Source organism: Ruegeria sp. THAF57, from assembly GCF_903914075.1.
In the GTDB taxonomy this organism is placed as follows: Bacteria; Pseudomonadota; Alphaproteobacteria; order Rhodobacterales; family Rhodobacteraceae; genus Ruegeria.
This window is the reverse complement of sequence record NZ_CAIWNQ010000009.1, coordinates 57,445-114,396: the sequence shown is the minus strand read 5'-3', so window position 1 is coordinate 114,396 and position 56,952 is coordinate 57,445. Positions and strand designations below refer to the sequence as shown.

The window sequence follows — 56,952 nt, the reverse complement described above, 5'->3', positions numbered from 1 at the left end:
TGGACGGGACCCATTGGTGGTGTCAGGGATATTCCGAACCGGGTGCCGGGTCCGATTTGGCCAGCTTGAAAACCCGCGCGGACCGTGACGGGGATCACTATGTGATCAACGGTCAGAAAACCTGGACCACGCTGGGTCAGCACGCCGACAAAGTCTTCTGCCTTGTGCGCACCTCTTCCGAGGGCAAACCGCAGGAAGGGATCAGTTTTGTGCTGGTGGATATGAACCGGCCCGGTATCGAGGTTCGCCCGATCAAACTGTTGGAAGGCGGGCACGAGGTTAACGAAGTGTTCTTCACCGATGTGCGTGTGCCGGTGGCCAATCTGGTGGGCGAGGAAAACAAGGGTTGGACGATCGCCAAGTATCTGCTGACCCATGAGCGGACCAATATCGCCGGGGTGGGGTTTTCGCTTCGCGACTTGGACCGGCTGAAGCGGCTGTCGAAGCAGTTGCACCGGATGGGCAAACCATTGGCTGAAGATCCGGTTTTCGCGGCTGAGATCGCCGAGGTGGAGATTGATCTGGAAGCAATGCGGGTGATGAACCTTGCGATGTTGTCGGCGGCCAAGGAAGGCGCTGCGCCGGGGATGCAAAGCTCGATGCTCAAGATTAAGGGAACGGTCATCCGTCAGCGCATCCACGGCTTGACCAAATCTGCGTTGGGGGCCGCCGCTGCGCCATTCCCGGCCACCGAGCTGTCGGACAACGCCCGCACAGTGCCCGAAGAAGCCACCGCATCGGCGGCCACGTACTTCAATAATCGCAAGCTTTCGATCTTTGGCGGATCGAACGAGATTCAGCGCAACATCATCGCCAAAGACATGTTCCGGAGCTGAGCCATGGATTTCAAACTGACCGAAGACCGGCAGATGCTGTCGGACACGTTGCGCCGCTACCTTGCGGACCAGTACGACTTTGAAACGCGCAACGGCTTGATAGAAACCGCGCCGTATCATTCCCCTGCGAAATGGGCAGAGTTGTCAGAGCTTGGCCTGATCGGCGCCTTCGTGCCCGAGGATCAGGGCGGCTTCGGCGGCGCTGGTTTTGACATCACCACCGTGTTCGAGGAGCTTGGCCGTGGCCTCTGCCCCGAACCTATTCTAGCCACGCTCATGAGCGTGCGCGCTGCGGCTGACTGCGGTGCCGAGGAACTGGTCGAGGATATGATCGCGGGCGCAAAGCGTCTGACGTTCGCGGTGTTCGAGCCGGATGCGGACAGCTTGGCGCTGATCCGAACCAGCGCAGACAAATCCGGTGACGGCTGGGTTCTGAACGGGCGAAAATCGGTGGTCTATGGCCTGCCGGGGGCCGATGGCGCTCTGGTCGCGGCGCGAACCGAAGCCGGGGTTGGCCTGTTTCTGGTCGATAGCCCAGAAACCATCGACTATGCCATGATCGACGGCGGTGGCGCGGGGGAGTTGATCCTCGATAGCGCGGCGGCCACCTGCATCAGCGAAGATGCCGGAGACATTATCGAAGCCGCGTTGGACGCGGGCCGTCTGGCGCTGTGCGCCGAGGCTGTGGGTGTCATGGAGGTTCTGGTCGACATGACGGTAGACTACCTCAAACAGCGCAAACAGTTCGGTCGCCCAATCGCAAGCTTTCAGGCGCTACAACATCGCGCGGTGGATATGGCAATCGAGATCGAACAATGTCGGGCGATCACCATTCTGGCGGCAAGCAAGCTGGGAACGGATGAGGCGGGCAAATTTGTCGCGATGGCCAAGAACCTGATCGGCCGCACCGGACTGCTGATTTCGGAAGAAAGCATTCAGCTGCACGGCGGCATCGGCATGACCTGGGAATATCCCGGCTCGCATTATGCCAAGCGGCTGTCGATGATCGACCACCAACTGGGTGACCGCTATGCTCAGTTGCACCGTGTTATGGCGGCCTGACCCATGAGCGAAGCTGTCTTGTTCAAGACCCAAGGGTCAACTCTGATCATTACCATCAATGAACCCGAGCGCCGCAATGTGCTGTCGCGCTCGGTCTATGAGCCTGTAGAAAAGGCCCTGAGCGATGCTGTTGCACCTGAGTCCACGGTTCGGGCCGTGGTGATCACCGGGGCCGGGCAGTTTTTCTCGGCTGGCGGTGATTTGCGTATGCTCAGGCAGCGACGCGAAATGCCACTGCCGGACCGAGAAGAGCAGATTGAGTTTCTGCATAGCATGATCAGAACCGTCCGTGCCTGTCCGCTGCCGGTGATCGCGGCGGTAGAAGGCGGAGCTGCGGGGGCGGGGGCATCCCTTGCTTTTGCCTGTGACATGATAGTGGCCTCAGAAGGGGCTAAATTCACGCTGGCCTATGTCAACGCGGGGCTGGTCCCGGATGGAGGGGGGTCTGGTTTCCTGTCGATGAACCTGCCACGCCAGTTGGCGTCCGAAATGTGTTTGACGGGTCAGCCGGTTTTGGCCGAACGGCTGTACACCATGGGAGTAGTAAACCGGGTTGTTGCGCCCGGTGATGCCCTGAGCGCTGCGTTGGACCTGACCGAAGCGTTGTCGCGTGGCCCACGTCAGGCGCAGGCTTCTATCAAATCGTTGATTGCGGCGCCCGAACGCGAAGCATTCAACGCACATCTGCTGCACGAGCGACGCCTTATGTCGATTGCCCTTGGCAGCGACGAAGCGCAGGAAGGTATTCGCGCGTTCGAGGAAAAACGCAAACCTGTCTTTCCTGATTCACACGGGTCTTAGGTTTGCTTGTTCCTGCTGGCCAAGGGTGGCGGAGTCTACACGCACTGACCTGCCGCCCTAACTGATTGCATTGGCGAATATTTGGAAGTCTATCATCAACTCCCGAGCCCGCCTGCGCGCCTGAGCGAACAAAGTTAAGGGGTGCGTTGGCCCGCACAAAGCCGGGTCTTGGCCCCTTAGCGATGTATGGTGAACAGCGGTTCTATTCGCCTGCTGCTACGCCGTCAGAGTTCGGGCGGCCTTCGGGCAGCTCGGAAATGTTGGGCCACAGGCTTAGTATTTGTTGAGTGGTTACCGCCCAAGAGAAGTTTAGCCAAAACACCGCTCCGAGGAATTTGGCGCCATCTTCAAACAGGATGCGATACTGGCCGAGGTAGACCTGAATTGACTTCTGAAAGAAATCTATTCCGATCGAGGTCACAAAGAACAAACCCGCGATAACAAGGTGAATACTGGCCAGCCGTCCCAGATGACGGCGGTAAAGAACGACAGTTCCCACCAAGAACAAAGCGTACCCCCCATAAAAATACTTCTCACCAATGGGGAGCCGTTCGTGCAGCAAGAAAAAGTCATCGAGGCAGAACGCGGTCGAAAGAAATGTCAGGGCCAACAGAAGTCTTCGTGATGCCATTGCATGTGGCGAGCCACTTAATAGGGCAAAGCCAAACGCAGATACGGTCGCGCTGGCCATCCAGAACAGAACGCCCATATTCGAAAGAAATCCTGCATAAGACGGGGCTTTGAATTGTTGCGCAGGGTCGCGGGTCAGGTAGCCAAAGTCTGACCCGGTCGTCCAAGAGATGACGAAGACGATCAACAGGCTGATCAAGCCTACGGCAATGCTGAAAGGTGCAACGTCAAAAGCCGATACTTGGGTACGGTCCCGCATCAGATCAGAGCCATCTGGAAAAGGAGACCAAATTTCGCGTTGTCATTCCATGCGGCGTTGCCTGTGTAATTTGTCCCCAGCTTTTTTTCATGTTTCAGCAAGGTTAGGGGAAAGAACAACCTTTCTCGGCGGCCATTGTGAAACTCCGCGCATCCTGCAAAGGCGTATAGCCTACCCAATCTTGCAAGACCCATCATACCTAAAACTAACCCAATTTGATTCTGTCTAAAACTGAGACTGATTTTTCAATACATCGCCATTTTCGGCAATATCCCTTAGCTTGTGAAGCTTCACCTTGCAGTCCGTCGATCAACACCACCCAGGCAAGGGTTTCATCAGGCAGAACAAGCGAACTGCGCAATAATGAAACCGCCTGACAGGTGGTACGCTTACGCGCTTACTCCGCGTCTTCCATTTTGGTCGCGTTGAGTTGGGCGAACAATTCAGGCCCGACGCGGTCATACAGTTCCAGTTGGGTCTCGAGAAAGTCGATATGCCCTTCTTCGTCCGACATCAGGTTTTCAAACAGGTTCATCGTGACGTAATCGCCCGCATCTCTGCACACATCGCGTGCCTCTTTGTAAAGCGCGCGTGCGCTTCTTTCGGCGGCCAGATCGCATTCCAGTGTTTCCCTCGGATTTTCACCGATTCGCAGCGGGTCGAGTTTTTGAAGATTTGGATGCCCCTCAAGGAAAATGATCCGCTCGATGAGTCTGTCGGCGTGTTCCATTTCCTCGATCGACTCTTCGCGGCTTTTTTTAGCCATGCTGCCAAGACCCCAGTCGTCCTGCAATCGGTAGTGCAACCAGTATTGGCTGACTGCTGTCAACTCGTGCCGCAAAGCCTTGTTAAGGTATTCGATTACTTTCTTGTCACCCTTCATCGCGGGTCTCCCTGACTCTGTTTGAAAATTGGTTTTGAACAATCATTCTGAGTCGCGACTGTAACATCGGTAACTGCAATCTCCAAAGCGGTGCAATTCCCGCAATTTAACTGGTCGCAGACCCGCATTGCCGACTTTAAATTCGACACACCTTTGACAATCCTGTCTCAGAACCCGTCGGGCAGGTCTCGGCTGGGTCAAACCGTTGCGCCCTTGATGCGAATAGCGGTTCCCAGCATGCCTGCGCATATCCCGATGATCACGGCGATGATCAGTTCGGTCGTTTCGATATTGGCAAAGGACCAGTGTGCGAAGATCAATGTCTCGACCACGCCGACGACCCCACCCATGGCAGCACCAAGCATCAGATTTCGGGTCATCATCCCCAAAGCCAGGCCAAGGATTCCGGGCAGGCTGATAATGTTGGCTCCGATGGTTCCAAGTAACTCAAGCATGTCTTGCCCCCTCTCACTCGGCCTGCGTGGTCAGGTACGACCGGATTTCAGCGCCATTGTCAGCCAGTTGACCCTGAACGGAATTTTGGGGGGTGCCGGCAAGTGTCTCTGTAACCTCTTGGTACCTTTCAAGATATCCGGGCGGAAGGTTATGGGCGATGCCCTGATGACAGTCGATACAGGTCATGTTGTTGTCGATCGCGCGCTGGTGTTCTGATGCTGCGCGTGCTTCCTGAATCGTAAAGTCCATATAATCGAAGTTGTGACAATTGCGGCATTCGCGACTGTCCGAGGCTTTCATCTTTTTCCAGACGGCCGATGCCATGCTCAGGCGGTGCTCCTCGTATTTTTCGGTGGTGCTGATGGTGCCGACCAGCTCGTGATACACATCTTTGACGGCCATGATCTTTGCTTGGATCTTATGGTTCCATTCATGAGGGACGTGGCAGTCCGAGCAAATTGCGCGGACACCGGAATGGTTGTTGTAGTGTATCGTTTCCCGGTACTCGCCCAAATTGGTTTCCATCGAATGGCACGAGGTGCAGAATTCCTCGGTGTTGGTCAGTTCCAAAGTCCAGTGAAATCCGCCCCAAAACAGGATTCCAGCAAGAAAGCCTGCCAGCAGCAAAAAACCTGAACTGAAGGCAACTGCCGGTGTCCAGATTGCGTTCCATACCCGGCCTATCCAACCGCGTTTTTCAGGGGAGTCTGCCATCTCGGTGCTCCTTTCAGATCAGCTTTGGATCAGTCGGTGGACGACGGTTGAAAGAGGTTGGTGACCAGAGGTTCGGTATCCGCTTGCGGAACATGACACTGGTTACAGAAATACCGGGTTCCGGCGATGTGATCCAACTCGGTCCCGTCGCGATCCAAGTAATGCGTCATCGAAAGCGTCGGCGCATTCCGCTCACCAGCCTTTGTCCAATCATGACAGGACAGGCACTGGTTGGTTCTCAGATCAATCTGATACTGCGTGATGGAGTGCGGAATCAGCGGCGGTTGTTGGCGGTAGTTTCGGACCATTCGGCCCTCTCGGCCTTCCCACTGAAGGCTCATGTTCACAACGCTGGGCGCATCCGGCGGGGTTCCGCGCAGGTCACGAAGTTCTTGCGCAATCGCAATACTGCCAAGCGCGATGAGAAGGGCTGCTGCGGTGGCGACTATCTTGTTCATCTTGCATGTTCCTTCTTGATTGGCTGGACGACCGCCTTGGGGCGGTCATCGCTGCTTCAGACACGCTCGACTTTGCAGGCGCATTTTTTGAAGTCTGTCTGCTTGGACAGTGGGCAGGTCGCGTCAAGCGTCAGCTTGTTCGTCAACTGGCCTTCATCGAACCAAGGCATGAAGATCAGCCCCTTTGGAACCTTGTTTCGTCCCTTGGTGGATACGCGACTTGTGACTTCACCGCGCCGCGTGGAAACCTTGATTTCCTGCCCATGTCGCAGATCGCGGGCTGCAGCGTCTTCGGGGTGCATGTAAATCACGGCCAGAGGGAATGACCGGTGCAACTCAGGAACGCGGCGGGTCATCGAGCCCGAATGCCAGTGTTCAAGTACACGGCCCGTGCAGAACCACAGATCGTATTCCTCGTCGGGCATTTCCGGCGGTGCCTCATAGGGTGCGAAGATGATCTTGGCCTTCTTGTCCGGGAACCCGTAGAACTGAACTTCGGATCCGGCCTCGACATAGGGATCGCTGCCTTCGCGATACCGCCAAAGAGTTTCTTTTCCGTCCACGACCGGCCAGCGCAAGCCGCGCTCTTCGTGATAGCGTTCAAAGGGTGCCAAGTCGTGGCCGTGTCCACGCCCAAACTCGGCGTATTCCTCAAACAGGCCCTTCTGAACATAGAACCCAAAATGGTTTGCATCATCATTCGGGTGTCCCGGCTGAATTTCACTAAGCGGGAACTTGTCGACATTGCCGTTATTGTAGAGAACCTCGTACAGGGTTTTCCCGGCCATTTCGGGTGCCGTGGCGACAAAGTCCTCTCCCCATGCTTCTTCGACGGTGAACCGCTTGGAAAACTCCATAAGCTGCCAGAGATCGGACTTGGCGTCGCCGGGTGCGTGAACCTGTTGCCGCCACATCTGAGTGCGGCGCTCGGCATTGCCGTAGCAGCCTTCCTTTTCAACCCACATGGCCGTCGGCAGGATCAGGTCGGCAGACATCGCCGTTACGGTCGGGTAGGGGTCGGACACAGTGATAAAGTTGTCGGGATTACGGTAACCCGGCCAACCCTCTTGGTTCATGTTCGGGGCGGCCTGCATGTTATTCGTGCATTGGACCCAATAGGCGTTCAACACTCCATCGTTCAGCATCCGGTTTTGCTGAACAGCGTGGAAGCCGACCTTTTCAGGAATAGTGCCCGCAGGCACTTTCCAGATTTTCTCGGCCTTTGCGCGGTGTTCAGGGTTGGTGACCACATAGTCGGCTGGCAATCTGTGCGCAAAAGTGCCCACCTCGCGCGCGGTGCCGCAGGCGGACGGCTGGCCCGTGAGTGAAAATGGCGAGTTGCCGGGCTCGGAAATCTTTCCGGTCAGCAGGTGCACATTATACATCAGCGAGTTCACCCACGAGCCCCGCGTATGCTGATTAAAACCCATCGTCCACAGGCTCATGACCTTGCGGTTTGGGTCGGCATACTGCTTCGCAAGGTGTTCAAGCTTCTCGGCTGGAACACCAGACAATTCGGCCGTGTATTCCAGGGTGTAGGGTTTCACTGACTCCGCGTATTCGTCAAAACTGATCTCGGTCAGCTTGCCAGAATTCGGATTGGCCGCCGCCTCTTGCAGTGGATTGTCGTCCCTAAGGCCGAAACCGATATCAGTGTCGGTCTTGGTGATATTGACATGCTTGGACAGGAATTCTTCGTTCACCGCGCCCGTTTGGATGATGTGGTTGGCGATATAGTTGAGGATGGCCAGGTCCGTTTGCGGATTGAATACCATCCCGTTGTCAGCCAGTTCGAAGGACCGGTGTTCGAACGTGGAAAGTACGTGAACCTCGCTGCCTTCTTTTGTCAGGCGTGTGTCGGTGAGACGCGACCATAGGATCGGGTGCATCTCGGCCATGTTCGATCCCCAAAGAACGAAGGTGTCCGCAGCCTCCAGGTCATCGTAACAACCCATCGGTTCGTCAATTCCGAAGGTTCGCATGAAGCCGACAACAGCCGACGCCATGCAATGTCGCGCGTTGGGATCAATGTTATTTGACCGGAACCCCGCCTTCATCAGTTTGGATGCGGCATAGCCTTCCCACACGGTCCACTGACCCGAGCCGAACATTCCAACGCCCTCGGGGCCTTTGTTCTTTAGGGTCTCTTTCCACTTTTCGGCCATGATGTCGAAAGCGTCGTCCCATGAGATCGGTTCGAATTCTCCATCCTTGGCGTATTTACCATCTCTCATACGCAGCATTGGCTGGGTCAGGCGATCTTCGCCGTACATGATCTTGGACAGAAAATACCCTTTGACGCAGTTGAGGCCGCGGTTCACCTCGGCTTTCGGATCACCCTGCGTGGCAACAACACGGCCATTCTTGGTGCCAACAAGGACGGTACATCCAGTTCCGCAAAACCGGCAAGGCGCTTTGTCCCAGCTAATGTCCGGAATGCCAATCTGCGCATTGGCCTGACCACCGGCCAGGGGAATTCCAGCGGCAGAAGCGGTTGCAGCGGCGGCAGATGCCTTAAGGAATGTTCGGCGAGATTCTGATGTAGTCATAGCTATGGCCTCCGACTGGTGGTTTGGCTTGGGGCATCAGGACGCGAAACGCTGTCCGCAATATCCTCAAAATGATGATAGGTAAGAGTGACCGAGAGCACCCCCGGGATCTGGTGCAGGTCCATGATGATCTCGGACGCAAGGCGCGCGGGCGTGTCTTCGACAACGACAACGAACCGGCCTTCGGTTGTTTGAGCATGTACTTCAACGCCCGGTATCTCATTCATAACCAACGCAGCTGCATCAGCTTGAGCGGGGGATACATGGGTAAGGCAGCCACAAATATTCATTGAATCGGCTCCATCTGAACTTGGGTGCGCCGTTCCAGCATAATCGCATCGACAGGGCACAGCGCCACGCAGGACCCGCATCCGTTGCAGGCATAGGAATCCAGCGCGGGTTCGGCACGCCCGCCTGTCTGTAGTTTGAACCGAAGCGCATTCTGGTCGCAATTATCCTGACAGATACGACAGCTTACACCGTTCATGGACAAGCAACTTGAAGCCTGTACCGCAGCCCGCCAGGGCCAGTCGGCCAAGCCTTCGATATCCAAAGCATCGGTCGGGCAGGCGCGCGCGCACTCACCACAAAACGTGCAAGGGTTATCGTTTGGTTTGAAAACAGGGTAGCCACCGGGTTCCATTGAAATCAGGCCTTCCGGGCAGGCTGACACGCATTCTGCGCATTTTGTGCAGGCATCGGCGAAACCGCTCACACAAGCACCCGGAGGCCGGACGATGTTTCCGTCCTCCCTGAGAATTTTGGCACTCAGAAACCCACGTCGGCTGGTCACTCGATCCATACTGGTTGACCTGGCTAGAGACGATTCCCTAATGCCAGTATTCCGCTTATTGTCTCAAATTGCAGCAATTTTTCACCCAAATCGCATCTCAATTGCAAAAAGAGGGTTTGCGCGTTGGATTTCAGAGGATGAGCAACAACGTAAGACTTGGCAGCGGGGCTTATGCTGGCGCCCCGTCGCGCAGGATGGCTGCACACATCGCAAAGCAGACCAAATCGCCAGAGACTGTGACAAGCCGGAAAACGGCAACAGCTACGATCAGCCCGCCTGCGGGCACTACATTCGAAAGAAGCAGTAGCAGAACTGCCTCGCGCGGGCCTAAGCCGGCAGGTGCACCGGGTGTTACGTACCCAACCAGCCAGGCACAGATGCCCGCGACAGTTGCAACAAAGAACGGGCCCTGGCCCACGATCCAGACGACCGTTCCAAAGATTGCGCCGAGCCCCAGCATGAACAACGCGCAAATCGGCACAACAATACAAAAAGCGCGGGTCAGTTTCTCGCTGTTCCCCGCTATTCGCGAGGTGATGAACAAACCTGCAATCAACAAGGGAGCAGAAATGAGTGTGAGAATCCGCACCGTGTCATCCGACCAGCCAATTGTGTGCGCGACCTGATCGACGCCCGGAGTGACGAGTGCAGCAATCAAAAGTGCCAAAACAGCGCCCGCTGGCATCGCAACTAATTCCAACAGCGTCGCCAGCCCCAATTGTTTCGCGCTTAACGGGCCGTCGCGCAGGACCATGGCGCGCCCGATCAGATGGGCCACATTACCAGGCAAATAGCGTGCAATCTGCGCCAACCCGAAAGAGCGCCACGTTCGCCGCCGGGGTTCCGCGCCGTAGAGGCCAACCAGTTGGTGCCAGGTTTCGGCAGGCAGGGACAGCGTCAAAATGTAGACAAGCGTCAGGCCGAATAGTTGGACAAGTTCCGTTGAACTTGGGCGCCAATGCGAAACCTCTGTCCAATTGCGCTGAACTTCACGGGCGATATAACCCAGTGACAAGACAAGCAACACGACCCCGGCTACGCGAATTGCGCGCCTGAACCATAAGCCTGCGCGCAAGGGCGTGTTCTCTTCCATCGCCAGGCTCAGGTATGAGCCGTCAAAATTGACGTCTCGTCTGGATAAGGAAGCGACGGCGTAAGGCCGGGGCAGCGTTTGACGGAAAGCCCGGACTCACTGATCGCTTCACGATATCGGGCACGCTTTGAGTTGTCGAAGACGATCATTCCACCCGGTGACAGCCGGTTTGCAGCATGGCGCAAGCATGCTTGGCGTGCGCGACCGTCGATAATTATCAAGTCGTATGAGCCATCCGCCTTGTCAATTTCCGATGCATAGGATGTAAAGTTCAGGCCGCGCATGTCTTGTTTCTGAGACAGATAGATAGGGTCAGAAAGGGCGACGTCTTTTGCGTTCGAAGCAGGTGCCAAACGTAGGTCAACCGGGCATATATTGGTCTGACCCTGGACCCGTTCCAAGACGCGTGCGTACCAATCCGCATCATGCTCAACGCTCGTTACAGAAGCCGAGCGTCGCGCCGCCCAGATCGTGCTGGCCCCCGCGCCGTATTCAAATACACGGGCTGGTCTTGTTTTCAGGAACGCGTCGACGACTTCAATCGCATCATAGGTCCACCAGGGAACGTCCAGGGCGATCAGCCCGTCTATGTCATGGATTGCCATAAGGCTTGACGCCCAATGATACCCCCTGCCGCGATGATGCCGGCGCGAGAGCCAGTCAGCGACGCTTGTTTTGTTCAGGCCCCAAGCGATGCCTCGCATCGTTGCGACGTAGCCGGATTTTGCCGCCCTCGAAAGGGTGGCACGTGGATCGTTTGTCATACGGCGTCCTCAAGCGAAGAATGCGACCTGCAGGTTTTCGTACCTTGTTCGACGGCCAGACCAATCTGGGCCGCGCGCTTCAGACAGGCGTCTTCGGACCACTTTTCAAAATACTCCCCCGGCGTTTCCCTGAGAGGTGAGGCGTATTTATACACAGATGCTGTTGTTGTGGTGGTCCCGATAACAAACGCCATCGCGCACAATCCCACGAACCAGGGTTTTGCAGCTGTGCCGGAATCTGGTCGCATACAGAACACGGCACCCATTAGCGCCAATGTTGCGATAACTGGCCAAAGATCCAAGCGGTATCGGAAGGTGATCGTGCCGTAGGCCAGTGTCACAATAGCCGACAGCGCAACCGCGACCACAAGCCCTGCCATTTGTGTGTCCCGCCAGGCCGCGCGGATACCGAACAGTGCCAGAAGGCACCAAAGCGGCCATAGCATAACCAACCCCGTTCTTGGGCCGCCAACTCTGATATGGCCTAGGATCGGCTCTGTTACCGCCCGGTAAAGGCCGAGAATCGAGTCGGACAGGCCGGTCAAGAAAGACGCTGAAGGGACGTCGAACAAGTAAAACGCTGCATTGGGAACAACGCGTAATGGGTTCAGACGACCATGCTCTTCGAAGGCTGCCGCGCGGATTGAATCCTTGGTTTCGATACCCCAAAAGACATTGCCATAAACAACGCGCGAGCCTTCATAGCTACCATGGGTGATCAACGCATCCCCAAATCGCAAAGCATTTAGCCCGAGATATCCGAACCCGCCTGCGGCCAAAATCCCCATGGCGATGATCGCGGGGATGAGAAAGGCTGAACGGTCGCGCCACAAACCGTGTCCAATTGCCAAAACGACACCGGCATAAAGCCCGATTGCCACATTTGGCCGCGCGTGCACGGCGACCATTGCGCAAACGGCAAGCAAAACGACTGAAATTGACGCTGGTGTCACGCCACGCGCCGCGCGTGTCCAAACGGCAGCAAACAGCCCAGACATCGCAAACGCCACTGCAATCGGTTCGTGATAAAATGAAAGGTTGATGACCAGGGCGGGGCCTGGCCCGGCGACCCACAAGGCGGCACAAAGCGCCAGCACCAAAACGCGGCGATCCGCAGAAACTCCTGCTGTCCGTGCCAGGGTCACAAGAACATGCTGCCAGCCCAGCGTGCCGACCACGGCCCAAAACCAGATCGAAAAGCCGTTCATGGGGACTGTCTCGAACGGCCAAGCCCAGCCAAAGGCAAAGCGCGTCAAAAGCGGCGCAACACCATGATAAAGATAGCCTGTTCCGTCTGCGGTATAGTGGCCTTCGTAGCGAAGCACGCGGGCGGGCAGGTCAAACCGACCTTCCAATATCGCGGCATAGTAAGCGTCATATATCTGCCAGCCAAAGGGTTTAAGGTCAAACAAGGTCCACGAAGAGATCACAAGAAGACCGAAATAGACGGACCCCAAGATTGAAATCAGCCATAGAATACGTTTGCCCCCGGCAAACGGGGCGTTTGCCGTGCCCATATCCGTCACGTCGATCCATTCCCACGATTATTTGTGTCGATACGCAGTTCCAGTTCCCGCATTCGGCTCAGGACTTGTTCTGTAAGGCGCCGATTTGTTGCAATCGCGTCGCTAAGTAGCGCGATGATCATCGTGATGTACCCTGCCAGAATGAAAACGCCGCCTAGGATCAAGGACTGAACGCGACCGTCACCGTCGCCGGAAAAATAGTAGAACAGAAAGCGCAAAACCGGGATTGTTCCGATGATCAACATCACCAAGCCGATTGTCAGAAAGGCGCTGAGAGGTCGATACATCGTATAGCTGCGAAGGATCGTTGTCGCCTGCTTTCGCAAAAATCCACCCATCGACGTGAACAAGCGCGAGGGGCGTTCGACAGGATTCACGTTGACGGGAACAGACGCTATTTTCAGGTTTGTCTGCCCGGCATGGATCAGAGTTTCGGTGGTATAGCTGAACTTGGTCATGACATTGATCGTCAGGGCGGCTTCACGGGTGTATGCGCGAAATCCGGATACTGCGTCGGTGACGTCAATCCCGGCAAGCCGTCGAACGACCGACGTTCCAAACCGCTGCAACAGGCGCTTCAATGTAGAAAATTCAACGTTTTCACCGGGTTTGCGGTCACCCACAACAATGTCCGCTTCTTTGCGCAATATCGGCGCCACGAGGTCGGGAATGGACAAACCAGAATACTGGTTATCTCCGTCGGTGTTGACGATGATATCCGCGCCTGCCTGCAACGCGTGATCAATTCCAACCTGAAAGCTTCGGGCAAGGCCCTTGTTGCCCCGGTTTCGCAGCACATATGTTGCCCCGTTTTCGCGCGCAATCTCTGATGTTCTGTCAGTGGACCCGTCGTCAATGACCTGCACTTCGATGCTGTCTACGCCGGGAATTTCTTTTGGGATGTCGGCAAGGACCGCGGGCAGGGTCTCTGCCTCGTTGTAGCAGGGAATTTGAACAATAAGTTTCAAACCGATTTACCTTCACACTAGTCACAAGAACCCGCAGAAACAGGGCTAACCGATGGAGGAGGAAGTGGTGTAAACCTCTCCATTGATTCTGAAATACACGCCACAAGCAGTAGCAGATGTCAGTCAATGCGTTAAACAAAACCGTTGTTTTGCTCATGCTGGTCGAATGACACAGGGTTGCCAATCAGCCTTTCACCTGCCCTTTCCTTCACCTAAATGGTCCGACAGTATATCAGAACATTAAAGGCAGGCAGAGGTGCTCTGGTCTACTGCTGATGTGTGAAACGCCTGCAGAACACGGACCTGTTTCCATGCTTTGCATAAGAAACAGCCACTTTGGCGCGCTTGAAATCAAACAAATGCGCGCGCTGTTTATTTGGGGAAGGTGGTAACCGTGCCGGAACAGCTTCGGAAAGTGCGCTGGCTCGGTCTCGGATTCTTCCCGATTAAGCCAAGAAATGCGCCGGCGAATTCGCGATGAACGATACGGCGCTTTTGTTGGTGCCCTTGGGTGGGGCAGCTGCAAGGGCGAAATTGATATCTAACCACCCCATTTTGGCAGTTCCGGAACGGGTCAGGCCAATATAGGCTTTTAGGTCTAGGCCGAAGTCTTTCAGCTACAAATACAACGACTGCCGCAGAGGTCATGTCCAGTTGATCAGCGGGCGACACAAGGGCGAATGGATGAACTGGGATGAGTTTTCGCATTGGGGACAGCACATTTCGAAATGGGCTGCCGATTATCACCAAACCCTGTCGGATCGCCCTGTCCGGGCACAGATAAAACCGGGGGATATTGCCGTCCAGATTGACGCTTCGCCGCCAGACTCGGGGCAAGCGATGGAATCCATCATGGCCGATTTTGAACGGATCGTCATGCCGGGAATGACCCATTGGCAACACCCGCGTTTCTTTGCCTATTTCCCAGCCAACGCCGCGCCGCCTTCGATGTTGGCCGAGATGTTGGTGACCACAATCGCTGCTCAATGCATGCTGTGGCAAACTTCGCCCGCCGCGACCGAAGTTGAAACCGTGATGGTCGATTGGCTGCGCCAGGCACTTGGTCTGCCTGATGGCATGACAGGGGTCATTCAGGACAGCGCGTCTTCGGCCACTTTGTCGGCGGTGCTGACCATGCGAGAGCGCGCCACCGGGTTTACCGGCAACCGCGAAGGGTTGAATACGAAAGGCGCGCTGCGGGTTTACTGCTCGGATCAGGTGCATTCGTCCATTGACCGGGCCTGTTGGGTTGCCGGGATCGGGCAGGACAATCTGGTCAAATTGCCGACGCGGGGGTCAACTTACGCGATTGATCCCGGCGCACTTGAGGCGGCGATTCAAAGCGACTTAGCCGCCGGGCATGTTCCTGCCGGGATCATTGCGATCACCGGGGGTACGGGTGTAGGGGCCTGCGATGATCTGATGGCCGTTGCGGATATCGCGCAGAAGCACGACCTATACACCCATCTTGATGCCGCTTGGGCCGGGTCCGCCATGATTTGCCCCGAGTTCCGTCAGGCGTTGTGGGCCGGGGCGGATCGCTATGACACTATTGTCTTTAATCCACATAAGTGGCTTGGCGCCCAGTTCGATTGCGCGATCCAGTTTTTGCGGGACGCAACTCCGCAACTCAACACTTTGAAGATCGAGCCCGAATACCTGAAAACCACAGGGGCCGAGGTAACAAACTATTCCGAATGGACAATTCCGTTGGGCCGCAGGTTCAGGGCGTTGAAAATCTGGTTCCTGCTGCGCTCTTACGGTCTGGATGGCCTGCGTGAACGTATCCGCAACCATGTTGACTGGGCAAATGAGCTGGCCAAAATAATCGGTGCAATGGACGGGTTCGAGATCACGACAGGCCCCATCCTGAGCCTGTTTTCGTTCCGCTGCCCGGGTGACGACGCGATGCAGCAACGTCTGGTGGATGCGCTGAATGACGATGGTCGGATTTATCTGACGCAGGGCATGTTCAACGGCCGCAAAATCATCCGCTTTCAGGTGGGGCAATTCGATACGACGCGGAATGATGTGTTGATGGCTGCTGATGTGATCAGCGAGGTTTGGGAGGCTTTGAATTGAAGCTTGTGACCTTTACCGCGGGCGGTCACCGGAAAATCAAACGCTGGATTATGAAGGTGAGATGGCAAATGTGATCGGTAAAGGTGGCGCGCAGGACGTCGCAATGCGGACAGGGCGTTGAGTCCGGCCAAATGCCCTCCGGGAAGTAAATTCCAAGCGGATTTCGGTCCATTCGGCTCAGTCGATATTGCGTTTGCCTGAAAGCACAGGCGAAGCCAACGCCACACCCCTCAGGCGTGCAGGGCGTCGATGATCTGCCTTGGCGTCATCAGATCGCGCAAAGCACGGTGGATGCTGTCATTAGCCTCGCTCAGGGGGGCGCCGGCGACATCAAACCCCAAAAAGCTATGCGGCAAGCTGAGTGCCAGATAGAACCGCCTGCCAGAAAAGGCCGCTGCGCAGTAATCCTTACCTCCCTGAAACCGTCCGGCAATGTCCGTCAGCGTATCGGCGAATTGAGGTTTAAGATACTGACCAAGTTGGGCCGGGTCGTCAGTGTAGACCTCAAAAACCTGTTCGGCATCTTCAACACCCAAATCCCAGCGATGAGTTGGCAAGGTATTGCGGGACGCCCAAGAATACAGCTTGTTCAGGGTCTCGCCAAAATCCTTGACGAACACAGTGCGTGGCATGTAGACCGGGCAGTCGATCTCAAGCACGATTCCGGCGAACAAGGTTCTGTATTTCCGGTCGTCATTGTGATCGCGATAGCTTTCAGAGCAACTCATCTTCAGCAGCTTGTAGTTTGTATCCCGCCATGTTCCCGTGATGGCTGTGTCCTCGCGTATCCGCTCGGCCTTGGGTAAAATCTGCAGGGCAACAAGGCGGCCTATTGGCATAAAGTCGGCGGGGACCTGTGGGTGCAAGTCCATGTTGCCTAGAAACTTGCACAAGATCGGACGCACGAAACCCGACACGTCCTTGCTGATGCGGCTTCCGCGTTCGAGATAGATAATCAACGCTGCACCGCCACCAAACCCCAGTGGAAAAATACCCAGGAGCGGGTGGACGTAATACGATGCCAAAGCAGCCAGAACGACCGAGACAATGCCAATAAGTTTCACCCAGACCATGCTGCGCGAGATAGCGGCTTGGCGCTCTTCCTCTTTGCCGCGCAAAAAGGGGGCAATCTGCCATTCATACACTTCTGCAAACCCCGCTTCGAACGGGGCACTTTCAACAAACTCGTATTCAGCCATCACCATGCCTTTTGCAGTCTGGGTACGTGCAGACTTTACTTCGGGCAGAGCCTTCGGAATATCCCTGCGGGTGTATCAATTGTATCCTGTCAGACACGTTGCACAGGCACCAAAGCCTTGTGTGATTTAGTGCGTGACCCAAGCTGATACACAACAGCAACAATTGAGACATTACAGTGGCTTGTCTCGTTACTGCTCTCTCCTGATCCTTAGCAAAACAATATTTTAGGCAGTTTCGCCGCATAGGGCGTTGCACTGCGACGAGACGACGAGGGCGCAGTTTTGCGGCAGCAATTCAAACAGAAAGTCCGGTGTTTTTTGTGCATCGGTGGATTGGCCATGGCGACCACCCCCGCAGTCGCGCAGGATCTGATTGAAGATCTTGGGACGCTGGAAGCCGGGCAAACGCTTTTCCTGCCGCTCGACATTTCCAGCCTGACCGGAGAGGTGGCAATCGAAGTTGACGGCATCGACATGACCGATGTCGCGGCGGTCGAGAATGGACAGCTTGTTCTGAACATTGTCACCCCTTTGGCGGGTGAGTTCCACGATGTGACCGTCTATCTGCTTGAGGGTGGCGGCTTTGTGCCGATCGCCAGTTACAGCTTCCTGACCACGGCCCGCAGCCGGTTAACAGTTTCCATTGACGCCAGCCACGAGGCCAGCATCCAATCTCTCAACAGCGACGAAGCCGCAAACGCCTCAAGCAGCGGTTCATTTGGCGTGGAAAATGAAGAAGGTAGTTTTCGCGGACAAGTCAGTTACTTGGGCTCAACGCGCCCCGTCGAGAGGATCACCGAAAACCCGGTAGATATTGCCGAATATCTGTTCGAGTTCAATCGCACGCTGGGTGCCACAAACTTAACTGGGCGATTGGGCCATCAGATGCTCGACTATGACCGCGCGCTTGTGGGCGATGTTTCCCGGCGCGGTCTATCGGTCGACATGGGCCTGTTTGATCAGCGCGTGGAACTGGGGGCCTTCGCGTCGCAAAGTGCCGACGCATTGGGAGCCGCCAACTTCACAGGGTTGGCGGACGAAGACAGCCGCATGCAGGGGGCAAGGTTCGCGTTCCAACCTTTTGCTACGCAGGACTTCAGGGTGTCCGTGCAGACCTATACCGGCGATGGTGACCCCTATGGCGGCAGCGCGACAGGTTCCGGTCAAGGCTCGTCGCTTTCGCTGGACGGGACATTGTTGGGTGGGCGATTGTATTATGGGTCGGTTTGGTCACAGACCGAATGGGACGAAGACGACGGCGGCCCATTGCCGGAAACCAGTGCAAATGCGGTTCTGTCCCACCTAAGCTACGACATTTTGAACACGGATGCGGGTGACCGGGCCTTAACCGTGGGGTTGGGCTATGAAAAAGCAGATCAGGACTATTTTTCGCTCGCCAATCCCGGTGTTGCAGTCGGGGCCGAAACCTGGCGACTCACGATGGATTACAGCGCCAACCGGTTCGCTTTGAACATCTTTGCAGATACTCAGAAAACCAATGTCGGGGGGCCATCCGACTGGCCCGAAGATCGGATTTCGCAAGTCCTGACCGACCTCCGCTATGACTTGCAGGGCGAGGGGTTCTGGCAGGGTACAGCCCTGCGTTTTGGGGGTGGCTATATCGAACAGGATCGGCTGACGACCCCCAACGCGGCACCCCCGCCGGAGGATTATACCTCAACAACTTTGTATGTGGGGTTCGACAAGCTGGGGGATGTCGGCAATTGGTCACTGGATTATGTCCGCATCCGTGAAGATGATCAGGGGGTGTTGGATATCGACACCGACAGCCACAGTTTGAACGCAGCTTTTGACTATGGCGTCAACGATCGGGCGAATGTGAATGGCACCGCGGGATACACGCGTGTGGATGGCGATTTTGATACATGGGAGCGGTACGAAGCCACTTTGGGCTTCAGCTATGCGCTGCGGCCGGATGATCTGATTTTTCGGCTCGATACCGGCATAACGCGCACTGATGAACCCTTCGCGCTGGACGGAGAGTATTATGCAACCGAACTGGCGTGGCGGTTCCACCCAACAGCCGAACTGGTTCTGAGCGCAAGCCGCGCCGACGGGCCCTATGCCAGCGAAAGTGGCGGGGACGAGGATACTCTGGTCGGCCTGACCCTTCGCGCAACAACGAATTTCTTCAGGTAGGAGGCGGAGTATGCGATTTCTGCCAACACTCATACTCAGCTTTGTCTTGTCCCTTTTGTGCGGCTTGGCTCATGCAGCGGGGCCGGTTTCCGTCAATCCTCCGACGGCGCGCGTCAATGGGTCGGGTGAATCCGCAATAACCTTGAACTGGCGCGTCGGGGTAATCTCGCGAACAGCAAGAGCCGTTACGGTCACTTCGCCCGGCGCGCAACTCAGCACCGGCGGTACTATTGGCGGCCCGCTGCGCCGAACGGTGCAGCATCCAGGCGGTGGTCTGATCTTTGTAACACTGTCCGAACGGCTTGTTGTTGACCGGACAACAGCGGCACGGATTGCGCAGGCGGGCAACGCCGTTCTGACCCGCAGCTTCACGGATTTCAACGGAACCTCGGCGCCCGCAACCTTGCGCCTGCAAACGACCAGCGGCGGTCCACTGGCCGTGCGTTTTGCTGATCTTGCCTTTGACGACGACAGTCTTTTCCGGGTGGTTCCCAGCGGCTCACAATTGGCGGCCCGGCTTGAGTTGACTACGAACGGACGCGGCATCCTTGACGGCGCGTGGGAGGTTGCCGGTCCGTCGGACGTCGCGGGTGATTTCCGTGTCGTCGGAAGAGTTCGTCAGGTTCTGGCAGGCGCACGGCGCGTCACATTTGAAAGCCCGCCGCTGCCGGTAGATCGACCCGGCATCTACAGGGTGCGGTTCGTACCCTCGCCCGGACAGCGAGGCAGCTTTACGCTATCCGTGCCCGATCTGCGCTATACGGTCACCGCCGTGCCCATTGAGCCGCAAACGCCGGATCCAGCCTCCAAGCCAATGCTAAATCTTTCGGCGCCCCAACCGGGCGCAGGGCTAAGCGCGGCGACTGTGTTCAGTTGGCAACCGGTTCCCAACGCAAGCCTCTATCGTCTGGAATTTCTGGATTCGGGTGCCGGTGGGCTTGCGCCAAAACAGATCGCCGCTTTGGATACCAAAGAACGGTCAACGCGATTGAAAGACTTCACGCTTGATCGCTTGCGTAAGATCAGGGTTTTGCGCTGGCGGGTTGCCGCGTTTGACACTGCAGGGAACCTGTTGGCTGTGTCTTCGGTACGTGGACTGAACACTTCGCCAAGCCAGCAACCTGTTTTGCAGCTTAGGCAATAGCCATGAATAACGCACAACTGAACGCCTTGCTGCAGGCCGTCGCGGGCGGGGACAAGACCGCTTTGGCCGGTTTGTACCGGGCGCTGGAGAAGCCGGTTTACAGATTTATTGCTTCAAAAATGAACGATCCGTTCGAAGCGGGCGACATACTTCATGAGGTCTTCATGGAAGTCTGGCGCTCGGCCGGTAAGTTCGAGGGTCGGTCTGCTGTCAAGACCTGGGTATTTGGAATTGCCTACAGGAAGACGATGGATCACTTCAGAAAACATAAACGTATCTCGCCAAGCGATGACCTGCCCGAGCAGGTTGATGAAGGGCCTGATGCCGTGGCCTGCCTTGCCGCCGCGCAAGAGGCCGAACATCTTCGGTTCTGTCTTGAGGGGCTTAAAGCCGATCACCGCAGCGCCATTGAGCTCGCGTTCTACGAAGACATGAGTTACGGCGAGATTTCGCGCGTGGTTGACGCCCCTGAAAACACGATCAAAACGCGAATTTTTCACGCAAAGAAGCTTTTGTTGCGCTGCCTGTCAGGTCGGATGAAGGAGGCAGCCACATGACCGGTCCAAATAGCGAGGATGATGAACCTCAAGACCTGTTGGTGTTTCTTGCAAATGATACCTTGGAGGGTGAAGAGCGCCGTGTGCTTGAACAGGCCGTTGCTGCAAATCCCGAACTACGGGCCGAGTTGGCTGCTTTGACGGCCGCGCGGATACAAATGCAAGGGACCGAAGTCGAAACCTCTCCGGGTGAGTTTGGGTTGGCAAGGCTTATGCGGGATGCAAATGCAAATCGCTCCGTGACGCAGCCAAAAGCAACAAAGCCCGGACTTTGGAAAATCGCCGCCATTGCAGCAATGGCTTTGCTGGCCGTTCAGGCGACGTTGCCCTATTTGAACACTGGACCAGATGTCGAGCTGGCCGATGGTGGTCCTGAATCTCTGGACACTGGGCCAACCCTGACAGTGGCATTTGCAGCGACAGCCACCGAAAAAGAAATCCGCGCCCTTTTGCTGGAATTGGACTTGACCATCGTGTCCGGGCCGTCGGCTTTGGGTCTGTATACGCTGGCCGCGAAAGACGAAGGCGCCGCCGCCCGTGCGTTGGACCGTCTAAACGCCGCAACGGGGATTGTGGAAAGCGTCGAAGTCGAGGGAGGGGATTGATCATGCGTATTTTCATGCTCCTTCTATTGCTTGCTTTACCGATTGCAGCGCAGGCCGAAGACTTTCGGATCATCGCCACGGGATGCGTAAAGCCCAGAGATACCATCCGAATTGAAGCCCGCGATTTTGGCGGAAGACCCAGTGACATTCTCGCGACCAGCCGGGGTCAGACCCTCAAAATGCAGGTGCTACGCTGGTCACGCAGCCAAGTCACGATCGCTGTGCCGTCGCGGGGGCTTCGGGCGGGCGAAACCTATCGCCTTGTCTGGGCCATCCGTGGAACAACCGGACGAGACCTTGGGTCCATCACGCTTTGCGCACAACGCCAGCGCAACACTGAGCGCGCTGCGCGGGACATGGTGCCTGCGCCGGACGGTTCACCGGAATACACTGTTCTTATCCCAGCGCGACAAGAGCAAACGGCACGGGATGTGTTGCAAGATCGTGGGGCGCAGCTTTTGCGCAGGCGAAATCTACCTCAGATGGGCCGGGTCATGCTGTTTTATGCTTTCCCCCAAGGGCTGACACTTGCAGACGCCCGCGCTGCTTTGGCTATCCCTGCGCCAGATGCTGACGTTGACCGCCATCACATTTACGGGTTTGCGGCCCCGCCGCGTCTCTATGCTGCCGCGATGGTAGGAGATCCTCCTGAGCAATCCTGCGCTCTTCGGCGCGCCGTGCGGGTCGGAGTAATCGACGGCCCTGTTCAGGCGGGCCACCCGGCGCTTGCCGGGGTGCGCATCCAGCGTCAGTCTGTGCTGACGCCGGGGCTCAGGCCCTCGGGAACCGACCATGCTACGGCAGTCGTAGGGTTAATCGCCGGGAATGGCTCAGGCGGGATTATCGGCTTGGCACCGGGTTCAGAGATTTTTGCGGCCGAAGCCTTTGGTCGCGACAAAGGCCGTGAAGGTGCACGGTTGGAAGATATTGCCACGGGTCTGGACTGGCTACGCGCGCGCAATGTTCAGTTGGTCAATATGTCGATGTCAGGCGCGCCTAACGCGGTGTTTGTAGAATTGCTTGCCATAGCCCGCGCGCGTGGCATGGTCGTGGTTGCAGCCGCCGGAAATGACAGCAGCAACGCGCCGCGTTTGCCAGCGGCATCCCCCGATACCATTGCCGTGACAGCAGTGGACGCGGCCCGCCGGATTTATGGCAAGGCAAACAAGGGCCCTCATATCGAGTTCTCTGCGCCGGGGGTCGACTTATGGGTCATTACAGCGAAAGGCGGCGGTTATCGGTCGGGGACATCTTATGCCGCGCCGCTTGTGACCGCTTTGCTGGCCCGGCACGCATCCCTTGGCGGGCTGTCTCTGGACAAAGCGCGACGCATCTTGCGCCAGACAGCCGTTGATCTTGGTCCGTCAGGCCGAGATACGCGCTTTGGTTATGGCCTTGTGCAATCCGGTGGGTGCTGACCGCACAAGGCGCTGACAAAGTCGATACATTCCAAACATCTGCCGGACATCTGCCAGATACGTCTGAACCTTATTCTCACGCCGCAGGCGCAGTTCGAACAGGCCCTCAAAAAAAATTTGAACCTTTCTCGGGTGCCAGACGACAGACAGTCACAAGCAAACAGAAAGCTGAAGGAATTATGATTATGAAGACCGTAACCAGTATCAAAACCGTAGCTCTGATCTCTGGCATTTTTGCCGCCTTGCCGCATGTGGCCTCGGCCGACAGTGGTGTGGCGACCGTAACCAACACAAACCCGACCTCGCTGAAAGTTCTCAGCAACGGTCAGAATTATACCAAGCTGGATCTGAACGGAAAGTTCGTGGTCGGTGCCAATCTCAAATATGACACCGGCACCGCAGGGCGGATCAAAAATTGGACCATGGAGCCTGAAATCACCCATGGTTTCGGTATCGCCGCCAAGGTTCAAGGCACGTCATTTTACAAAAAGACAGTCACCTATTCGGTCGGCAATCGCCCTAAGTCCATCGACTATAACTGGCCCTTCGCCCTTAGCGTCGGCACGATCGAATCCGCGGCTGTCAGCATGTGCGAAATGAAAGCAACCGTCCTGCGCAACCAGGGTAAATCGGACAAGCAAATCTTTGGTTCTAACCACGAGGTGAGCTTTAAGGTTTCGCTGAAAACCACGGTCGAGGCGTCGGGCGCCGGGTCCAATAACCAAATCTGGGAATATTCTGCGCCGAAGACGGTCAAGATCGTCTGCAGCAAGTTCTCAGGGCCGCGCGTGCCTTTGGCCGGGGGTGGCGTTAAAGGCTATACCCAGCCGGTTTCCGTAAAGAAGGCTACGATGAAACTGACTGAAATCGCGCCGCCCAACGGGGCCTGCAAAATCAAGACTACAACCGCAATTTCCACCAATACGGCCAACGCTCAGATCAAGTATCGGTTCGTGCATAACACTGGCAAGAAAAGCAACGTCTTTACCGCCAAGACAGCACCCAACAAGATCGCCGTGGTGCAGCACACCTGGGATATTCCCAACGGCAACGGCCCGGAAAACGGTTGGGTGAAAATCGAAGGTGTCTCGCCCAAGTTCCAGTCGAACGGTGCCAAGTATTCGATGAATTGCAAAAGCCCGGGCAATGGCGGTCTCAAGGTCCAGTCGGGTGGAAGCAAGCCCAAGACTCTTCGATTGAACTGATTTATCTTAACGAGTGATCGGCCCCCTCTGAACGAGGGGGCCTTTTTTGTGTACGCCTGCCAAAGCAGGCATTTGGCGCAGATACAATTGATACAAACGGATTTATGTGGTGACGTCAGACAGACACGTCCTGCGGTCACATAGAAAGTTCACTATTTGAAGAGAAACCAGATGCATTCACGCGCCGCCAAGTCCCAGCCCCAAAAATCTGACGCAACCGTCAGTTTTTTCCGTTTCGACAGGGCTGGTTTGTGCGTGGAATGGAACGGTGTCATCCCGGCTGGGCTGCCTGCACCTGAAAGTTTGTCAGAACGCGCTTTTCTTGATGAGATTTTGTCCAACGCATTGAAGTTGACCGCCGAAGAAACGGTCTGTTCTGCAAGAACGGCCGCGAGCCTGTTGCTTGGTGGAAACGCCAGCGTCACGATGGAACTGCAAGGCAATCAAGTGGTGGTCGTTTCCAGCTTTGAGTGCGGCAATGACCGCGGGTATGTGCTTGCACCGCTGGGAGGTAGGGAAGACGCCGCTGCGCGGCAGGTTGACACGGACACCGCACGCGACTTGCTGCACAGCGCAATTCACCCGTTGAGGGATGGCATCAGCCTGTGGGATCGGGATGGCTGCCTGATCGTCTGCAATCCCGCATTCTCGAGTTTTGTTGGTCTTGCCGAGCGAGATGTGCAACCGGGCATTCGGTTCGAGGATTTTGCGTGTGCTGTTGCGGCAAGGGGACATTTTGCACCCCATTCAGACAGCAAGGACGCCCTGATCCGGTTGAGCGCGCAAACGGTTGCAGAAACCAGGCTGGACACGCGCGATGGTCGTCCAGTCACCTTCTCTGGCAGGAAAAGCGACGCGGGCGAATTGTTGCTGACCCTCTCGGACCAGAGCGGACGGGATCAGATTGAGCAGGCGCAGCGCGAAGCCGATCTGCTGGTACGCACGATTGTTGATGCCTCGCCCACGCCTTTTCTGGTCTCGCGTGTGGATGACGGCAGAATCCTCTATTGCCCTCCGGCCTCGCGGGAACGTTTTGGTCAATTGGATACCACGCTGGGGTTCTTTCTGAACCCCGAGGATCGACAGGCCTATCTGGATGCGCTGTTACCCACGGGGCAGTTGGACAATTACCCCGTCCGATTCCTTAAACAGGATGGAAGCGTCATGCAGGGGCTGACATCGGCCCGGGTGATCGACTTCAAGGGTGAGAACGTCATCGTATCATCAACGCGAGACATGACCGATTACCTGCAGATGCAGGACGAACTGGAAAAGCAGCGCGAAATCGCACATCAGAACGAGAAATTGTCAGCGTTGGGATCGTTGCTTGCGGGTGTGGCGCACGAGTTGAACAACCCTCTGTCCATCGTCGTCGGCTATGCGCTGATGTTGCAGGACAAGGTTGATGATCCTGTTCTGAAGCGCCGGGTGGAACGTATTGGTCAAGCCGCTGAACGCTGCACAAGGATCGTGCGGGCGTTCTTGGCCATGGCCCGCCAACGTCCGATGGAAATTGTGCAATGCGATGTCGGAACTCTTGTCGAAGCTGCGCTCGAGATTTCGGGGTACGGGTTGAAGAGTTCCGGCGCAGATGTGCGGGTCGAGTTGGACCCAAATGCGCCATGTGTTGATGCAGACCCCGATCAGATTGTTCAGGTTTTGACCAATCTTGTGGTCAACGCGGAACATGCTGTCGCGAGTTTGGGCGAACAGGGCCGCGTCACACTGCGCAGCGGGACGGAACCGAAGTCTGGTCATGTTTTCATCGAAGTCGACGACAACGGGCATGGAATTGACCCCGCCATCCAGTCCCGGATTTTCGAGCCGTTCTTCACGACCAAGGTGGCGGGCGAAGGGACGGGGGTTGGACTGGCCTTTTGCCATCGCATCGTGACCAGTCATGGCGGCAGGTTGACCGTCGAAACAGCACCAGGTGAAGGTGCAAGATTTCGGATTTGCCTGAAACCAGCATCACCTGATCAGGCCGCTCCGAACGCCGAAGAAACGCTGTCCTCGAACACCTCGAGGCTGAAGGTACTCAGCATCGACGACGAGCAAGATGTAACCGAGTTGATTTCCGATATTCTCGAGGATGCTGGATACGAAGTGACAACTTGCAACGATTCCCGGGACGCATTGGATTTGCTGGAGCGGGACGAATACGATGTCATACTCAGTGACATGACAATGCCGGGTATGGATGGGACGGAATTGTTGAAGCTGATTGCGCAGCAAAAGCCCGAGTGCTTGACCCGCTTTGGTTTCGTGACAGGTAACGCAATGAGCCGTAAGACGATAGAGTTTCTAAAATCCAACAATTGCAGATACATGGAAAAGCCAATTGCGCCTCAGGACCTGTTAAGACTGGTCGACCAGATTTTCAATTCGCACGAGGCAGGCGGGCCCCGGTCATGAGCAATGGAAACATCATCATCTGCGATGACGAACCGCATCTTCGGGAAATGGTCGCGGAATACCTGGCCGAGCGCGGCTTTGACGTCCGCGAGGCCGAGAATGCAGACGCGCTGTTTGACTGTATCAGCGACGGTCCTGCACCGGATCTGATTGTTTTGGACATCAACATGCCGGGCCAGAATGGTTTGGCTGCATTGCAACGGCTGCGGCAAGAAACAGAAGTTCCGGTCATTATGTTGACCGCTGCGGCTGACGTCATCGACCGTGTTGTTGGGCTTGAGATGGGTGCGGATGATTATCTTGGTAAACCCGTTGACTTGCGCGAGTTGGAGGCGCGGATCAAAGCTGCCATTCGGCGCTGGCCCGCAGCAGGGGGTGGTGGCGAACCGGCCGCTCCTGCCAACCAAACCTGTCTTGCGGCCAAAGTGCCATTCGGAAGCTGCTGCCTGGATTTGGACGCGGCGCGTCTTTTCGACACCGAGGGGCAGGAAATTCCGGTGACCGCGATGGAATTTAACTTGCTTCGGGTTTTTGCCGAGAACCGGGGCCGAGTTCTGAACCGGGACCAGCTTTTAGAACGGGCCCACGACCGCGGTTGGGAACCTTTCGACCGCTCAATCGACCTGCGCATTTCCCGCCTGCGGCGAAAGATCGAAAGGAACCCTTCTAAACCCGAGGTCATTCGCACCGTTCGGGGTATCGGTTATATTTTTGGGTGACCGCGTCAGACCACTATCGCGGGAACAGCAAGGTCAGGATCAGACGTGCGCCCCAACCTTCAGGCCCTGCATCCGTGCTATCTGCCCAATAACGAACACCGCCACCGACGCTTATGAGTTGATCACCAACTTTGGTCACTTTCGTTGCGACCGCGTTAAGCGGAACCGACCATTGCTCGGCTTCCCAGTCATAGGTGGACTCGCTGTTAAGCGTGAATGTCCATGCATTTGGAGTCGTGTAAGACAGGAAGGGCTGTAAGAACGTCTGGTTGACGTCAGTGTCGCCGCTGATGTCCCAGATGTGGTTGGTCAACCCTCCGTATGTCCATGGGCCCTGTTGTTTGAGGGCTACTGCCGTTAGGCCTGCGCCCCATTCACCAAGACCCAATGTGTCATCCGTGGATGTTGGCAGCAGAAATACCGGGCCAGCACCCCATATCCATCCCCCAGCAGTTGGCCGCTTTGGGGAAATAAAGAAACTTTGGACCGTATCACCCAATCCAAATTCGCTGCCTGCGCCAGTTGGGATGCCATCGGTGGACACAACGGGCAAAATCGTTCGAGAGATCAAATTCAAATCTTCAGTCAAGTCAAAAGGAATGACGGGTTGAATGTTCAGGGTCCAGCGGGACCCGCCATCATCTGGCCCGATGTTCTCATCATAATTCAGTTGGAACGGCACACTGATTAGTGCCGCGACAGGGTTCGCCAACTGCTTGGCCAGATCTTCAGCTTCTGACTGCGCCTGCGCAGCGCCTGTTCCAATGAATGCCGAAATTAATACCAATCCAATAAATCTCAGGAATTGCAAATGTCTCATCCTTCTTAAAATACAAAGACTTCGAGCGAGTGTTGGAAAATGCCAACTATTGCGTCTGTGGCATACAATAGCCTTAGCCCTACGGGTTTCAAAACGAAACCTATGGATACTAGGCAAGATCTTGCGACCAACGTGTTTCAGTAATCGTGGTGCTCAATTTCTTCATAATGTGCGCTGGTCAAATCCCACCGACTAAGGACTCTTTGCGCCTCAGCCGGAACATAGCAACGCTCATAATCCTCGCCCTGAAAATCAATGACGTTTTGCAGACTGTCGAAGGTCATGATGGTCATAAACTCGACCTCTTGCCCAAGATCCCGGCGCAATAGCTCGATTTTGCGATAGCCCGGGATGTTCTTGGCCTCGATGCCGGGAAACACCGTGTCGTGCAGCAAGGCCTGATAAGTATCAGCGTTTTCATGCGTCGTGTAACCATGCCAAATGCGTTTGATCATCCTTAACCCTTTCGCGAAACCGCCCTAACCTTAATCGTGTATATCGCAAACAACGATACCATGGCATCAGGACGTGGCGTCGACCCCTCAGCAGGTTTCAAGGGCACATGATGAGCAATAAGTCCTGAAAACCGAAGAAAAATTTAGTTGATTGAATCACCGCGCAGGTAGAAGATCGCCTCTGTGTTTTCTCTTGAACGAGGTAATGCCATGAATTTTTCAAAACTGTTTTCCGTACTGTCACTCACCCTTCTACCAATTGACGCCCTCGCACAATCCTCGGCGCTGCAAGACGCGTACCAGCAATTTCCAAAATTCCCGGCGACCACCGTTTACGTCGGGAAAGAGATCGTCACGATGAACCCGGACGCACCCATGGCGGAAGCGGTGGCCGTCAAAGATGGCCGCATAGTGGATGTGGGGGTCTTGGCTGATATCGAACAGCGTATTCCCGAAGGTAGCTATGCAATTGATCGTGGATTCGAAGATAAGGTGATTGTCCCGGGCTTTATCGAACAGCATCTTCACCCTCTGCTTGGGGCGTTGGTGATGATGTCTGATGCCATTATCTCAATCGAAGACTGGGAAACCCCAAACGGTTTTGCGCCGCTTGCTATTGATCAGGAGGCATTCAGAAACCGACTGGTCGAAGCAGTCGAAAGCTTTGATACCAGTCTGGATCGCCCAATGATGGTCTGGGGGTATCACTCAACTTGGCACGGCGACATGAGCCGCGCGATCCTTGACGAGCTGGTGCCAGATGTTCCGGTTGCTGTTTGGCAACGCTCCACCCACGAGATGTACTTCAACACTCTGGCGCTCGAGCAGTTGGACATTACCGGCGACTATATTCAAAGCTGGCCAAGTCAGCTGGCGATATCGCAGGCTGATCTTGAGAATGGACATTTTCTGGAGGCCGCCTTCTGGGAACACGTCTTCTTTGAGAAGTTTGCGCCCGCTTTTGCATCAATCGACCGGGTAGTGGACGCGCTGGAATACACGCAGGATTATTACCACAGCAACGGCATCACGACCCTGGCCGAGCCCGCAGGCCCTGTAGATCAAAACGCGCAAGCCTTGGTGGCAAAAGCGTTCGGGCCGGATGACACGCCGTTCAACTTCTACTTTATCCCTGACGGACGCACGCTGGGCGGGATGTTCCTCGAGTCCGAAGGCCCCGAACGTATGCTGACGGAAACCGAAGCCATGCTGGGTTGGAGCGAGGGCAGAACGCAATTCCTGCCCAAGCAGATCAAGCTGCTTTTGGATGGCGCAATCTATAGCCAGTTGATGATCATGCGCGACGGATACACGGATGGTCACAAAGGCCAGTGGATCATGACGCCCGAGTTCTTCGAGGACGTGTTCGATGTGTATTGGGACGCCGGATATCAGATCCATATACATAACTTGGGAGACGGGGGTCTGGATATCGTTCTCGACACGTTGGACGCCGCTATGCAGCGCAACCCGCGCGACGACCATCGGACGGTGATGGTGCATTTTGGATATGCCCAACCGGACCAGATCGTCCGCATCAAGGATCTTGGGGCGCTTGTTAGTGCGAATGCAGTTTATACGCCGACTTTGGCTGACAAATATGCAGCCGAAGGCGTCGGACGCGAACGGACAGAACGCATGGTGCCTTTGGCCGATGCCGTGAATGCAGGTATTTCCATCTCATTGCATTCCGATATGCCGATGGCACCTGCTGTTCCGCTTAAATTTATGTGGGCCGCCGTGAACCGCGTGGCAACAAGTGGCTGGGTGCCGGGACCGGACCAGAGGATCAGTGCGGAAGACGCGCTCAAAGGGATAACGATCGGGGCGGCATATTCATTGCGATTGGAAGATGAGATCGGTTCGATCGAAACCGGCAAGCTCGCAAATTTTACGATCCTTGAAGACAACCCTTTGACAGTCGACCCCATAAAACTGCAGGAGATTGGCGTTTGGGGCACGGTCCTGCAAGGCCGGGTACAACCGGTACCGGTAGAAAGCGACCCTGATGACAGGGCAGGTATCGAACTGGAAAACGACGATCAAATACTTGAAGCCGCGTTGCGCCATGCACGCAACAAGGCGCATTACCACGATCACTCACCCAAGAAACTCAAGGGCCTTCCGGCTTTCAACTGAATGAGCACATGGAAAGATCCACGACCATACGCCCCATTGTCGAGGGGGAATACAAGTTTTGGGGCCATTCTTGATTTACGAAAAGCGTTGATCTGAAATCGTGGCAAAGGGGAAGAGGTTGAACCATGACCCAGACGCGAAGAGATTTTTTGATTGCGACGACCCTAAGCGCCGGAAGTGTGCTGAGCCCCGCTGGCGTGCTTGCGCTGGATGCTGAACCTACGCAACTAAGCTGGAAAGATCTTGCACCGGGGGCCGAGACTACGGTCGTTCAGCGCCTTCGAAATGGTGGCATTGTTCAACATGGTGAATTGTCAGAACCCGTTGACGCCGAAAAGGGCGCGCAACTGACCACGAAATACAACGGCCTGCGGGTTCGCCTGCCGGGGTATCTCGTGCCTTTGAAATTTGAAGAAAACAAGGTTTTGTCCGCGCTTCTGGTGCCATATGTCGGCGCATGTATTCATGTGCCTCCGCCGCCACCAAACCAATTGGTTCTTCTTACATTGGAGACCCCTTATGAGTTGGAGGCTTTGTTTGAGCCGGTTTGGGCCATCGGGGTATTCTCACTAAACAAGGCTGAGACCCAACTCGCGAAAGTTGGGTATGCTATTACCACGGAAGAAATTCAGTCGTTCAACTGAGCCCGACCCATTCAAGTATTCGGCTTATTGGCCTTCAAGCGCCGCGCGATAGGCGATGTTTATCATGTAGCCATCGAGATATTCGGCGCGGGTCAAATTTTCATCGTTATCGAGGTCCGCTTTATGAAAATCTGCGTTCATGACGGCTTCAAACTCTACCACGGCGATACTTAGGTTGCCATCGCGGTCAAACATAGCAAACAGAATCCGCTGCGCGGTATCATAGGCTTCTGGTCGTCCAGCGTCTTGGGCAATAGCTTTGAACCCGAAGTCAAAGGTCGAGAATTCCTCAAAGTCCACCGATTTATCTTCGTTTGAATCCATCGATGTAAAAACCGACCGACCGAAATCCAAAAATTCGCCCTTGTCGATTGAACTGTTGGGGTGTTTGTCAACCTCGCCGAATATCGTATCAGCCAACTCGCATCCGGGAGTGTCGCAGCCATCATTTTGGGCCCAAGACGCGCTGGCCAAAGTCAACGGAATGACCCATTCAAGAAGTTTTCTCATTAGATCCTCACAAATATATATTTCAATTATTGGTCAACGTTAGCAAACCTGATTGGCCCTTAGCAACATCACGACAGGCGCCTAAATACCACTTTGAGATACATCCCGTTTGCGGCAAAATATAAGTATTACATCTATATAGCATTTAGAGGGACGACGATGATCAAGACCCTGACTAAGTTTGCATTTGCAATGGGAATTTCGGTGACGGGCCTGTCGTTACCGGTGCATGCGGCTGATGGCGACATCACAATCTTTACCGCAGATAAAATCATCACGATGGAAAAGCCGCTTCCCGAAGCGAAGGCTGTCGCTGTGTCAGATGGTCGTATCGTGTCGGTCGGCACGCTTGAAACTTTAATCGACTATGTAAAGGCCGGGGCGGTTGTCGACACCACATTCGCCGACAAGATCCTTATGCCGGGCCTGATCGACCCCCATGTTCATCCGTCGCTGCCTGCGATTTTGACACAGTACCCTTACATTGCTCCGGATGACTGGACTTTACCGACCGGAGAGTTCCCCGGCGAAACCACACCGGAAGGCTATGTTGAGCGCCTGAAGGAACTGGTGGCTGAATATGAGAAATCAGGGGACACTGAAATCCCCTTCATCACTTGGGGCTATCATCCACTCTGGCATGGCGAGCTTTATCGCGATGACCTGACCGATCTGTTCCCCGACACGCCAGTGATCCTGTGGCATCGCTCGTTCCACGAGCATTTCATGAATGACGCAGCCATCGAACTGCTTGGGCTGACCGAAGAAGATGCGCAGATCTTCCCCGAGGAATCCGACTGGGAGCGCGGCCACTGGTGGGAGAACGGGCTGGTCGGCATTTTCCCCAAGATGCCGTTCATTCTGGAGGAGTCCAGATACTCGCAAGGCATGGAGACCTTCTTCGAAATCGTCCATCAGGCCGGTGTAACAAGCGTGATGGATATGGGCATCGGCCTGTTCGGTGATCCAGTTGGCGAGACAAATCTGATCCGCAAAGTGTCCGAACAAACCGGAGCCCCGGTGCGTGTCGTCCTGACGCCAATCATTACGGATTTCACAGCGCGCGGGAAATCGCCCCAAGAGGCTCTGGCCGAAATCCGCGAATGGGAGAAAGGGAACACCGACAGGGTCAAGTTCGACAACCACTTCAAGCTGATGATGGATGGAGCGATCTACAGCGGCCTCTCGCAATACGGGTTCCCAGGCTACAAAGATGGGCACCAAGGCCAGTGGATGAACGAGCCTGAGGATATTCTGGAATGGGCCAGGTTCTTTTGGAACGAAGGGTTCCAGTTGCACGCTCATACCAACGGCGACGGGTCCGCACGCCTACTGATCGAGATCGTACGCGACCTGCAAGAGGAAAAACCGCGTTTTGACCACCGCACGACGCTTGAACATTTTGCTTATGCCACGCGGGACCAGTTGAGGCAGATGAAGGCGCTGGGTATGGTGGTGTCGGCCAACCCTTACTACCAATACATCCTTGCTGACGTATACGCAGACGTGTGGTTGGGGGCAGATGTGGCGCGCTTTATGGTGCCCTTGGGCAGCGCTGCGGACGAGGGGTTGGTAATTGGGTTGCATTCCGATAGCCCCATGGCACCTCTCAGCCCGCTGACGCTGGCACAAAATGCGATGGAACGCGTGTCGATCAACGGCAACAACAATGCGGGGTCAGAGCGTCTGGACATAGATCAGGCCCTGCGCGCAATCACCATTGACGCCGCGTGGTTCATGCGAATGGAGGACGAGATTGGTTCGATCCGTGCGGGCAAGAAGGCAGACTTCGTTGTGCTTGAGCAAAACCCCTATGAGGTCCAGACTGCGGACTTGTCCAAGATCGGTATATGGGGAACGGTGTTCGAGGGCCAAAAATACCCGATTGCAAAGGAAGCCAGCATGAAGCCAAACAACGATCTTGTGAAGGTCCCGAACCCATCGGCTGTGTTCTGTGAAGAAAGCGGTGGGACCTATGAAATCCGTGATGGTGCTAATGGTGGAAAGACCGGGATTTGTATTCTTCCATCAGGTGAAGAAGTCGACGCTTGGGAGCATTTTCGAAAGAACGCGCCGACTGATGGATAATATCAACATTTGGAAGTTGGCACTGAGGGAAAACCTTTCCCGCGATTTGACAGCCCAGATACCCGCTTCGTTGCACGGTGTCTGAGTTCGATCGCACCACACGGTGGTCTAAACTCTTGATAAATGAGCCGTGGATAGATCATGTTAACGAACAAGGCCTATTTGATGTACTGAACACGGAGCCCTGAATGCGGCTGATCAGGATTTTGTTGACTGTCGCGGTGGTGATCACAATCGCCGTGGTCGGGCTAAAGCTGGCATTTCCACTTCCTGAGAAAAACTATTCTGAGCAAACTCTCAAACAAGATCCTGACTGGGACGGGCCTTTAGGCGCCACTATCAAACAAGCGATCGAACGAAACCCCGGCCTTGACGGGGTGCGGCCTTTGGGCAATGGACGCGCTGCCTTTGCGGCCAGGGCTATATTCGCACGGCAAGCGACGTCTTCCATCGACGCTCAGTACTACATTTGGCAAGACGATGTTACAGGTCTGATGCTCCTTGATGAGCTTAGGGCCGCAGCCGAGCGCGGCGTGCGGGTCAGATTGCTGGTCGATGATAACGGCATCTCGGGGTTGGATGGCTTGCTTGCTGAACTGGATGCTCTGCCCAACGCGCATGTGCGCATTTTCAATCCCTTTACGCTGAGAAACCCCAAACTTCTGTCTTACGCTTTTGACTTCAGGCGCTTGAACCGTCGGATGCATAACAAGTCAATGACTGTGGATGGGGTTGCCACAATTGTCGGGGGGCGCAATATCGGTGATATCTATTTCGATTATGGGGCTGGAACGCACTATCTGGATGTAGATACGATCGCCATTGGCCCAATTGTCGATGAGGTGTCGCAGTCATTCGACGCGTATTGGAACAGTTCATCATCCTATGACGCGGCTTTGTTTCTGGAGCCCACCGCGGAAAAAAGCCTGCAATCCAAGGCGGATGCCGCACGGAAAACCGCTGTTGGCGCGGGTTATCAAAAAGCGATCCAAGACAATGAGCTTGCGGACCGGATAGCTGCGCGTGATCTGACAGTCGAGTGGAGCGAAGTTACCCTTTTCGTGGACGATCCAGCCAAAGGGTTGGGTCAAGCAGACAGTGAAAATCTGATCGTCGAGCAACTGATAGCATTCGCCAACGACTCTCAAACCTCACTGGATCTTGTTTCAGCATATTTCATTCCCGGCAAACGCGGTGCCGAAGTTTTGGAAGGACTAGCCAGGTCCGGAGTTAAAGTCCGTGTCTTGACCAACTCATTGGACGCGACCGACGTTATGCCGGTTCATGCGGCCTATATGCGCTACAGGGAAGACTTGCTGAATAGCGGTGTAGAACTTTTGGAGCTTCGGGCTTTGCGGCAGGAACATCGCGAACGAAGCCTGCCAGAAATGTTGGCAGGGTCGGCATCGGGATTACATGCAAAGGTATTTGGATCGGATGGTAAACGTGTCTTTATTGGTTCATACAACCTCGATCCCAGATCTGCGCGATTGAACACTGAAATGGGGCTCATGATCGAAAGCCCGGCGATCGCCGCGTCGCTTGCCGAGAAATTGGCCAACACAGATTTTTCCTATCGCGTTGAGCTGAGTGAAGACGATGAGATTATCTGGCTGCAAGAAGAGCAAGATGGGACGGTCACCGTCTTTACCGCAGACCCCGAAACCAGCGGTTTCCAACGCGCCCTAACGGCGGTCGTCAGGTGGCTGCCCGTTGAATGGATGCTCTGACCCCGCAGTTGAATCTGGCCTGAACCTTCTTCCAAGCCAGCGTCGAGCGTCTACTGAAGATCATTTGGGCCACAAATTCCTTAAATCAAAAAACTGAATTTGTGTTATTTTGTCGAGAATTGAATCAGGTATTTTTGGGAGGAAGACATGAAGTATAATATTAAGTCCACTATCGCGGCGGCTTTGTTTGCTGCAGCCGCTACAGCGGTTCATGCCCAAGATGAGCCTCCGATGAACTTCCTCATAATTTGGGGGGATGACATCGGTTTTTGGAATATCAGCGCATATAACCACGGGATGATGGGGTATCAGACGCCCAATATCGACCGCATAGCCAAAGAAGGCGCGCTTTTTACTGATTGGTACGGCGAGCAATCCTGCACGGCTGGACGCGCCGCCTTCATCACAGGGCAATCTCCCATCCGCACGGGTCTGACAAAAGTGGGCCTGCCGGGTGCGCCAGAGGGCATGCCTGTCGAAGATCCTACCATCGCCGGGCTTTTGAAGAACCATGGCTACATGACGGGACAATTTGGCAAAAATCACCTGGGTGACCGTGACGAACACCTTCCCACAAACCATGGTTTTGATGAGTTTTTTGGAAATCTTTATCACCTAAACGCCGAGGAAGAACCCGAAAACCCGGATTATCCCAAGAGCGAAGCGTTCAAGGAAAACTTTGGTCCGCGGGGCGTTATCAAGTCAACTGCAGATGGTTCAATCGAAGACACTGGACCGCTTACCAAAAAACGCATGGAAACCGTTGACGAAGAAGTCACCGCAAGCGCATTGGATTTCATGGAAAGAGCGGTAGAGCAAGACAAGCCGTTTTTTTTTTGGTGGAACTCCACCCGGATGCACATTTTTACGCATCTCAAGGAGGACTCCGAAGGCGTGACCGGCCTGGGGGTTTATCCTGACGGCATGGTCGAGCATGACGGGCATGTCGGTGTTCTTTTGGACAAGCTGGATGAGCTTGGCATCTCTGAAAATACGGTCGTAATGTATTCAACCGACAACGGTGCCGAGACGTTCACCTGGCCAGACGGCGGGACAACGCCTTTCCGCGGAGAGAAAAACACACAATGGGAAGGCGGCTATCGCGTCCCAACGGTCATCAAATGGCCGGGGGTCATCGAACCAGGGTCCAAGATCAATGGGGTGGCCTCACATGCCGACATGCTGCCAACGATAATGGCGTCCGTTGGTGAACCCGATATCAAAGAAAAGTTGCTGACAGGCGGCGTTCAAGCCATAGGGCGCCAATACAAGGCGCATCTGGACGGCTACAATCTTCTGCCTTCTTTCTCGGGTGAAACCGACGATTGGCCACGCAGCGAGTTTATTTATTGGACCGATGACGGCAGTGTCGCGGCCCTTCGCTACGACCAATACAAGGTGACGTTCCTCAAACAAAATGCGCATGGCCTCGACGTCTGGCTTTCGCCCTTTGAAGTGTTGCGCGCACCAATGCTGTCAAACTTGCGCAGCGACCCATTCGAGAGAGCCGAGGAGGAAAACGCAATGGGTTATCAGCGATGGTTCCTTGAACATATGTTCGCCATCGCGCCAGCCGCTGCTTATGTCGGACAATGGTTGCAAAGTTTCGAGGAATTTCCGCCAAGGCAAAAACCCGGCAGCTTTAACCTCGACAACGTTATGGAAGAACTCACCAGCCGGGCGGGCAACCAATAGCTTTTCCGGAAAGAGTTTTTCTTTCAGGGCACGTTTCGAACAATTTTACCCTTGGGCTGGCGGTTCGCTTAGTCCAAGGGAAAAGAAACGGTGGCTTTTCACCTTCTCAACCCCATTGTTCGGGTTTGCGCGATCGCATTAGAACGCAGGTTGGGTTGCGCGCGGTGGCGCAATGACTGGCCTGCGCTAACGTCATCAGATAGCTGTTGCCGCTGAAATCACAGACGGCATCGGAAGCTTCCAAGGGCCATTTGACCCATATTTGGTTTTGATGAGCTCACTCATAGCCGCCTGAATATCGGCAAGCGTTTCGGTCGGTTGCGAGCGCAAAAGCAAACCACCCCGAACTGTGCCCTCCATGAACAAAGTGACCATGCCGTCGGCGTTTTGCGTTTCAACAAAATTTTGCACCAAGCTCTGCGAGATATCCGAGAAGCCCGCTTTTGTTAGCGTGGTGTCAACTATCTCGGGGTCAGCATAGTCGTGCAAACCGGGGCCGGGCGGCAACTGAACTGACGGGTCCCCCAAGCGACCGATCACTTGAAACAAATCCCCAAGTATTGTGGGGATGGTTGGGCCATGCCAGACCGAAAAGGACAAGCGTCCCCCCTTACGCAGAACCCTGTGCGCCTCTTGCAGAACGCTAACCGGGTCTGGAACATGCAAAATGCCAAAGCCAATTGTTACGGCGTCAAAACAGGCGTCTTCAAAAGGAAGGTTCATAGCATCACCCTCAACGAAGACTGCATCTGGCACATTTTGGCGTGCCAACTGCAACATTGCGGGCGAGAAATCCAAGCCAGTCGCTTCGGCTCCGGCTGCAAGCAGCCCGGCGGTGACAACGCCCGGTCCGCAACACAGATCCAGCACCTGCTTTCCTGGGCCGATCCGCGCTTGCCGTAAAAGTTCCGGGACGCTTTGGGCTGCGGTGCCTTCCAAACTGGCCGCATAACTTTCGGCAGTGTCGGGCCGGGACCATCCTTCCTTTTCGGCGGTTCCAAATTCAGAAAAATCTAAAGTAGCCATTGTTCGCCCCCTATAACTGGGCAGCATAGCACGATTTTGTATTTCTTGCTGTTCTGGCAATTTGGTGCGGCCAAGACGCTATACTTTTGTTTGACGGTCCAATCCACAGATAACCCCGCCGACGAAGCGACGCATAAGCGCAGTCAGGACATTCACAGGCTCTGATGGTATGATCCTGTGTGAGGCATTTATGCACGCCAGTAAGTCTCTGAGGGAGGAAACGGCATGATAATGCGCATTTTTCAAGTTCAGGTAAAAGAAGGTAAGGAAGACGAATTTGCGGAATTCTTCCACAAAACCGCAATTCCGATGATGAAAGAAACTGCAGGGATTGTTCAGGTTTTACCGGGTACTCCGCACAGCGATAGCCCAAGAGAATTCTGTTTCGTGATGGTTTGGAAAGACTTGGCCTCGCTTAAGAAGTTTGTTGGCGAGGACTATAGCTCTCCGCATATTGATCCTGCCGAAGCCGAGTTGGTCGAAAGCAGGTTAATCAAGCACTACGAACTGGTTGAGTGAGCTGTAGGTCAAACGATCCCATGTAAGGGCCGCAATCGCCGCCTGCGTAGGCACTCTGACCAGTTCAAACCGACCGCATCGTTTATTAGATGCAAACCTTACCGACAAAATGAACGGGTGAGGGAATAAGGTTTCCCCAACATGTTAGGAAAACTCGATGCTTTGGGAAGGCGCTAAATAAATACAGGCAATTGATTTTATTGGTCGGAGTGAGAGGATTCGAACCTCCGACCCCTGCCTCCCGAAGACAGTGCTCTACCAGGCTGAGCTACACTCCGACCGTGGCGCGGGGTCTATACCCGGCGATTTGGATGCGCAAGGGGGATTTTGTGCGTTGCGTCGGAAATGGCTGAGGACGACTTGAACACAGTAGTTTGTTCCATGTCAGGCCAAGGGTTTTGTTTGATAAAGCCGGATTTTGGTGCCGCCGTGATCCACCACCGGTCCCGCAGGTAAAAAGGGTAGACGAGTGGAGCGCGCCAGCGAGGCATTACTTGTGACCAATCCGACCCTCCAGCCGCTGAACTTTGAGGTCAGGACCTTGCCCAGCGTCCCATAGACGGAACGCAGACGTTTTTCGTCGCCGATCCTTGCACCATAAGGGGGGTTGATGATGACAAGCCCCGCCCGGTCCGTCGGGGGTTTGATGTCGCTGACAGATCGCGTTTGAAATCTGGTGACACTGGCGACGCCTGCACATTTGGCGTTCGAAGTCGAAGCGTCGACAGCCCCTGCGTTGCGGTCCGAGCCGAAAAACATGACATCTGCTTCTGAGGGCGCATGTTGGGCCCGCATGTCGGCCCAGATGGCGGGATCAAAAGTCTTGAGACTTTCGAACGCGAATGAGCGCGATCGACCGGGGTTCAGGTTCAAAGCAATTTCCGCCGCTTCGATCACAAAGGTTCCCGATCCGCACATTGGGTCAAGTACCGGCTCTGTCCCATCGAACCCACATTCGCGCAGGAACATGGAGGCCATCGACTCGCGCATTGGGGCCTTAGCGACCGCAGGCTTATGACCGCGCTTGTGCAAAGGGTCTCCGGATGTGTCTACAGAAAACGTGCAGATGTCTTTTTCGATACGCAACAATATGCGCAGACTGGCTTCGGGTGACACCTGAACGCCCAGAGTTTCGGTAATCGCACGCTCGATCCTCTGGCGGGCGGCCCCGGCGTGATAGATTCGAGACTTGCGGCTGGTTGCCTCAACCCGAACAGGAACATCGGGGCGCAGAAACTGAGACCAGGGAAATTTGCGCGCCCGTTTGTCAAGTTGGGCCAAATGCACGGCAGGAAAGCTGCCCAACCTGACCAGTACCTTGTTGGCCCCACGAAGACACAGGTTCGCACGCCAGACCTCGGACCATGTCCCACGGCAATTCACCCCGCCGGGAACGGCGGTGACATTGGCGAATCCCTTCTCTCGCGCTTCGGCACAAAGCGGTGCTTCAAGGCCGGGCGTAGCCACCAAAAATATCTCTAGCGTGTCAGCGTGTTCCATTCTGGGTGCTTACACTGGAAGCATTCCGGGCGCGATACGCAATTTAGGAAGGCTTAAAATAAGGCTGTTCTTCCGAAAGTGAAAATCCGATGCCGATTTTGGCCGTAACGGGTTTGCGTTTGTCAGCATCCGCGCGTAAAGGGTCCGTGATCGACAGGAAGCCATAGATCAGGATTGAGCGCCGCGCGCTTTTTTTTGCTCCAAGGCTCCCACGTTCACAGCGTTTTGTGCCACTATGTGAGTGCCAAAACGGAGTGGTGCAGCAATAAGGCTTGGAAGACCGTAGCGACATGCAAACTTTCAAACTGAAAAAGGGGTTAGAATTGCCGGTGCAGGGCGCGCCGGAACAGACGATTCAACCCGGTCCGGAATTTTCGACCGTTGGGGTTCTGGGTGGTGACTATCTTGGCCTGAAACCTCGGATGCTGGTTCAGGAAGGCGACGAGGTACAACGGGGGACGCCGCTGTTCTGCCACAAGGACATGCCCGCAGCGATGATGGTTGCGCCTCTGACCGGGAAGGTCGTCGCGGTCAACCGTGGCGCGCGTCGTGTCTTGCAGAGCGTCGTGATCGAGGTATCAGACCAAAACGATGTGGGTTTGGATTTCTCAAGCACCGGTAGCTCGGACAGCGCGGAAGGCGTTACTGCCAAGCTGTGCGCCGCTGGTCTTTGGACATCGTTCCGAACGCGCCCGTATTCGAAAATGCCTGCGCCGGGCTCTAAGCCTACGGCGATCTTTGTCACCGCAATGGACAGTGAGCCCCTTTCCGGTGACGCGGCCGTCATCATAAACGACGCGGGCGAGGCATTTGCCGAAGGGCTGAAGGCGGTGTCGCTTCTGACGGACGGCAAAACGTATCTGTGTCAACAGGAAGGTGACTCGCTGCCGGGGTCTGATCTTGCGAATGTCGAAGCCGCAGCATTTTCGGGCCCGCATCCGGCTGGGCTGGCCGGGACTCATATCCACTTTCTGGAACCTCTGGCCGGCGAAAAGCAAGTTTGGACGATCGGATATCAGGATGTAATCGCGATTGGCCGGCTGATGCAGACCGGACATCTGGACCCGAATGTTGTGATTGCCCTGTCGGGCCCCGGTGCACGTCATCCCCGCCTGATCCGCACGGTCATGGGCGCGTCGACAGATGACCTTACTCGGGATGAGATCGAAATTGACGGCACCGCGCGGATTATTTCGGGCTCGATCCTCTCGGGAAAACTAGCTGACGGCCCCACCGCGTTTCTTGGCCGTTTTGCGCGCCAGATTTCTATCATCCGCGAAGACCCTGACCAGATTCCGATGGGTTGGATACGCCCAATGCCGTCGAAATACGCCGTTCAACCGGTTCTGGGTTCGGCCTTTGCCAAAAAGCTGTTTGCGTTTACGTCCAACCTGAATGGCGGCCGCCGTGCAATGGTTCCAACGGGCACGTTCGAAGAACTGATGCCGCAGGATTATCTGCCGACACAGTTGCTGCGCGCGCTGTTAGTCATGGATACGGATACGGCCCAAGCGCTTGGGGCGCTGGAACTTGACGAAGAAGATCTGGGCCTGGTCGGTTTTGCCTGCCCAGCAAAATATGAATATGGGCTGGCGCTGCGCGACTGCCTGACCAAGATTGAAAAGGAGGGCTGATCCAAATGGGTTTGCGCAGCTTCTTCGATCGGATCGAGCCGAACTTTACCAAGGGCGGCAAGTACGAGAAGTATTTCCCCATCTACGAGATGGTCGAAAGCTTCATCTACACTCCGAAAACCGTCACCACCGTGGCCCCACACGCACGGTCCTACGTGGATATGAAGCGGATCATGACCTATGTCGTGATCGCCACTATCCCCTGTATCCTGTGGGGGATGTGGAACACGGGCTATCAGGCAAACTCGGCCATTGCCACGCTGGGGCCGGATGCCGCGACTGGATGGCGGATCGCCCTGTTGCAGATGTTCGGCATCTCGCTGGACCCCTCAAGCCTGTTTGCCAATGTGTTCCACGGATTGCTTTATTTCCTGCCGATCTACATCACGACGCTGGTCGCGGGCGGTATTTTCGAGGTTATCTTTGCGACGGTGCGCGGGCATGAAGTCAACGAAGGCTTTCTTGTGACTTCGATGCTTTACACGCTGATCCTGCCTGCGACTACACCGCTGTGGCAGGTCGCTTTGGGCATCATCTTCGGCGTTGTCATCGGCAAGGAAGTGTTTGGCGGCACCGGCAAGAACTTCCTCAACCCCGCACTGGTGGGGCGGGCGTTCCTGTATTTCGCCTATCCTGCGCAAATGTCGGGGGATTCAGTCTGGACCCCGGTCGACGGTTTTTCCGGAGCGACCGCGCTGGGTATCACCGCAGCCGAAGGCGTTCAGGCGCTGGCGGCTGATGGGATTACCTGGGCCAATGCTTTCTTCGGCACCATTCAGGGCAGCTTTGGCGAGACATCGACGCTGGCGTGTATGATTGGTCTGGCCTTCCTGTTGATGACAAGGATTGCCAATTATCGCCTGATCGTGGGCTGCCTGGTGGGCACGATCGGCTTTACCCTGCTGCTGAACCTGATCGGCTCGGACACCAACCCGATGTTCGCGATGCCCTGGTACTGGCACATCGTTCTGGGCGGGTACGCCTTTGGTCTGGCTTTCATGGTCACAGAACCAGTTTCCGCCAGCCACACCAATATGGGCCGTTATATCTATGGTGCCTTGATCGGTGTCATGGTTGTGATGATCCGCGTGATCAACCCGGCTTTCCCCGAGGGCATGATGCTGGCCATCTTGTTCGGCAACGTCTTTGCACCGCTGATCGACTATTTCGTCGTTCAGGCAAACATCAAACGGAGGGCGCGTCGCCATGTCTGATACGCAATCCCCAGAGCCTAAAGGCGCGATTGCCAAGTTCCTTGCGGCCTCGCCTGATTCAGTTGGCAAAACGATCTTTGTCGCGGTTGCCGTATGTCTGGTGGCCTCGATGGTTGTGTCTGCCGCGGCAGTCAGCCTGCGTCCTGTGCAGGAAGCGAACGCGCTGAAAGACAAGCAAGTCAATGTTCTGCAAGTAGCAGGCGTGTATGAGCCGGGCGTCGACGTGTCCGAGGCATTCGCCGCCTTTGAACCGCATGTGCTGGAACTGTCGACCGGTCAGTTCGTGGACGATCAGTTCGATGCCACCACGTTCGATGATATCGCTGCGGCCAGCGATCCTGACCTCAGCATCGCGCTGGACAATGACCCCGCAGGTATCGGACGCCAATCCAAATACCGCGTGATTTACCTGCTGCGGGACGATTCCGGTGAATTGGACAAGGTGATCCTGCCGCTGCATGGCTACGGCCTTTGGTCCACACTTTTTGGCTTTATCGCGTTGGAGAACAACGGCAACGATATCTTTGGCCTACAATTCTATCAGCATGGTGAAACGCCGGGCCTTGGGGCCGAGGTGGATAACCCGCGCTGGAGGGCGCTGTGGAATGGCAAGAAGCTGCGCGATGATGAGGGTGAGCTTCAGATCACCGTCGCCAAATCGCAGCCTGCCGCTGGCCCTGATTTTTACGTGGATGCACTGGCAGGGGCAACGCTGACCTCGGTGGGTGTTGATAACCTTGTAAGGTTCTGGATGGGGGATGCGGGCTATGCTCCGTTCCTGGCCAAACTGCAAGCAGGAGAAATCTGATGTCTCAGACCAAAAAAGAGATGCTGGTCGACCCGCTTGTCGACAACAACCCGATTACGCTGCAAGTGCTGGGCATCTGTTCGGCGCTGGCGGTGACCTCGTCGCTGCAGGTATCCTTCGTGATGGCGCTGGCGGTGACGTTCGTGACCTCGTTCTCGTCCTTCTTCATCTCATGCCTGCGCAACCAGATCCCCGGTTCGATCCGGATCATCGTGCAGATGGTGATCATCGCCTCGCTGGTGATTTTGGTGGATCAGGTGCTGAAAGCCTATGCGTTTGAAATTTCGAAAACCCTGTCGGTGTTCGTCGGTCTAATCATCACCAACTGTATTGTGATGGGCCGGGCCGAGGCGTTTGCGATGAAGAACCCGCCCGTCGCGTCGTTCATTGACGGCATGGGCAACGGTATGGGCTATGGCCTGATCCTGCTGCTGGTCGGTTTCATTCGTGAGCTGTTCGGCGCCGGGTCTCTGTTTGGCATCACCATTCTGGAGACCGTCAACAACGGTGGCTGGTACGTGCCCAACGGCATGCTGCTGCTGCCGCCGTCGGCATTCTTCATCATCGGTCTGATCATCTGGGCCTTCCGCACATGGAAGCCGAACCAGGTGGAAGAGCGTGAATACAAAATCCAGCAGGTAGAGGCCCACTGATGGAAGGTCTGATCTCACTGGCCGTAAAGGCCATCTTTGTCGAAAACCTTGCGCTTAGCTTCTTTCTGGGGATGTGTACCTTCATCGCCGTGTCCAAGAAGATTTCGACGGCGCTGGGTCTGGGCATCTCGGTCATGGTCGTGCAGGCCATCACTGTGCCTGCCAACAACCTGCTGCTGAACTATCTGCTGAAACCGGGCGCGCTCGCCTGGGCTGGGTTCCCTGACGTGGACCTGACCTTCCTTGGCTTGATTTCCTATATCGGCGTGATCGCCGCAATGGTTCAGATCCTCGAGATGGTTTTGGACAAGTATTTCCCGCCGCTCTACAACGCGCTGGGTATCTTCCTGCCGCTGATTACGGTGAACTGCGCCATCCTTGGCGGCTCGCTGTTCATGGTGGAACGCGACTATAACTTTGCCGAGGCAGCGACCTATGGCCTGTCTTCCGGCTTTGGCTGGGCGCTGGCGATTACCGCGATGGCGGGCGTGCGCGAAAAGCTGAAATACTCGGACATTCCCGACGGCCTTCAGGGTCTGGGGATCACCTTCATCACCGCAGGTCTGATGGCGATGGCCTTCATGTCCTTCTCGGGCGTGAAACTGTAAGGAGGGCGCAATGGAAACTTTTAGCTTAGGCGTAGCCCTTTTCACCGTAATCGTCATCGCGCTGGTGACAATCATTCTGGCCGCGCGCTCTAAACTGGTGTCGACCGGGGACGTGAACATCACCATCAACGGTGAGAAAACCATCTCGGTCCCCGCCGGTGGCAAACTTCTGCAAACCCTTGCGGCCGAGAAACTGTTCGTTCCCTCCGCCTGTGGCGGGGGTGGTACCTGCGCGCAGTGCCGGGTGCGGGTGCATTCGGGCGGCGGTTCAATCCTGCCGACCGAGGAAAGCCATATCACCAAGCGCGAGGCCGCCTGTGGCGACCGTCTGTCCTGTCAGGTGGCGGTCAAGCAGGACATGGATATCGAAGTCCCAGAAGAGGTCTTTGGCGTTAAGAAATGGGAATGCACTGTTCGCTCGAATGAAAACGTGGCGACCTTCATCAAGGCCCTGACACTGGACCTGCCTGAAGGCGAAGATGTGAACTTTCGCGCTGGTGGTTACATCCAGATCGAAGCCCCTGCGCATGCGTTGAAATACACCGATTTCGACGTTGAGGAAGAATATCGCGAGGATTGGGACAAGTTCAATCTTTGGCAGTACGAATCCGTCGTGGCCGAACCGATCGAGCGCGCTTATTCCATGGCCAACTACCCGGACGAAAAGGGCATGATCATGCTGAACGTTCGCGTGGCTTCGCCGCCTCCGGGGTCGGACGGTATCCCGCCCGGTCAGATGTCGTCTTACATCTTCAACCTGAAACCGGGCGACAAAGTCACGATCTCAGGCCCGTTTGGTGAGTTTTTCGCCCGCGACACGCAGAAAGAGATGGTCTTTATCGGTGGTGGTGCAGGCATGGCGCCAATGCGCAGCCACATCTTCGATCAGCTCAAGCGTCTGGAAAACCGGGACCGCAAGATCAGCTTCTGGTATGGCGCGCGCTCGAAGAAAGAGATGTTCTTTGTCGAGGATTTCGACCAATTGGCCGAAGAGTTCGACAATTTCGAATGGCATGTGGCCCTGTCGGACGCCCAGCCCGAGGACGATTGGAAAGGCTATACCGGCTTCATCCATAACGTGCTGTTCGATGAATACCTCAAGACCCACCCCGCGCCTGAAGATTGCGAGTTCTACATGTGTGGCCCGCCGATCATGAACCAATCGGTCATCAACATGCTGCTGGATCTTGGCGTGGACCGCGAAGATATCATGCTGGACGATTTCGGGGGATAAGATATGAAAAACCGGCGCATCACAGCGCCGGTTTTTTTACAACCGCAGGTCGCTGTCCGCGGGCGGCAGGCAGGATTTGACGTCGAACAATACGCATTGATCCTTGCCAAGGGCGCGTATCTTAGCGGGGTCGAGCGTCAGAAATTCCCGATGTGCAACAGCCAGAACGATGCCGTCGTAACCCCCAGTTTCCGGCTGCTTGATCAATGAAATTCCGTATTCCGCCTGCGCGGCGGCAGGATCGGCGTGGGGATCATAGACATCGACCGTGACGCCATAGTCCTGCAGTTCGTGGATAATATCGACAACGCGGGTATTGCGCAGATCGGGGCAGTTTTCCTTGAAAGTCAGCCCCATCACCAGCACACGGGCAGCGGCAACATTGATCCCATCGCGCATCATCCGTTTGACCAGTTGCGAGACCACATAGCCGCCCATACTGTCATTCAACCGTCGCCCAGCCAGAATGATCTGGGGGTGATGGCCCACGGCCTCGGCCTTGTGGGTCAGGTAATAGGGGTCGACGCCGATGCAATGCCCGCCAACCAGGCCGGGGCGGAAAGGCAGAAAGTTCCACTTGGTCCCCGCGGCGCGCAAAACCGCATCGGTGTCTATATCCATCCGGCCAAAGATCATCGCCAGTTCATTGACCAGCGCGATGTTCAGGTCGCGCTGCGTGTTTTCGATCACCTTGGCGGCCTCGGCCACGCGAATGCTTTCAGCCTTATGGGTGCCTGCCGAAATGATCCGAGCGTAAAGCGCGTCCACCAGATCGGCCACCTTGGGGGTCGAGCCGGATGTGACCTTGCAGATATCCGCGATCCGGTGCGTCTTGTCACCGGGGTTGATCCGCTCGGGGCTGTAACCTGCAAAGAAATCACGGTTGAAGGTCAGACCCGACACGCGCTCAAGAACCGGTACGCAGTCTTCCTCGGTGGCTCCGGGGTATACCGTGGATTCATAGATTACCAGATCGCCGGGTTTCAACACGTGGCCCACGGTTTCCGACGCGCGCAGCAAAGGTGTCAGATCAGGCTGCTTACCAGCGGTGATCGGCGTGGGAACAGTGACAATATAGGTGTCGCAGGCCGCGATCTCTGACGGATCAGAGGTGAATGTCAGGCCTGTTGCAGCTTGCAGATCTTCGGGTTCGACCTCTTGTGTGGCATCATGCCCAGAACGTAATGCACCTATGCGGTCGGGGTTAATATCAAACCCAACCACCGGAGCCAACTTCCCGAACGCTACAGCCAGAGGCAGGCCAACATAGCCCAGTCCGATCACTGCAATTCTGCGCGAGTTTGGATCGGTTTCAAACATATGCGTCATTTTCCATGGTAGTCGCGGAACCATTCGACAAAGCGTGCAATCCCGTCTTTGAAATCTGTTTGTGGCCGATAGCCCGTCAATTCCTGCAACAGATCGTTGTTCGCCCACGTTGCCGGCACATCCCCCATCTGCATGGGCATGTAGTTGCGGATGGCCTTCTTTCCGACGGCTTCTTCGATGGCTTCAATAAAATCCATCAACCGCACCTTGTCGCCATTGCCGATATTGACCACACGCCACGGCGCGGCGGGGGACAGGCTGTCGCCCTCGGCGATGTCGTCGGGACTATCCGGCCGCACAGGCGGCACGTCGATGAGCAGCCGAATACCCCGCACCAGATCGTCCACATAGGTAAAGTCACGATACATGTCACCGTGGTTGTAAATGTCGATGGGGCGGTCGTCCAAAATCGCGTCCACGAATTTGTACAAAGCCAGATCCGGACGCCCCCAAGAACCATATACCGTGAAAAACCGGAACATGGTCGTCGGCAGGTTCCATAGATGCGCGTAGGAATGACCCATCGCCTCGTTTGCCTTCTTGGTGGCGGCATAGATCGTCAACGGCGTGTCAGCCTTTTCAACCTCGGTAAAGGGCATCTCTTCGTTCGCGCCATAGACAGACGACGTCGACGCCATCAGCAGGTGTTCTACTTTGTGTTCGCGCGCCACCTCCATGACGTTGAACGTGCCCACAACATTCGAGTTGATATAGCTTCGCGGATCCTCGAGACTGTAGCGCACCCCGGCTTGAGCGGCGAGATGCACGATGATTTCCGGCTGAAACTCGTCCGCGACCTGCACAAGACGGTCGTGGTTTTCCAGCAAATCCTCGGTGGCCGAGAAACCCGGCGTCTGCAACAACATCTGGTGGCGTCGCTGTTTGAGTGTCACGTCGTAGTAATCGGTCATCCCGTCATAGCCGTGCACCCGAAACCCTTCGGTCAACAGCAGCTTTGCCAGATGGAAACCGATGAAACCCGCCGTACCGGTGACCAGAACCCGTTTCATGCAACCCTCGAACCTATCGCAGACTTTATCGCATCAGGGATACTGTCACTGGCCCAAGGTCAAGGGGTTTCTCAGCCCACGATCATTTGCTTCATGCGCAACGCTTCGTATTCCAGCTCTTTCAAGCGAAAGTGGACGACATCGCCAATGGTAATGACACCACGCAGATTTCCATCACTCAGAACTGGCATGTGGCGGAATCGGCCTTCGGTCATGGTTTTCAGCACATCGTTCAACAAATCTTCTGGCGCACAGGTCTTGACCTCGCGGGTCATCAGGTCTTCGACCGATTGCGGAAGTGTCTGACCGGGGGTGTCCGCCATCCGGCGCACGATATCGCGCTCGGACAGGATACCGTGCAGTTTCCCGTTCTGATCGGTCACGACGACAGCCCCGATCCGCTTTTCCTTGAGGATGTTTACAACCGAGTGGATCGTATCGTTCGGTCGCACTGCAAAAACCGCGTCGCCTTTGCCTTCCATCAATTTCGCAACAGTCGTCTGGGAATGGGAAAGGTTGGATTCCACGGACTGGCTGCGCGTCGCGGTTTCGGCCTTGTCGCCGCGCGTTGGGGGCTGATAAGAGCTTGGTGCCATGGGAAATCTCCTCTTCCTTTGTATTTTACCTTACCGCAGCTTTGCGACCTGTATAGGGTTCAATTGCCCCTAGCGTGAAAAACCGCCTAACATACAGGATATTCAACCTTTTGTCTGACCTTTACCTGACCCCACCTGTTTCCGCGTTGATCTTCTTCGTTGTGGTCGTATGTGGCCACAATTTCCGCATGACATGGAAACAGCAGGCACCGGGTTGGCAAAGAAAAGCATGGCTGTTCGGCCTACCGGCAGGAATTGGCCTGCTTGTGCTGGGGTTCATGCCCTTGAAACTGTAAGGCTGGTTTGACTCTGCCAAAGGCCACTGGCATACGCCGATCACGCTTTCCCACAGGAGATTCCCGTATGCGTCTTTTGCCTGTTCTGGCTTTTGCGACACTCGTATCCGGCTGTTTGTTCGACAAAGAGCCAGACGTCGTGCGTTTGTCTGGCGAGACGATGGGAACAACCTTCAACATCACGGCGATTGGCGTGGACATCGACGAAGAAGCCCTTGCTGTTGCGGTTGAGGAAACCTTGGCAGACGTGAATGCCAAGATGTCCAATTGGGATGAAAATTCGGAAGTCTCCAAGTTTTCCAAGTCTCAGAGCACCGAGCCGACGCAGGTTTCAGAAGAATTTGCCCTGGTCATCGCGGCGGCCAATGACGTCCACGAAAAATCTGGCGGTACATTCGATGTAACGCTTGGGCCTCTGATTGAACTCTGGGGGTTTGGTCCGCGAAAACCCGAAGATCCTGTTCCCTCGGACGAAGACATTCAGGCTGCATTGAACAGCGTCGGGCAGGCGCGCCTTTTGACATTGGATCATGAGGCGGGGACTTTGGCCAAGTCGGATGTCGGGGTGGGAATCAACTTGTCGGCGATCGCAAAGGGTTACGGAATTGATGCCGTTGCAGGCACCCTGCAGGATGCCGGGATCGAGGATTACATGGTCGAGATCGGCGGCGATCTGGTCACCATGGGTGAAAACGATAAGGGCGAGGCTTGGCGGATCGGGATCGAGAAACCCGAAGCAGGGGCGCAGAACCTGCAGTTGATCGTGCAGTTGGACGATCTGGGCATGGCGACGTCCGGCGACTACAAGAATTTCTTCGAACAGGACGGTGTGCGCTATTCGCATATCATCGACCCAACCACAGGGCGACCGATTACGCACCGGACCACATCGGTGACCGTACTGGCCGAAAACGCGATGATGGCGGATGCGTGGGCGACGGCGATGCTGGCGCTGGGTCAGGAAAAAGGTATGGAACTGGCCGAGAAGCATAAACTTGCCGTGTATTTCATCTCGCGGGATGTGACAGGCGGCGAAGATGCTTATATCACAGTACACAGCACCGCGTTCAAAGACGCTTTGGGCACCAACTGACAAACAGGGACTGATATGAGTACCTTTATTCTGGCATTTATCCTGTTGGCCCTTGTGATGGTGGGCATGTCACTGGGTGTCATGTTGATGGGGAAGACCATCAAAGGTAGCTGCGGCGGCCTGAACGCAATCTCGGGCGCTGATAAATGCGTGGTTTGCCAGAAAGACGTCGACCCAAACAGCCCGCTGCGCGATCAATTGCAATGCAAGCGCGCCAAGAAAATGCTGGAACAGATGGAACGCGAAGCGCAGGTGTGATTTGCGCTTAACCGACGGGCAGGGGTTGGCTAATCTGCGATCCTGACGATCGGGGAGGCATCGCGTTGGCCAAAGCCAAAAACATTCTGTTCATCATGTTTGACCAGCTCCGCTGGGATTACCTGAGTTGCTACGGCCACCCACACTTACATACCCCGAATATTGACCGATTGGCGGCGCGTGGGGTGCGGTTTGATCGTGCCTATATCCAGTCGCCGATCTGCGGGTCGTCGCGCATGTCCACCTATACCGGGCGCTATGTGCATTCGCACGGTGCGTCATGGAACGGTATTCCGCTCAAGGTAGGTGAAATGACAATGGGGGATCATCTGCGCAAAGCCGGGATGGAGTGTTGGCTGGTCGGAAAGACTCATATGCGGGCAGATGCCGAGGGTATGGCGCGGCTGGGTCTGGAGCCTGACAGCCTGATCGGCGCGCGCGTAGCAGAATGCGGCTTCGATGTGTTTGAACGCGACGACGGGATGCTTCCAGAAGGGCCGGATGGGTATTACGACCCTGACGGGGCGAAGGAATACAACAAGTTTCTAACCGCCAAGGGTTATGAGAGTGACAATCCCTGGCATGACTTTGCCAATTCCGGTTTGGATGCGGACGGCAATGTCTTGTCGGGCTGGTTCCTAAAAAACTCTGCCGAGCCCGCCAACATCGCCGAGGAAGACAGCGAAACGCCGTACCTGACCGGGCGAGGGATCGAGTTCATGATATCTCATGACGGACCCTGGTGTTGTCACCTGAGTTTCATCAAACCCCACTGGCCATACATTGTGCCGGAACCTTACGCTTCGATGTATGGGTCTGAACATGTGGTGCCTGTTATTCGCTCTGAACCCGAGCGGCAAAACGCCCATCCGGTCCTCAGGGCCTTTATGGATACCAAGGTCGGGCAGGCCTTCTCCCGCGAAGACGTTCGGGACGCTGTGATCCCGGCCTATATGGGATTGATCAAACAGGCGGACGATCAGATGGGCCGCTTGTTTGAGTGGATGGAAGAAACCGGTCGGATGGACGATACCATGATCGTTCTGACCTCGGACCACGGGGATTTTCTGGGCGATCACTGGATGGGGGAAAAGACGTTCTTCCACGACGCTTCGACCAAGGTTCCCCTGATCATTTACGACCCTTCGCCCGAAGCTGACAGCACGCGCGGAACGGTTTGTGATGCTCTGGTCGAGTCGATTGACCTTGCCCCAACTTTCGTTGACGTGACGGGCCAAGAAGTTGCGGATCACATTCTGGAAGGGCATTCCCTGTTGCCGATCCTGCACGGTCTGCGCACGGAAACTCCTCGGGATGTTGTGATCTGCGAATACGACTATTCTGCGTCCCCGATTGCGGACAAGCTAAACGCGTCGGTGCGGGATGCCGTGATGTTTATGGTCGCCGACAAAAAGTGGAAGCTGATCCACTGCGAAGGCGGGCATCGCCCATTGCTGTTTGATCTGGAGAATGACCCGAATGAACTGAACGATCTGGGCGGCTCTGCGGATCATGAAGACGTTATCACGGCCATGTATTCGCATCTTTTCAAATGGACACATCGTCAGTCGCAGCGCACCACCCGGTCCGAGCAACAGTTGATCGAAATGCGCACCAAAAGCCGAGGGCGCGGAGTCGTGGTTGGGGTCTACGATGAAAACGAGGCTCCACTGGAACTGACGGTGAAGTACCGGCACCGGACGGCGCGGCCTTACCGCGAACTCACCGGCAAAGACTAGCCCGCTGTGTGAATTCTTAGGTTTAACGGAATAAAGGCGGTTCACCCGCCGCAGGCCAGACGATACAAGACCACCCAAGAGCAGATAATCCGGAGAGCCGAAATGACCGCGCCCAAACCCGTTGTCCTGTGCATTCTTGATGGTTGGGGTCTGTCAGAGGACACGACTGCCAATGCACCCTTGTTGGCGAACACACCAACCTTTGACAAGATTATGGCGATCGGGCCTCACGCGACCCTGATCACGCATGGCCCGGATGTTGGGCTGCCCAGTGGTCAGATGGGCAATTCCGAAGTTGGCCATACCAATATCGGCGCGGGCCGTGTGGTGGCGATGGATCTGGGACAAATTGATCTGGCGATTGAAGATGGCTCATTCTTCGAAAATGAGGCTCTGCAAGCCTTCATCACTAAGGTTAAAGCGTCAGGCGGTACGGCACACCTGATGGGGCTGGTCTCGGATGGGGGCGTACACGGGCACCTGAACCATATCGTCGCCGCAGCAAAGGCGATCACGGATGCCGGAGTTCCGGTGGCTTTGCACGCTGTGACCGACGGCCGCGATGTGGCTCCAAAATCTGCGTTTACCTACGTTGCCGAACTGGAAGGCCGGTTGCCGGAAGGTGCACGTATTGTGACCGTCAGCGGACGTTATTTTGCGATGGACCGCGACAACCGCTGGGAACGCGTCAGCGAAGCATACAGCGCGATGATCAAAGGGCAGGGGCGGGCGGCAGCTACGGCGCATGGCGCGATTGACCATGCATATAATCAGTCAGAAACCGACGAATTCATTGTGCCAACGGTATTGGCTGGCTTTGATGGTGTAAAAGACGGCGACGGATTCTTCTGCCTGAATTTCCGCGCCGACCGCGCGCGCGAAATATTGCGCGCCATCGGGGAACCCGGCTTTGGTGACTTTGAAACGGGGTCGCGCCCGCAGCTATCCGCTCTTTTGGGCATGGTCGAATATTCCGACGGCCACAACGCCTATATGACCACCGTCTTCCCCAAGCGCGATATCGTAAACACGCTGGGCGAATGGGTGGCCAAACAGGGGCTGCGCCAATTCCGTCTGGCCGAGACCGAAAAATACCCGCACGTCACTTTTTTCCTGAACGGCGGTAAGGAAATCCCGGAATCGGGCGAGGATCGCTTTATGCCCAAATCGCCCAAAGTCGCGACCTATGACTTACAGCCCGAGATGTCTTCTGCAGACGTCACAGCCAAATTCGTTGAAGCAATTGAAGAAGGTTATGACCTGATTGTCACAAACTATGCCAACCCGGACATGGTTGGGCACACCGGCGATCTGCAGGCGGCGATCAAGGCCTGCGAAGCGGTGGATCAAGGTCTGGCACAGGTTGTTGCAGCACTTGAAAAGGCAGGTGGGGCGATGATCGTGACGGCCGATCACGGAAACTGCGAGGTGATGGTAGACCCTGAAACCGGTGGTCCGCACACTGCACACACGTTGAACCCGGTGCCGGTTGCTTTGGTTGGCGGTCCAGCCGGTGCGTCGCTGCGGGATGGGCGTTTGTCTGATCTGGCGCCCACGCTTCTGGACCTGATGGAAATTGACCAGCCGCCAGAGATGACCGGGCAGAGTTTGTTGTCATGACGTTTCGCGCGCTTATTCTGGCGATGGCCTTCGCATCGCCTGCCAGTGCACAGACAGATCCGTCGACCGCCGCGCTGAACGCCGCGCGCAAACTTGAACAGGCGTCAATTGCACTGACCGAAGCTGACAGTGCCCGAGATCGCGTGCGCGCACTGACTGCGACAATACAGGCCTATGAGGCCGGGCTTTCAGCAATGCGGGACGGTTTGCGCCGGGCTGCCACGCGTGAGGCCCAATTGACAGCCGAACTACACGCACGTGAAGAGGATGTGGCCCAGCTATTGGGTGTCCTTCAAACCATTGAGACAACCGCGCCGCCGGTTCTCATGCTACACCCGTCTGGCCCGTTGGGGTCGGCACGCGCCGGGATGATGCTATCCGAAGTCACTCCGGCCCTGAATGCCCGCGCGCAGGCATTGGCCGAAAACCTGCATGAGGTTCAGACACTACGCCTGTTGCAGCAAAACGCGTCGGAAACCCTGACCGAAGGGTTGGTTGGGGTGCAGACAGCGCGCACCAAGTTGAGCGAAGCGATCTCTGATCGAACGGACTTGCCCCGCAGATTTATCGAAGACCCGATCCGCACCGCCATTCTGATTTCCTCGACCGAAACTTTGGAAGGGTTTGCCAGCGGATTGTCGGAAATATCAGAAGGTGAAATCGCGCAGACCGATGCGAATGTTTCAAACCGGCAGGGCCAGATCGCTCTGCCATCGCGGGGTGTCATTTTGCACCATGCCGACGAATCCGATGCTGCCGGTGTCACCCGGCCCGGCATTGTCCTGGCGACCCGGCCACGCGCGATTGTCACGTCCCCAACTGCCGCAACCATTCGATATCGCGGGCCTTTGTTGGAACTTGGCAACCTGATAATTCTTGAACCTCAGCCGGGACTGCTGTTCGTTTTTGCCGGGTTGCAGGAGGTTTATGGTGAAGCCGGACAAGTGATCCCCGAGGGCACTCCGGTCGGGTTGATGCCCGGTGAAACACCAGAAATAGGCGCTATTTTGTCAACAAGCGGTGATGGCACTGGAACTGAGCGGTCAGAAACGCTCTATATAGAGGTAAGACAAGATAACAGCCCCGTGGACCCGGAATCTTGGTTTCGGACCGACAAGGATGGATAAACGAGTATGAAGAAATTTGTGATGGCCGGTTTGGCCGGAACCCTGGCAGGTATCGTCGCAACGACGCAGATTGCTGGTCCCCTGCTTGCTCAAGAGGCCGAAAACAAGGCCAGTGTATATGAGCAACTGGACCTGTTTGGCGATATTTTTGAACGCATTCGCGCGCAATATGTCGAAGAGGTTGAGCCCGAAGAACTGATTGAAGCCGCGATTGACGGGATGCTGACATCGCTGGACCCGCATTCAAGCTATCTGTCGCCCGATGACGCCGAGCAGATGCGCGTCCAAACCCGGGGTGAGTTCGGTGGTTTGGGCATCGAGGTCACACAGGAAGAAGGCTTTGTAAAAGTCGTCTCACCGATCGACGGCACTCCGGCGGATGAGGCGGGGATCGAAGCAGGTGACTTCATCACGCATGTCGATGGCGAAAGCATCTTGGGTCTGACGCTGGATAAGGCCGTTGATCTGATGCGCGGCCCTGTTGGGTCCGAGATCATCATCACGGTCGTTCGGGAAGGTGAGACTGATCCTTTTGACGTCACCATCATCCGCGACACAATCAAGCTGACTGCCGTGCGCGCCCGGACCGAAGGCACAAGCGTCGTGTTGCGTGTGACCACTTTCAACGACCAGACCTTCCCCAATCTGGAAGAAGGATTGAATGAGCAGATCGCCGAAATTGGCGGCATCGACAAGGTCAACGGCGTTGTTCTTGACCTCAGGAACAATCCGGGCGGGCTGTTGACGCAGGCGATCAAAGTGTCCGACGCCTTCCTGAACGAAGGCGAGATTGTCTCGACCCGCGGCCGTGACGCAAATGATGGCGAGCGGTTTAATGCAACGCCGGGCGATCTGGCCGAAGGCAAGCCAATTGTCGTGCTGATCAATGGTGGATCTGCATCAGCGTCCGAGATCGTCGCAGGTGCGCTTCAGGATCACCGCCGTGCGATCGTTGTTGGGACAAAAAGCTTCGGTAAAGGGTCGGTACAGACCGTCATGCCTCTGCGGGGCGACGGCGCAATGCGCCTGACCACGTCACGCTACTATACACCGTCGGGCCGCTCGATTCAGGCACTTGGCGTCAGCCCGGATATCATCGTCGAGCAACCGCGTTCCGCGCCTGAAACAGAAGAAGACGAAAGCGATGCGCGCACCCGGTCCGAGGCTGACCTGCGTGGCAGCCTGAACAATGACAGCCTGAGCGAAGATGAGATTCGCCAGATTGAGGAAGATCGCGCCAAGGCCGAAGAAACGGCTGAACTGCGGGAAGAGGATTATCAACTGGCCTATGCCATTGACATTCTAAAGGGA

Annotated in this window: 52 protein-coding genes and 1 tRNA gene (2 of these 53 cut by a window edge); 31 read left to right on the top strand and 22 right to left on the bottom strand. The window is 55.7% G+C overall.

Annotation, left to right across the window (positions count from 1 at the left end):
- The 3 genes in view from RUESEDTHA_RS18220 to RUESEDTHA_RS18210 are tightly spaced (at most 3 nt apart) and all read left to right on the top strand, a layout consistent with a single transcriptional unit that may run on beyond the window.
- Positions 1-836, top strand: the 3' portion of a protein-coding gene (locus tag RUESEDTHA_RS18220) for an acyl-CoA dehydrogenase family protein (RefSeq protein WP_180888094.1). 352 nt of this gene lie to the left of the window's left edge; the window shows 836 of its 1,188 coding nt (coding positions 353-1,188); the start codon falls outside the window, past its left edge; the stop codon is at positions 834-836.
- Between the two features lie 3 nt (positions 837-839).
- Positions 840-1,898, top strand: coding sequence for an acyl-CoA dehydrogenase family protein (locus tag RUESEDTHA_RS18215; RefSeq protein ID WP_180888093.1), 1,059 nt, complete (start codon positions 840-842; stop codon positions 1,896-1,898).
- Positions 1,899-1,901: 3 nt separating this feature from the next.
- The gene (locus RUESEDTHA_RS18210) at positions 1,902-2,699 is read left to right on the top strand and encodes an oxepin-CoA hydrolase, alternative type (RefSeq protein ID WP_180888092.1); all 798 of its coding nucleotides are present in this window, start codon (positions 1,902-1,904) and stop codon (positions 2,697-2,699) included.
- A gap of 202 nt (positions 2,700-2,901) precedes the next feature.
- Here RUESEDTHA_RS18210 and RUESEDTHA_RS18205 read toward each other — a convergent pair whose 3' ends face one another.
- From RUESEDTHA_RS18205 to RUESEDTHA_RS18150, 12 genes are all read right to left on the bottom strand, one after another.
- Positions 2,902-3,588, bottom strand: coding sequence for a hypothetical protein (locus RUESEDTHA_RS18205; RefSeq protein WP_180888091.1), 687 nt, complete (start codon positions 3,586-3,588; stop codon positions 2,902-2,904).
- 397 nt (positions 3,589-3,985) lie between these two features.
- Positions 3,986-4,471: a bacterioferritin gene (bfr, locus tag RUESEDTHA_RS18200; protein WP_180888090.1), complete on the bottom strand. Its 486-nt coding sequence runs from the start codon at positions 4,469-4,471 to the stop codon at positions 3,986-3,988.
- Positions 4,472-4,668: 197 nt separating this feature from the next.
- On the bottom strand, positions 4,669-4,926 hold the full coding sequence (locus tag RUESEDTHA_RS18195; protein ID WP_180888089.1) for a hypothetical protein: 258 nt from the start codon (positions 4,924-4,926) through the stop codon (positions 4,669-4,671).
- Between the two features lie 13 nt (positions 4,927-4,939).
- Positions 4,940-5,641 carry a NapC/NirT family cytochrome c gene (locus tag RUESEDTHA_RS18190; RefSeq protein ID WP_180888088.1) on the bottom strand — a complete coding sequence of 234 codons (702 nt, stop codon included), beginning with the start codon at positions 5,639-5,641 and terminating at the stop codon, positions 4,940-4,942.
- Positions 5,642-5,670: 29 nt separating this feature from the next.
- Positions 5,671-6,099, bottom strand: a complete 429-nt coding sequence (locus RUESEDTHA_RS18185; RefSeq protein ID WP_171126737.1) for a nitrate reductase cytochrome c-type subunit — start codon at positions 6,097-6,099, stop codon at positions 5,671-5,673.
- Between the two features lie 56 nt (positions 6,100-6,155).
- Entirely contained in the window at positions 6,156-8,648 is a 2,493-nt protein-coding gene (gene napA / locus RUESEDTHA_RS18180) for a nitrate reductase catalytic subunit NapA (protein WP_180888087.1), read from the bottom strand.
- A gap of 2 nt (positions 8,649-8,650) precedes the next feature.
- Positions 8,651-8,938 (bottom strand): chaperone NapD, encoded by a 288-nt coding sequence (locus tag RUESEDTHA_RS18175; RefSeq protein WP_180888086.1) that lies wholly within the window; start codon positions 8,936-8,938, stop codon positions 8,651-8,653.
- Positions 8,935-9,450, bottom strand: a complete 516-nt coding sequence (gene napF / locus RUESEDTHA_RS18170) for a ferredoxin-type protein NapF (protein WP_180888085.1) — start codon at positions 9,448-9,450, stop codon at positions 8,935-8,937. Before napF ends, RUESEDTHA_RS18175 begins: the two co-directional genes overlap by 4 nt.
- Before the next feature lie 160 nt (positions 9,451-9,610).
- Complete coding sequence (locus RUESEDTHA_RS18165) at positions 9,611-10,534, bottom strand: hypothetical protein (protein ID WP_180888084.1); 924 nt, start codon at positions 10,532-10,534, stop codon at positions 9,611-9,613.
- An 8-nt stretch (positions 10,535-10,542) separates the two neighbouring features.
- Entirely contained in the window at positions 10,543-11,298 is a 756-nt protein-coding gene (locus tag RUESEDTHA_RS18160; protein ID WP_180888083.1) for a class I SAM-dependent methyltransferase, read from the bottom strand.
- Positions 11,295-12,824 (bottom strand): hypothetical protein, encoded by a 1,530-nt coding sequence (locus RUESEDTHA_RS18155; RefSeq protein ID WP_180888082.1) that lies wholly within the window; start codon positions 12,822-12,824, stop codon positions 11,295-11,297. The genes RUESEDTHA_RS18160 and RUESEDTHA_RS18155 overlap by 4 nt, the downstream gene beginning before the upstream one ends.
- Positions 12,821-13,792, bottom strand: coding sequence for a glycosyltransferase family 2 protein (locus RUESEDTHA_RS18150; protein WP_180888081.1), 972 nt, complete (start codon positions 13,790-13,792; stop codon positions 12,821-12,823). Before RUESEDTHA_RS18150 ends, RUESEDTHA_RS18155 begins: the two co-directional genes overlap by 4 nt.
- Before the next feature lie 684 nt (positions 13,793-14,476).
- Between RUESEDTHA_RS18150 and RUESEDTHA_RS18145 the strand changes: the two genes are divergently transcribed.
- On the top strand, positions 14,477-15,874 hold the full coding sequence (locus RUESEDTHA_RS18145) for a pyridoxal-dependent decarboxylase (protein WP_180888080.1): 1,398 nt from the start codon (positions 14,477-14,479) through the stop codon (positions 15,872-15,874).
- Positions 15,875-16,104: 230 nt separating this feature from the next.
- On the opposite strand, the gene RUESEDTHA_RS18140 is transcribed toward RUESEDTHA_RS18145, so the two are convergent.
- Complete coding sequence (locus RUESEDTHA_RS18140) at positions 16,105-17,073, bottom strand: DUF3137 domain-containing protein (RefSeq protein WP_180888079.1); 969 nt, start codon at positions 17,071-17,073, stop codon at positions 16,105-16,107.
- Between the two features lie 339 nt (positions 17,074-17,412).
- Between RUESEDTHA_RS18140 and RUESEDTHA_RS18135 the strand changes: the two genes are divergently transcribed.
- From RUESEDTHA_RS18135 to RUESEDTHA_RS18100, 8 genes are all read left to right on the top strand, one after another.
- Positions 17,413-19,233: a hypothetical protein gene (locus tag RUESEDTHA_RS18135; protein WP_180888078.1), complete on the top strand. Its 1,821-nt coding sequence runs from the start codon at positions 17,413-17,415 to the stop codon at positions 19,231-19,233.
- A gap of 10 nt (positions 19,234-19,243) precedes the next feature.
- Positions 19,244-20,377, top strand: coding sequence for a hypothetical protein (locus tag RUESEDTHA_RS18130; protein ID WP_180888077.1), 1,134 nt, complete (start codon positions 19,244-19,246; stop codon positions 20,375-20,377).
- 2 nt (positions 20,378-20,379) lie between these two features.
- Positions 20,380-20,934, top strand: coding sequence for an RNA polymerase sigma factor (locus RUESEDTHA_RS18125; protein ID WP_171212538.1), 555 nt, complete (start codon positions 20,380-20,382; stop codon positions 20,932-20,934).
- A complete protein-coding gene (locus RUESEDTHA_RS18120; protein ID WP_180888076.1) occupies positions 20,931-21,539 on the top strand; it encodes a hypothetical protein in 609 nt (202 codons plus the stop codon). Before RUESEDTHA_RS18125 ends, RUESEDTHA_RS18120 begins: the two co-directional genes overlap by 4 nt.
- A gap of 2 nt (positions 21,540-21,541) precedes the next feature.
- Positions 21,542-22,957, top strand: coding sequence for a S8 family serine peptidase (locus tag RUESEDTHA_RS18115; RefSeq protein ID WP_180888075.1), 1,416 nt, complete (start codon positions 21,542-21,544; stop codon positions 22,955-22,957).
- A 185-nt stretch (positions 22,958-23,142) separates the two neighbouring features.
- Positions 23,143-24,162, top strand: a complete 1,020-nt coding sequence (locus RUESEDTHA_RS18110) for a hypothetical protein (RefSeq protein WP_180888074.1) — start codon at positions 23,143-23,145, stop codon at positions 24,160-24,162.
- A 171-nt stretch (positions 24,163-24,333) separates the two neighbouring features.
- Positions 24,334-26,577, top strand: coding sequence for an ATP-binding protein (locus RUESEDTHA_RS18105; RefSeq protein ID WP_180888073.1), 2,244 nt, complete (start codon positions 24,334-24,336; stop codon positions 26,575-26,577).
- Positions 26,574-27,296 (top strand): response regulator, encoded by a 723-nt coding sequence (locus RUESEDTHA_RS18100; protein ID WP_180888072.1) that lies wholly within the window; start codon positions 26,574-26,576, stop codon positions 27,294-27,296. Before RUESEDTHA_RS18105 ends, RUESEDTHA_RS18100 begins: the two co-directional genes overlap by 4 nt.
- Before the next feature lie 13 nt (positions 27,297-27,309).
- Here RUESEDTHA_RS18100 and RUESEDTHA_RS20935 read toward each other — a convergent pair whose 3' ends face one another.
- Both RUESEDTHA_RS20935 and RUESEDTHA_RS18090 read right to left on the bottom strand, forming a co-directional pair.
- On the bottom strand, positions 27,310-28,107 hold the full coding sequence (locus RUESEDTHA_RS20935) for a transporter (protein WP_255431817.1): 798 nt from the start codon (positions 28,105-28,107) through the stop codon (positions 27,310-27,312).
- A 146-nt stretch (positions 28,108-28,253) separates the two neighbouring features.
- Positions 28,254-28,571: an antibiotic biosynthesis monooxygenase gene (locus tag RUESEDTHA_RS18090; RefSeq protein ID WP_180888070.1), complete on the bottom strand. Its 318-nt coding sequence runs from the start codon at positions 28,569-28,571 to the stop codon at positions 28,254-28,256.
- 210 nt (positions 28,572-28,781) lie between these two features.
- On the opposite strand from RUESEDTHA_RS18090, the gene RUESEDTHA_RS18085 reads away from it, so the two are divergent.
- Both RUESEDTHA_RS18085 and RUESEDTHA_RS18080 read left to right on the top strand, forming a co-directional pair.
- Entirely contained in the window at positions 28,782-30,710 is a 1,929-nt protein-coding gene (locus tag RUESEDTHA_RS18085) for an amidohydrolase (RefSeq protein ID WP_180888069.1), read from the top strand.
- A gap of 125 nt (positions 30,711-30,835) precedes the next feature.
- Complete coding sequence (locus RUESEDTHA_RS18080) at positions 30,836-31,354, top strand: DUF3299 domain-containing protein (protein WP_180888068.1); 519 nt, start codon at positions 30,836-30,838, stop codon at positions 31,352-31,354.
- A 24-nt stretch (positions 31,355-31,378) separates the two neighbouring features.
- On the opposite strand, the gene RUESEDTHA_RS18075 is transcribed toward RUESEDTHA_RS18080, so the two are convergent.
- Positions 31,379-31,774: a signal transduction protein gene (locus tag RUESEDTHA_RS18075; protein ID WP_180888067.1), complete on the bottom strand. Its 396-nt coding sequence runs from the start codon at positions 31,772-31,774 to the stop codon at positions 31,379-31,381.
- Between the two features lie 249 nt (positions 31,775-32,023).
- Here RUESEDTHA_RS18075 and RUESEDTHA_RS18070 point away from each other — a divergent pair, with 249 nt between their 5' ends.
- From RUESEDTHA_RS18070 to RUESEDTHA_RS18060, 3 genes are all read left to right on the top strand, one after another.
- The gene (locus RUESEDTHA_RS18070) at positions 32,024-33,952 is read left to right on the top strand and encodes an amidohydrolase family protein (RefSeq protein ID WP_180888066.1); all 1,929 of its coding nucleotides are present in this window, start codon (positions 32,024-32,026) and stop codon (positions 33,950-33,952) included.
- Between the two features lie 188 nt (positions 33,953-34,140).
- Positions 34,141-35,682: a phospholipase D family protein gene (locus RUESEDTHA_RS18065; RefSeq protein WP_180888065.1), complete on the top strand. Its 1,542-nt coding sequence runs from the start codon at positions 34,141-34,143 to the stop codon at positions 35,680-35,682.
- Positions 35,683-35,829: 147 nt separating this feature from the next.
- Positions 35,830-37,377 carry an arylsulfatase gene (locus RUESEDTHA_RS18060; protein WP_180888064.1) on the top strand — a complete coding sequence of 516 codons (1,548 nt, stop codon included), beginning with the start codon at positions 35,830-35,832 and terminating at the stop codon, positions 37,375-37,377.
- Between the two features lie 195 nt (positions 37,378-37,572).
- Here RUESEDTHA_RS18060 and RUESEDTHA_RS18055 read toward each other — a convergent pair whose 3' ends face one another.
- Positions 37,573-38,403, bottom strand: a complete 831-nt coding sequence (locus RUESEDTHA_RS18055) for a class I SAM-dependent methyltransferase (RefSeq protein WP_180888063.1) — start codon at positions 38,401-38,403, stop codon at positions 37,573-37,575.
- Positions 38,404-38,628: 225 nt separating this feature from the next.
- Between RUESEDTHA_RS18055 and RUESEDTHA_RS18050 the strand changes: the two genes are divergently transcribed.
- Complete coding sequence (locus RUESEDTHA_RS18050) at positions 38,629-38,922, top strand: antibiotic biosynthesis monooxygenase (protein ID WP_180888062.1); 294 nt, start codon at positions 38,629-38,631, stop codon at positions 38,920-38,922.
- A gap of 201 nt (positions 38,923-39,123) precedes the next feature.
- Here RUESEDTHA_RS18050 and RUESEDTHA_RS18045 read toward each other — a convergent pair.
- Both RUESEDTHA_RS18045 and RUESEDTHA_RS18040 read right to left on the bottom strand, forming a co-directional pair.
- A tRNA-Pro gene (locus RUESEDTHA_RS18045) sits at positions 39,124-39,200 on the bottom strand.
- Positions 39,201-39,306: 106 nt separating this feature from the next.
- Positions 39,307-40,422 (bottom strand): class I SAM-dependent RNA methyltransferase, encoded by a 1,116-nt coding sequence (locus RUESEDTHA_RS18040; protein ID WP_180888061.1) that lies wholly within the window; start codon positions 40,420-40,422, stop codon positions 39,307-39,309.
- 290 nt (positions 40,423-40,712) lie between these two features.
- Here RUESEDTHA_RS18040 and RUESEDTHA_RS18035 point away from each other — a divergent pair, with 290 nt between their 5' ends.
- Genes RUESEDTHA_RS18035 through nqrF form a run of 6 tightly spaced genes read left to right on the top strand, consistent with a single transcriptional unit; the run spans position 40,713 to position 46,573 of the window.
- Positions 40,713-42,056 carry a Na(+)-translocating NADH-quinone reductase subunit A gene (locus tag RUESEDTHA_RS18035; protein ID WP_180888060.1) on the top strand — a complete coding sequence of 448 codons (1,344 nt, stop codon included), beginning with the start codon at positions 40,713-40,715 and terminating at the stop codon, positions 42,054-42,056.
- A gap of 5 nt (positions 42,057-42,061) precedes the next feature.
- The gene (locus RUESEDTHA_RS18030) at positions 42,062-43,270 is read left to right on the top strand and encodes an NADH:ubiquinone reductase (Na(+)-transporting) subunit B (protein WP_180888059.1); all 1,209 of its coding nucleotides are present in this window, start codon (positions 42,062-42,064) and stop codon (positions 43,268-43,270) included.
- Positions 43,263-44,078: a Na(+)-translocating NADH-quinone reductase subunit C gene (locus RUESEDTHA_RS18025; RefSeq protein WP_180888058.1), complete on the top strand. Its 816-nt coding sequence runs from the start codon at positions 43,263-43,265 to the stop codon at positions 44,076-44,078. Before RUESEDTHA_RS18030 ends, RUESEDTHA_RS18025 begins: the two co-directional genes overlap by 8 nt.
- Positions 44,078-44,731: an NADH:ubiquinone reductase (Na(+)-transporting) subunit D gene (locus RUESEDTHA_RS18020; RefSeq protein WP_171125643.1), complete on the top strand. Its 654-nt coding sequence runs from the start codon at positions 44,078-44,080 to the stop codon at positions 44,729-44,731. The genes RUESEDTHA_RS18025 and RUESEDTHA_RS18020 overlap by 1 nt, the downstream gene beginning before the upstream one ends.
- Complete coding sequence (gene nqrE, locus RUESEDTHA_RS18015; protein WP_050603817.1) at positions 44,731-45,339, top strand: NADH:ubiquinone reductase (Na(+)-transporting) subunit E; 609 nt, start codon at positions 44,731-44,733, stop codon at positions 45,337-45,339. Before RUESEDTHA_RS18020 ends, nqrE begins: the two co-directional genes overlap by 1 nt.
- Positions 45,340-45,349: 10 nt before the next feature.
- On the top strand, positions 45,350-46,573 hold the full coding sequence (gene nqrF / locus RUESEDTHA_RS18010) for an NADH:ubiquinone reductase (Na(+)-transporting) subunit F (RefSeq protein WP_180888057.1): 1,224 nt from the start codon (positions 45,350-45,352) through the stop codon (positions 46,571-46,573).
- A 36-nt stretch (positions 46,574-46,609) separates the two neighbouring features.
- Here the strand turns inward: nqrF and tviB are convergent, their stop codons facing one another.
- The 3 genes from tviB to RUESEDTHA_RS17995 all read right to left on the bottom strand — a co-directional run bounded on the left by tviB (position 46,610) and on the right by RUESEDTHA_RS17995 (position 49,508).
- Positions 46,610-47,893: a Vi polysaccharide biosynthesis UDP-N-acetylglucosamine C-6 dehydrogenase TviB gene (gene tviB / locus RUESEDTHA_RS18005; RefSeq protein ID WP_180888056.1), complete on the bottom strand. Its 1,284-nt coding sequence runs from the start codon at positions 47,891-47,893 to the stop codon at positions 46,610-46,612.
- A 5-nt stretch (positions 47,894-47,898) separates the two neighbouring features.
- Positions 47,899-48,912 (bottom strand): GDP-mannose 4,6-dehydratase, encoded by a 1,014-nt coding sequence (locus RUESEDTHA_RS18000; RefSeq protein WP_180888055.1) that lies wholly within the window; start codon positions 48,910-48,912, stop codon positions 47,899-47,901.
- A gap of 71 nt (positions 48,913-48,983) precedes the next feature.
- Positions 48,984-49,508 carry a CBS domain-containing protein gene (locus tag RUESEDTHA_RS17995; RefSeq protein ID WP_171125651.1) on the bottom strand — a complete coding sequence of 175 codons (525 nt, stop codon included), beginning with the start codon at positions 49,506-49,508 and terminating at the stop codon, positions 48,984-48,986.
- 110 nt (positions 49,509-49,618) lie between these two features.
- Here RUESEDTHA_RS17995 and RUESEDTHA_RS17990 point away from each other — a divergent pair, with 110 nt between their 5' ends.
- The 7 genes from RUESEDTHA_RS17990 to RUESEDTHA_RS17960 all read left to right on the top strand — a co-directional run.
- A complete protein-coding gene (locus RUESEDTHA_RS17990; RefSeq protein WP_180888054.1) occupies positions 49,619-49,804 on the top strand; it encodes a hypothetical protein in 186 nt (61 codons plus the stop codon).
- 67 nt (positions 49,805-49,871) lie between these two features.
- Complete coding sequence (locus tag RUESEDTHA_RS17985) at positions 49,872-50,897, top strand: FAD:protein FMN transferase (RefSeq protein ID WP_180888053.1); 1,026 nt, start codon at positions 49,872-49,874, stop codon at positions 50,895-50,897.
- Between the two features lie 15 nt (positions 50,898-50,912).
- Positions 50,913-51,155, top strand: coding sequence for a (Na+)-NQR maturation NqrM (nqrM, locus tag RUESEDTHA_RS17980; RefSeq protein ID WP_170356551.1), 243 nt, complete (start codon positions 50,913-50,915; stop codon positions 51,153-51,155).
- 65 nt (positions 51,156-51,220) lie between these two features.
- Positions 51,221-52,894, top strand: a complete 1,674-nt coding sequence (locus tag RUESEDTHA_RS17975) for a sulfatase-like hydrolase/transferase (protein ID WP_180888052.1) — start codon at positions 51,221-51,223, stop codon at positions 52,892-52,894.
- A gap of 102 nt (positions 52,895-52,996) precedes the next feature.
- Entirely contained in the window at positions 52,997-54,514 is a 1,518-nt protein-coding gene (gene gpmI / locus RUESEDTHA_RS17970) for a 2,3-bisphosphoglycerate-independent phosphoglycerate mutase (RefSeq protein WP_180888051.1), read from the top strand.
- Positions 54,511-55,641, top strand: a complete 1,131-nt coding sequence (locus tag RUESEDTHA_RS17965) for a murein hydrolase activator EnvC (protein ID WP_180888050.1) — start codon at positions 54,511-54,513, stop codon at positions 55,639-55,641. The genes gpmI and RUESEDTHA_RS17965 overlap by 4 nt, the downstream gene beginning before the upstream one ends.
- Positions 55,642-55,647: 6 nt before the next feature.
- On the top strand, positions 55,648-56,952 hold the 5' portion of the coding sequence (locus RUESEDTHA_RS17960) for a S41 family peptidase (RefSeq protein ID WP_180888049.1). Its footprint extends 36 nt past the window's final position; 1,305 of the gene's 1,341 nt are visible here — the first part of the coding sequence; its start codon is at positions 55,648-55,650; the stop codon falls past the right edge of the window.

What these genes read in the sequence shown, in the direction of transcription:
- RUESEDTHA_RS18215 (WP_180888093.1), top strand. Translation starts at nt 840, where the DNA reads ATGGATTTCAAACTGACCGAAGACCGGCAGATGCTGTCGGACACGTTG.
- RUESEDTHA_RS18210 (WP_180888092.1), top strand. Translation starts at nt 1,902, where the DNA reads ATGAGCGAAGCTGTCTTGTTCAAGACCCAAGGGTCAACTCTGATCATT.
- RUESEDTHA_RS18205 (WP_180888091.1), bottom strand. Translation starts at nt 3,588, where the DNA reads ATGCGGGACCGTACCCAAGTATCGGCTTTTGACGTTGCACCTTTCAGC.
- bfr (WP_180888090.1), bottom strand. Translation starts at nt 4,471, where the DNA reads ATGAAGGGTGACAAGAAAGTAATCGAATACCTTAACAAGGCTTTGCGG.
- RUESEDTHA_RS18195 (WP_180888089.1), bottom strand. Translation starts at nt 4,926, where the DNA reads ATGCTTGAGTTACTTGGAACCATCGGAGCCAACATTATCAGCCTGCCC.
- RUESEDTHA_RS18190 (WP_180888088.1), bottom strand. Translation starts at nt 5,641, where the DNA reads ATGGCAGACTCCCCTGAAAAACGCGGTTGGATAGGCCGGGTATGGAAC.
- RUESEDTHA_RS18185 (WP_171126737.1), bottom strand. Translation starts at nt 6,099, where the DNA reads ATGAACAAGATAGTCGCCACCGCAGCAGCCCTTCTCATCGCGCTTGGC.
- napA (WP_180888087.1), bottom strand. Translation starts at nt 8,648, where the DNA reads ATGACTACATCAGAATCTCGCCGAACATTCCTTAAGGCATCTGCCGCC.
- RUESEDTHA_RS18175 (WP_180888086.1), bottom strand. Translation starts at nt 8,938, where the DNA reads ATGAATATTTGTGGCTGCCTTACCCATGTATCCCCCGCTCAAGCTGAT.
- napF (WP_180888085.1), bottom strand. Translation starts at nt 9,450, where the DNA reads ATGGATCGAGTGACCAGCCGACGTGGGTTTCTGAGTGCCAAAATTCTC.
- RUESEDTHA_RS18165 (WP_180888084.1), bottom strand. Translation starts at nt 10,534, where the DNA reads ATGGAAGAGAACACGCCCTTGCGCGCAGGCTTATGGTTCAGGCGCGCA.
- RUESEDTHA_RS18160 (WP_180888083.1), bottom strand. Translation starts at nt 11,298, where the DNA reads ATGACAAACGATCCACGTGCCACCCTTTCGAGGGCGGCAAAATCCGGC.
- RUESEDTHA_RS18145 (WP_180888080.1), top strand. Translation starts at nt 14,477, where the DNA reads ATGAACTGGGATGAGTTTTCGCATTGGGGACAGCACATTTCGAAATGG.
- RUESEDTHA_RS18140 (WP_180888079.1), bottom strand. Translation starts at nt 17,073, where the DNA reads ATGGCTGAATACGAGTTTGTTGAAAGTGCCCCGTTCGAAGCGGGGTTT.
- RUESEDTHA_RS18135 (WP_180888078.1), top strand. Translation starts at nt 17,413, where the DNA reads ATGGCGACCACCCCCGCAGTCGCGCAGGATCTGATTGAAGATCTTGGG.
- RUESEDTHA_RS18130 (WP_180888077.1), top strand. Translation starts at nt 19,244, where the DNA reads ATGCGATTTCTGCCAACACTCATACTCAGCTTTGTCTTGTCCCTTTTG.
- RUESEDTHA_RS18125 (WP_171212538.1), top strand. Translation starts at nt 20,380, where the DNA reads ATGAATAACGCACAACTGAACGCCTTGCTGCAGGCCGTCGCGGGCGGG.
- RUESEDTHA_RS18120 (WP_180888076.1), top strand. Translation starts at nt 20,931, where the DNA reads ATGACCGGTCCAAATAGCGAGGATGATGAACCTCAAGACCTGTTGGTG.
- RUESEDTHA_RS18115 (WP_180888075.1), top strand. Translation starts at nt 21,542, where the DNA reads ATGCGTATTTTCATGCTCCTTCTATTGCTTGCTTTACCGATTGCAGCG.
- RUESEDTHA_RS18110 (WP_180888074.1), top strand. Translation starts at nt 23,143, where the DNA reads ATGAAGACCGTAACCAGTATCAAAACCGTAGCTCTGATCTCTGGCATT.
- RUESEDTHA_RS18105 (WP_180888073.1), top strand. Translation starts at nt 24,334, where the DNA reads ATGCATTCACGCGCCGCCAAGTCCCAGCCCCAAAAATCTGACGCAACC.
- RUESEDTHA_RS18100 (WP_180888072.1), top strand. Translation starts at nt 26,574, where the DNA reads ATGAGCAATGGAAACATCATCATCTGCGATGACGAACCGCATCTTCGG.
- RUESEDTHA_RS18090 (WP_180888070.1), bottom strand. Translation starts at nt 28,571, where the DNA reads ATGATCAAACGCATTTGGCATGGTTACACGACGCATGAAAACGCTGAT.
- RUESEDTHA_RS18085 (WP_180888069.1), top strand. Translation starts at nt 28,782, where the DNA reads ATGAATTTTTCAAAACTGTTTTCCGTACTGTCACTCACCCTTCTACCA.
- RUESEDTHA_RS18080 (WP_180888068.1), top strand. Translation starts at nt 30,836, where the DNA reads ATGACCCAGACGCGAAGAGATTTTTTGATTGCGACGACCCTAAGCGCC.
- RUESEDTHA_RS18070 (WP_180888066.1), top strand. Translation starts at nt 32,024, where the DNA reads ATGATCAAGACCCTGACTAAGTTTGCATTTGCAATGGGAATTTCGGTG.
- RUESEDTHA_RS18065 (WP_180888065.1), top strand. Translation starts at nt 34,141, where the DNA reads ATGCGGCTGATCAGGATTTTGTTGACTGTCGCGGTGGTGATCACAATC.
- RUESEDTHA_RS18060 (WP_180888064.1), top strand. Translation starts at nt 35,830, where the DNA reads ATGAAGTATAATATTAAGTCCACTATCGCGGCGGCTTTGTTTGCTGCA.
- RUESEDTHA_RS18055 (WP_180888063.1), bottom strand. Translation starts at nt 38,403, where the DNA reads ATGGCTACTTTAGATTTTTCTGAATTTGGAACCGCCGAAAAGGAAGGA.
- RUESEDTHA_RS18050 (WP_180888062.1), top strand. Translation starts at nt 38,629, where the DNA reads ATGATAATGCGCATTTTTCAAGTTCAGGTAAAAGAAGGTAAGGAAGAC.
- RUESEDTHA_RS18040 (WP_180888061.1), bottom strand. Translation starts at nt 40,422, where the DNA reads ATGGAACACGCTGACACGCTAGAGATATTTTTGGTGGCTACGCCCGGC.
- RUESEDTHA_RS18035 (WP_180888060.1), top strand. Translation starts at nt 40,713, where the DNA reads ATGCAAACTTTCAAACTGAAAAAGGGGTTAGAATTGCCGGTGCAGGGC.
- RUESEDTHA_RS18030 (WP_180888059.1), top strand. Translation starts at nt 42,062, where the DNA reads ATGGGTTTGCGCAGCTTCTTCGATCGGATCGAGCCGAACTTTACCAAG.
- RUESEDTHA_RS18025 (WP_180888058.1), top strand. Translation starts at nt 43,263, where the DNA reads ATGTCTGATACGCAATCCCCAGAGCCTAAAGGCGCGATTGCCAAGTTC.
- RUESEDTHA_RS18020 (WP_171125643.1), top strand. Translation starts at nt 44,078, where the DNA reads ATGTCTCAGACCAAAAAAGAGATGCTGGTCGACCCGCTTGTCGACAAC.
- nqrE (WP_050603817.1), top strand. Translation starts at nt 44,731, where the DNA reads ATGGAAGGTCTGATCTCACTGGCCGTAAAGGCCATCTTTGTCGAAAAC.
- nqrF (WP_180888057.1), top strand. Translation starts at nt 45,350, where the DNA reads ATGGAAACTTTTAGCTTAGGCGTAGCCCTTTTCACCGTAATCGTCATC.
- tviB (WP_180888056.1), bottom strand. Translation starts at nt 47,893, where the DNA reads ATGTTTGAAACCGATCCAAACTCGCGCAGAATTGCAGTGATCGGACTG.
- RUESEDTHA_RS18000 (WP_180888055.1), bottom strand. Translation starts at nt 48,912, where the DNA reads ATGAAACGGGTTCTGGTCACCGGTACGGCGGGTTTCATCGGTTTCCAT.
- RUESEDTHA_RS17995 (WP_171125651.1), bottom strand. Translation starts at nt 49,508, where the DNA reads ATGGCACCAAGCTCTTATCAGCCCCCAACGCGCGGCGACAAGGCCGAA.
- RUESEDTHA_RS17985 (WP_180888053.1), top strand. Translation starts at nt 49,872, where the DNA reads ATGCGTCTTTTGCCTGTTCTGGCTTTTGCGACACTCGTATCCGGCTGT.
- nqrM (WP_170356551.1), top strand. Translation starts at nt 50,913, where the DNA reads ATGAGTACCTTTATTCTGGCATTTATCCTGTTGGCCCTTGTGATGGTG.
- gpmI (WP_180888051.1), top strand. Translation starts at nt 52,997, where the DNA reads ATGACCGCGCCCAAACCCGTTGTCCTGTGCATTCTTGATGGTTGGGGT.
- RUESEDTHA_RS17965 (WP_180888050.1), top strand. Translation starts at nt 54,511, where the DNA reads ATGACGTTTCGCGCGCTTATTCTGGCGATGGCCTTCGCATCGCCTGCC.